We start from the raw sequence: 57,671 nt of genomic DNA, 5'->3' as shown, positions 1-57,671 counted from the left end.
GATGTCCTTGTTTCGTCCGAACATTTTATTGTGACGAAAACAGTAGATGTGGCGATTCGGGTAGTTGAGGATCTTGAACATCTGGTCAAGCAACGGATGCCAATTAAGCTTCATATTGGCACGGCGGAGGTAATGGGACGGATTGTATTCTTTGACCGTAATGAAATTAAAGAAGAAAATGGCGAGATTCTTTGTCAGTTGCGACTCGAGGAGGAAATACTGACGAAACGCGGCGATCGCTTCATTTTACGGAGACCAAGCCCTCAAGAAACAATTGGCGGCGGCTGGGTTATTGACCCACGTGGAAATAAGTATCGCTTCGGAAATCAGACTGTTGAAGAGCTTGAGAAGAAAAAGGTTGGTACACCAAAGGAACGAATAACGGCAGCATTAGTGGAAGGGAAAAGCCTCCCGATACATGAGTTAATCAAACGGACAGCACTTGATGAGGAAGTATTAAAGGAGCAATTGACAGATGCCGAATTTGTTTTATTTAATGGAAAAGAGTATACACTTCAATCAATAATCAATTCCATCGAAGAAGATGTATTTGATAGATTACAGGAATTCCATCTGGCTTATTCAATGAAAACAGGAGTAAACAAGGCAGAGCTATTACATATTTTACAAAAAAAGTTCCCTAAATCCTTGCTTGATTTTGTCGTAGAAAACGGGATCATAAATCGAATTTTTAAGCGGAAAGAACAATTCGTATCCCTAAAATCCTTTGTTCCCCATGTCCCGAAAAGCTGGGAAAAGCGGACCGACAACTTGCTAATGGAATTAAAAAAGGATGGGCTTATGGTCCGGTATCTTAAGGATTATTTTTCTTCTGCAGGGATTCCAAATAACTTGGAGTTTGACTTAAAGAGATTCCTTGAAGACCAGGCATTAATCGTTCAGCTAGATGAGCAATTTGCCTATTTTGGGGACGTTTTCAGGGAAGCAGTTGATAAACTTCGGAGTCGAACAGGTACTGAATTTGAAGTCGGTGATGCAAAGGAAATTCTTGGCCTTTCAAGAAAATACATGATTCCATTTTTAGAAAGATTAGATGCTCAGGGTCTTACAAAGAGGGTAGAAAATAAACGTGTTTGGCAATAAGAAGAGCGAAGTACACTAGCTAATGGCGACTGGAGCTGGACGTTTCTCAATGTCGAAATCTATCCTATCCCAAAATAGTAAAAGCCCCATTTCCTAGCTGGAAATAGGGCTTATTTCATTACGAAAGAAATTCAGCTGGGTTTAGGCCAAGCTCCCTGCAGATATCTGCAACCATCTGTTGTTCATTGGGGTCGAAGTTACCATCTGCATAGCCAATTGCAATGCAATAGCGGGCAACTAATCGCGCTATTTCGGGCTTAGTTCTTATCTTCCCAAGGGCACGAAATGCTTCGGCGCGACCCAACATGCGGTCATTTTCCATTTTTGTAATGAATAAATTGAATTTCTGAATGACCTTATTTGTATCGAATACGCGTAATTCTTCACTTTGATGAACAAATTCGAGCATTTTCTGCCGTTCTGCCGCGTCTAGATAACCGTCGGCCATGGCGACTAAAGCACAGGCAGCAACAACGGCATCTAGTACGTCCTGGCTTTTATAACGATTGAATACATCCTGTGCTTTTCGCTTTTGATTGTTTGCCCATTCGGCATAATCTGTTTGCGAAGGAGACCAATTATTACCACAGCTATTACAGCTGAACTTTAATTGATTCTGGCCAATAAACCCCCCAAGTAAACCGACCGGTCCTAGGATTAACCCGCCTATAGCTGCCTTACCAAGACCAAATCCCTTTTTCCCGGTTCGAACATTTGTTGAATGGCAGCGCGGGCACATTATATCGTCACCGCCATAAGTTTGACGGGAGTTAGAAGTCGATGGGTATGCCGTCTGTGATGGATACCCATAGGCCGGCTGCTGGTGGGAGCTATTACCTGGCTGGTTCTGTTGATATGGATAGCTAGTTTGGTTTTGCTGATAAGGGTCATATTGGTTCACATGACTTTGCTGAAATGAATTATTTGGTTGAAAAGAGTTAGTAGGAATTTGATTTTGTTGATAATTTGGCTGTTGAGTTGCTGCTGATGTATTTGCAGGTGGATCATCCACTGTTATCCCAAAGTTGCGGCACAAGGCGGCTAATCCACCTTGAAAACCACTTGCGATTGCATTGAATTTCCATTCGCCATTATGACGGTATACTTCAGCTGCAATAATTGCTGTTTCCACCGTAAGGTTCCTGCCTAAGTTAAACCGCAATAATTCTTCATTCGTCAGCTCATTAAAAATACGAACATAAGATTCTGTTATTTGTCCGAAATTTTGCTGTTTGACCTGTGCATCGTGAATCGTAATCGTAAATGCAATTCGGTGAATATGAGCGGGTACTTTCTTCAAATCAATTCTGATCTGTTCATCATCATTGACACCCGAACCAATTCTGCTGTCACCGCTATAAATGATTGAACCATTTCCCCCGTTAGGATTGTTATAAAAAACAAAGTCCTGGTCACTGTTTACTTTTCCAGATTCGCCTAATAAAAATGCTGAGGCATCCAAATCAAAGTTGGAACTGAGATTGCTGCCATTCCAGCCCAAACCGACAACAACATTTTGCAAGCCGGGATGTGATTTCGTTAAGTCAACCTTTTGTCCTTTACTAAGTGTAACACCCACACTTGTCACTCCTTATCCATATCTGTTTTTATGTAGATTATAATGCAATTTTTGAAAAGGGAAAAACTTCAAGATTAAGAAAATAATTTACTGCTCTTTAATTGTACGAGATAGGGGACAAAAAGTTTCACTTTTGAAACGAAATAAGGGACTAACCGTAAAACGTTAGTCCCTTAAACAAGTAGGACAAGCATCAGCCTGTTTTTTCTTCTTTTTCAACTGGTGGCACATATTCATGCTCCCAGAAGTCTGCATCTTTAATCCCTAGTTTTACAGGATCAAAAACAGGATCCTTTCCATCTTTAAGCTGTGCTTCATAGTCTTTAAGAACCCTCAACGCTGGTTTGGTCAAAAGAAGAATCGCGATAATATTTAACCATGCCATACTTCCGACACCAATGTCACCTAACGTCCAGGCGAGACCTGCTGTTTTCACACAGCCGTAGAATACCATTCCTAAGATTGCTACCTTAAGAATATATTCTGTCCAAACACGTTTTACTTTTTTATTAATATAGGCAAGGTTTGTTTCTGCCATATAGTAATAAGCCATGATGGTGGTGAAAGCGAAGAATAATAGGGCAATTGCAACAAATGGAGCACCAAAACCTGGAAGAACAGATTCAACCGCAGCCTGTGTATAGCCAGGACCTGGTTCCACATCAGCAAGTTTTGTGACAATTGCTTTTCCGCCTTCAGGAACTACATTGTACATGCCAGTAATCAGAATCATAAACGCTGTAGCAGAACACACGAATAAGGTATCAATATAGACTGAAAATGCCTGAACGATCCCTTGTTTAGCAGGGTGTGATACCTCAGCCGCTGCTGCAGCATGTGGAGCCGTACCTTGTCCAGCTTCGTTAGAATAAATTCCACGCTTAACGCCCCAAGAAATAGCTGCACCTAGGATACCGCCAAAAGCAGCGTCCGCGCCAAATGCACTTGAGAAAATTAGTTTTAATACGCCTGGAAGTTCAGAAATGTTTAAGATTGTAATAAGAAGTGCGACAATGATATAGCCTAGTGCCATGAATGGAACGACAAATTCAGCCACGCGAGCAATCCGTTTAACTCCACCGAAGATGATAATCGCCAGGGCGATAACCAAAACTCCTCCAGTGATTACTGGTGTAATACCGAAAGCGTTTTCAACACTTAATGCAATACTATTTGCTTGTACACCAGGTAGTAGAACACCTGTTGCAATAACAGTAACAATCGCGAATAAAACCGCGTACCATTTCATTTTCAAGCCTTTTTCTATGTAATAGGCAGGGCCCCCTCGAAATTGGCCATCTTGTTTTACTTTGTACACTTGTCCTAAAGCTGCCTCAACGAATGCTGATCCCGCACCTAGAAAGGCAATTGCCCACATCCAGAAAACGGCACCCGGTCCTCCGAAAGCAATAGCTGTTGCAACACCGGCGATATTACCAGTTCCAACTCGTCCCGATAATGCAAGGGTTAATGCTTGAAATGATGAAATACCAGCCTCTGACTTCCCACCTTTAAACATTAAAGGAATAATGTCTTTCATGTGCCTAACTTGAAGAAATCTGGTTGCAAGTGAATAAAATAATCCTACTCCTAAGCATAAATAAATAAGCGCTGGACTCCAAATAACCCCACTTAACCAATTAACAAAATTTTCCATAAATTTCCCCCTTTATTCTTTATGTTTCTTATTATATAACAGAATATTATACAAAAGAAAGAATTTTTTCAATTATTAATTATTTCACCATACTAAAGCGTTAGACTACTATAACATCCCAACTTTTCCTTTAAGGAAAAGTTAAGGAACAAACTGAATAATGGGCTTATTCTAAAACACATTCTGGCATGATGACCAGGATTAGAAAAGGAGTAAGCATAGATGAAAAAATGGATTTTAATAGGAGTAGGGGTTCTGGTAGTTGGTTTTGTCGGCTATCAATGGTATTCCTCAAAAACAAATGCCCAAACCACTACGTCTCAAGGGAGAACGGCAGTTGTTCAAAAAGGGAAGTTGGAAGTTAATATTAGCGGATCAGGAACAGTTCAACCGGTCATAAGTGCAGATATTAAATCAATTAGCAATAATGAGGAAATTGATGAAGTGTTAGTGGCAACGGGCGAGGAAGTAAAGGAAGGGGACGAACTGATTACCTTTACAGATGGCAGTGATCCAATTACAGCACCTGCTACCGGGAGAATTACTACTATTTCCGTAGCTGCTGGCGAGCGTGTTACTTCCGGACAAGTTGTTGCGCATGTGACAAACTATCAAGACTTACAAACATTGGTTCAAATTGATGAGCTTGATATTAGTAAAATTAAAGAAGGTCAAGTTGTTAATGTAAAGGTAAATGCTTCTCCGGATCACACATATACGGGAAAAGTATCGGCGGTTGCTGATGAAGGTATATCCACTAATGGGGTATCGACATTTGATGTCACCATTCATATTGATAACGCTGAAAGCCTCAAAGTCGGAATGAGTGTCGAAGCAAGTATTCTAACAGCAAGTAAAGAGGATGCTCTTTATGTTCCTCTAGATGCAATTCACACTGCCAATGGTGAAAAATATGTTCTTGCAGTTTCATCCGGATCTGATAACCAGACCATTGGAAGTGAGCAAAAAGTTGTGAAGACAGGCCTAGCAAATGAAGATTACGTTGAAATTACTGAAGGTATTTCAGCAGGAGATACGATTCAATTACCTCAATTGGCTTCAGGGAACTCCACCAATAATTCCCGCAGAATGATGCAAGGCGGTTTTGGCGGCGGTATGGGAGGTATGGGAAACATGGGCGGAATGAACCGTAATGGAGGTGGACCCGGACAAGTGAGTGGAAGGAGTGGAAACTAATGGGTAGACCAATCATTCAAATAAGTAATCTCATGAAAACCTATATGCCTGGTGGTGAAACGGTACATGCCTTACATGATGTATCAATTGAGATAGAAAAAGGTGAGTTTTTAGCCATTATTGGCCCATCTGGATCGGGAAAATCGACGCTCATGAATATGATTGGCTGCCTTGATAGGCCACAATCAGGTAAATATCTCCTCGATGGTAAGGATATTGGGAAAATGAATGATAACCAATTAGCCATTATTCGTAATCAGAAAATCGGCTTTGTTTTTCAAAACTTTAATCTGTTAACGAAATTAACTGCGCTTGAAAATGTGGAATTACCGTTGCTGTACTCCGGTGTACCAGCAAAGGAACGACGCGAACGGGCCTTGGGCGGCTTAACCAAAGTTGGGTTGCAAGAGCGGGCGGGTCATTTACCAACCCAGCTTTCAGGCGGTCAGCAACAAAGGGTAGCCATAGCAAGGGCCCTTGTTAGCAATCCGGCTATTCTCCTTGCAGATGAACCCACCGGTGCACTCGATAGCAAAACAAGTAAGGAAATTTTAAAAGTCATGAAAGAATTGAATGAATTGGGCCATACGATTATTTTAATTACTCATGATTTAGCAATTGCCAAACAAGCGAATCGAATGGTAAGCATTCAAGATGGGCAATTGCAGGAGAGTGGAGGTGAACACATTGGGAGTCGTGCAATCTATTAAAATGGCTCTGCGTAGTATAAAGGGGAACAAACTCAGATCTGCTCTAACAATGCTCGGGATGATTATCGGGGTTTCTTCGGTTATCATTCTCGTTTCGATAGCCCAGGGATCGGCACGAAATGTAACTAGTCAAATCAATCAGCTAGGAACGAATCTACTAACAATCAATACGTTTGGAACGGATGTAGCCCTAACAGAGGATAAAATTAGTGCGTTGAGTAAATTAGACGGCGTCAAAGCGGTGTCACCGGTCGTCTCAGGACGTGTGAATGTGAAAAAAGATCGGACAACCTCACAAGTTACCTTGACTGGGACGAATGCTGACTACTCGACTGTTCGAGATACATCGGTAAGTGCGGGCCGTTTTATTACCGATCTTGATATGGAGTACCGGCAAAAGATTGTCGTTCTTGGTGCGGATACTGCTTCTACATTTTTTGGAACTGAAAACCCCGTGGGGCAATATCTCCAAATAGAAGGAACATCGTTTAAGGTTGTAGGGGTGCTGGTTTCTAAAGGTAGTTCAATGGGACAGAGCGGGGACAATGTTGTCATTGTACCACTTAGCTCAGGTCAGCGCTTAGTAAAAAGTTCGACAATCAATCAGGTCTATTTACAGGGGAAAAGCGAGGATCAAATGGATTTTGTGATGAATGAGATTAAAATGACAATGGCTTCACTTTATCCAAATAAGAGTGATTCCTATAGTGTGACAAACCAGCAAGATATCATGGACACGATGAGTTCTGTTTCGGATACCATGACGATGATGTTGGGAGGTATTGCCAGCATTTCCTTGCTTGTTGGCGGGATCGGCATCATGAATATCATGCTCGTTTCTGTTTCGGAACGGACAAAGGAAATTGGAATTAGAAAAGCAATTGGCGCGAAAAGACGGGATGTCCTTCTTCAATTTTTGATTGAAGCGGTTGTGTTAAGTGGTGTCGGAGGAATCATTGGCATAATAGCGGGGGTTGGCTTAGGGAAAATATTATCAACACTATTAAGGTTGAGCGTTTCATTTTCTTCTTCCGTCCTTTTATTGTCCTTTTTATTCTCGCTAGTTGTCGGAGTTGTATTTGGGGTATTTCCTGCAAATAAAGCTTCAAAACTAAATCCAATTCAAGCTCTAAGATATGAATAGAGCAGGTATAAGGCGGATCGCTACTATTGCGTCCGCTTTATTTCCGATATAATGATGTGAATTCCCTTTTATAAAGGAGAGGTAGAAATGCGTTTATTAGTAGTTGAAGACAATCTTCCCTTACTTGAGTCCATTGTCCAGCTTTTATCAGATGAATTTGAGGTCGATCAAGCCTCAAACGGGGAAGATGCATTATTTCTAGCGATGCAAAATATTCATGATGCCATTCTTTTGGATGTGATGATTCCGGAAATTGATGGCTTTGAGGTCTTGCAAACGATCCGAAAAGAAGGATTAAAGATACCTGTTTTATTCCTTACCGCTAGAGATTCTTTAGAGGATCGCGTGAAGGGGTTAGACAGTGGGGGCGATGATTACTTAGTTAAGCCGTTTCAGGCAGCAGAGTTAAAGGCAAGAATTCGGGCATTGTTAAGAAGAAGTGGCAGTTTAACCACAAATCAAACGATTCAATATCGGGGAATTGAGCTAATGGGTAAGGAACGAGATATTTTAGTTGATGGCGAGTCGATAAAACTGACTGCCAAGCAATATGTGCTCCTGGAATATTTGATCCAAAATAAAGGAGCTATTTTAACGAAAGAGCAAATTTATGATCGTGTATGGGGGTTTGACTCTGATACCACCGTTGCGATTGTAGAAGTGTTTGTGCATCATCTTCGGAAAAAATTAGAACCCTTTGGGTATCATACCGATATAAAAACGGTCCGCGGCGTCGGCTATATGTTGAATGTAGAATAGGAGCAGCAAATGTTTCGTCAAACACATATCAGGCTTACATGGTTAAATTCATTGGTCTTTATAGTTGTAATTAGTATCCTAGGATGCATTATTTATTTTTATACCGATAATAAACTGTATAAGGATGTAAATCATTCCTTACTTGAATCTGTTAATCATTTTCAACAATTGTCAAAAGGTCCGGGAGATATTCGCGGTGGCGATGGGGATCCTCGATTTGTTAGAAGAGACCCAAGAATTATTACTTTAATATGGGATGATAATAATCGGCTTTTAGCGGGAGAAACAAGGGATTCTCAACTTTTTCAAGATAATGAGGAACTCGTCCATCCAAAAAAATTAAACAGCTTGCAGGATATAGAGGTTGAACACTTTTCGTTTCGATATGTTGCCATCGAGGTAGTAAGTCCTGAACTTGGAAACGTGACTGTTCAATTTATTCGCAATGTAAATTCGGAAAAAGAATTATTGGACAGACTGTTGTTGATTATGCTGATTGGTTGTGGTGTGGGAATCATTTGTGCTGTTGCCTCGGGTTATTTCTTAGCCGGAAGGGCATTGGTTCCGATTAAAAATGCCTGGCAAAAGCAGCAGGAGTTTGTATCGGATGCCTCGCACGAGCTACGGACGCCTCTAGCGGTTATTCAGGCTAAAACTGATTTGCTATTAAGGGCGCCATTTGCCACTGTACAGGAAAAAATTCTTGATGTTTCGACGATTTCAAATGAATCAAGAAGACTTTCGAAACTAGTAACCAATTTATTAACCCTAGCCAGATCTGATTCTGATCAAATTGAAATGAAAAAGTCGCTCTTCCAACTGGATAGTCTTTTAACGGAAATCATGCATCACTACGAAGAAATAGCGATGTATCAAGAAAAGTCACTTCGGATAGAGGCGCTTGAGCCTGTTACAATTTTTGCAGATAAAGAAAGAATTCATCAATTGATTGTTATTCTAGTAGATAACGCTCTAAAGTATACAAAAGAGGGCGGCGAAATCGTGCTAACGTGCAAGCAAAGTCATTCTTCGATTTTCTTTCAGGTAAAGGATAACGGGATGGGTATACCTGAAAAAGATATCCCAAAAATCTTTGACCGTTTCTATCAAAGTGATAAGACGCGGACAGCGGCTGAAGGAACAGGGCTTGGACTATCGATTGCCAAATGGATCATCGAGAAGCATCACGGAAAAACAAAAGTGCAGAGCACGGTTGGTCTCGGAACAACAATTGAAATCACGTTTCCAAAAGCCCAAAAAAGATAGTAATTGGGCTTTTTTTTAAGATTATCTTAAGGAATTCCCTTCATAATAAGTTTATCAATTGATATAAGCATGAGGTAAATTCGAAGGGAGTACAATAAGTATGAAGAAAATGAGAAGAGCGCATTTATGGATTGGCTTAATTGCTTCAATTCTTATCTTGATGGAGTCAATTACGGGATTGGTGATGAATGAGCCATGGTTAATCGGGCAATCACAGGTAGAAGGCAGGAGAGGAAACTTCCAACCGGGCCAATTTAATCGAGGGCCTTTTAATCAGGGACAAGCTGAGCAAGGAACCACTTCTAATTCTAGCCAGAATTCAAGACAAGATACTCAGATACAGGGGCAAATTGGTTCAACTGAAAGTGGCCCATTCCAAAGATCGTCAGGATTTAACGGGAATGGAAATATCGCTGGTGGAATACGCGGAGGAGGAATGGGTCAAGGGTCTTTCCTTAGCACGATCAGAGGTCTACACGAAGGTAGAATTGGCAACACAAACATTAAGTGGTTGATTGATCTAACAGCACTAGCGATGATAGTTCTTACTGGGTCGGGAATCTACCTATCTAGTAAGGTTCTCCGTGCCGAAGGTAAACGAAAGAAACGCCAAAATGATAGCTTAGATAGCATAGCAAACTAAAAAAATGGCTGCCAGGGAATCCCATGGCAGCCACATTTATTCTACAATGATCGTACCTTTAAACATCTTCATTCCACAACTGAACGTGTATTCGCCTGTTTTGTCAGGTGTGAAGGATAGGTTTGTTGTTCCGGTCTTTAAATTTAGGTTATTTACATTAAAATCAGGAATCATGAAGGTGGATAAACAGCTATTATTTTTAAGCGGATTTTCAATTTCCAGTTCAACTGGAACTCCCTTTTTCACCCGGATGACATTTGGTGTGTAACCTTTTTCCGTTACGAGCATCTTCACTTTGGGTGTACTTTCATTAGTGACATCAAGTTCTGTTTTTTTCACTTGCAGATTGGTCGGTTCTTGTGAGGCTTGTGCCTGCGGAGTTTCACTTTTCCCCGGAATTTCGACCATATCGCTGCTATACATAAATAAAAACAATGAAACGAGCACCGCTCCACCCGCGATAATCGCAAAAGGGGAAAGCTCCTCCGTATTGATTGAAAACTTACTATTCGTGGCAACGTGAATATACACAAGGACGAACCCGATAATGACAATATAAAAGCCTAATAAGATACCCAGTAAAATTGTCGGGTTAATAAATTGAAGAAAAACGCCTAAAATAGCACCGTTTATGCCTCCCATTAAACCGGAAATGGCGCCCATGAGGATGGCTAATAAACCGATAGGGTGCCCAGCCAAGAAACCAATGACGAAACCAATAATCATACTGACACCAACGACAAGAAATGTCTCACCAGAGGTAATTCCGATAATACTACCGGAAATTAAGCCCGTTATGACGGCAATAACCATACTAATCATTATTCCTGGTATGTTGGCTAATTGGTTTTTATGACGGTAAACAAGATAAATTGAATAACCGGTGCCGATGGTAACAAAAACAGCTGAAATAATTGAAAAAATACTCATGTTTCGTCTCCTCTTTTGTGTTGACCTCTAGAAATAACCAACATAAGAGTATTATAAATGCTAATTAATGCTATGAAGGTATTGGGGATATGAACGTTTTATGAATATTGGAGATGAAGGAGGTGGATGGTGAGGTTATTATTCCTTTTCTTTATCAAGTGTATTTTTGAAAATACGTTTAAGGGCTTCATTTTGCATCCGAATGTATTCAAGTAATAATTCCTTTTCTTCCTCCTCATGGTCAAGATCATCTTTATCATCTTTTTTCATCTAAACCACCTCCATTTTTCTAATACATGCATTTTAACCCATTTATATTGTTGTTTAAAGTAGCTCGTAAGAAAAATATTCCACTATAGGAATTGACATTTACGAGCAGTACGGATATAATTTTCAAAAAATACTATTGAAACAATGATGGGGATTAGTAGAGTGAAATGGTCTTACCAAGAGAGGAAACCACTGGTGCGAGGTTTCTTAGGACAGTCACTTGAACCTGCCTCTGAGTTCTGTATCGGATGTAACTTGAAGATACATGCGGATAAATTCCGTTACCATGGAAAGAGTATAAAGCAGTAGCTTTATGAATTTAGGGTGGTACCGCCAGGCCTTGGTCCCTTTTGAGGATTAGGGTCTTTTTGTATTTAAAAATATTAATGGGGTGTCAAAAATGGCAAAGGAATTTGTAAAAGATGTTACCGGAATGGACGAGGATTTCGCCCAGTGGTATACAGATGTTGTAACGAAAGCAGATTTAATTGACTATTCAAGCGTGCGCGGTTCGATGATTATTCGACCATATGGCTATGCGCTTTGGGATAACATTAAAAATGAATTAGACAATCGTATTAAAGAAACAGGTCATGAAAATGTTTATATGCCGTTGTTTATTCCTGAAAGTCTGTTGCAAAAAGAGAAGGATCATGTCGAAGGGTTTGCGCCTGAAGTGGCTTGGGTTACCCATGGCGGCTCGGAACCATTAGCAGAGCGATTGGTCGTCCGTCCAACATCAGAAGTGCTATTTTGTGAGCATTACAGTAAAATCATTCATTCACATAGAGACTTACCAAAATTATATAATCAATGGGCAAACGTAGTCCGCTGGGAAAAAACAACCCGTCCATTTTTGCGCACATTAGAGTTTTTATGGCAGGAAGGGCACACAGCCCATGCGACCGATGAAGACGCTATGGAAGAAACAATCAAAATGCTGAATGTTTATGCGGAACTTTGTGAAACAGTTCTTGCGATTCCAGTGGTAAAAGGGCAGAAGACGGAAAAGGAAAAATTCGCTGGTGCAAAGGCTACTTTTACCATTGAAAGCTTGATGCATGATGGAAAAGCGTTGCAATCTGGAACTTCTCACCATTTTGGCACAGGTTTTGCGGAAGCATTTGGTATTCAATACACCGACAAAGAAGGAAAACTTCAATACGTGCATCAAACCTCATGGGGCTTCACGACAAGGATTATCGGTGCATTAATCATGGTTCACGGCGATGACCGCGGACTTGTGATTCCGCCAAAAGCAGCGCCAAAACAGGTTATGATTGTACCGATTGCGCAGCATAAAGAGGGCGTTCTTGATTTTGCTTATGAGTTGAAAAAGTCACTTGGTTCGGTGGCACGAGTTGATATCGATGCCAGCGATAAAAAGCCAGGCTGGAAATTCAATGAGTATGAAATGAAGGGGATCCCAGTTCGTCTTGAAGTTGGACCAAAAGATATTGAGAATAAGCAAGTGGTTTTAGTAAGACGAGATACCCTGGAAAAGGTCATAGTTCCTTTGGATGAATTAGAAACCAAGCTCGTTGCATTACTCGATGACATTCAATCCAATTTATATAACAAGGCACTAAAGCATCGCGAAGAAAGAACATCGGTTGCGTTAACCCTTCCTGAATTAAAGGTATCGCTGGAAGCAAAACCAGGATTCATTAAGGCAATGTGGTGCGGTGATTTAGCATGTGAGGAAAAAATAAAAGAGGATGCTGGGGCAACATCGCGTTGTATCCCATTCGAACAAGAAAATCTAGCTGAAAACTGTGTTTGTTGCGGAAAAGAAGCCAAACAGATGGTTTATTGGGCAAAAGCGTATTAAAAGTTGATTCTTAGAGAGACTCTTCCATTATGGGAGGGTCTCTTTTTTGAAAAATAAGTATCTTGAATAGATCATTTTGGAGAAAAATATTTCCCATGAGCTAATTTTGGTGTTTAATGAGCGGATTCTGCGGTTCAATGAGCGAATTTGGACATTCTATGAGCGAATTTTACCACGCAATGAGCGAATTTCATTTTCCTAAATATTTTCTTTTGAAAAAAGGATTTCCCAAAATTCTAACGAATAGTAAATCTCAAATGGAGGGAACAAAAAATGAAACCAATCCTTATTGATTTTCCAGAAGAATTTTACACGGAAAGATTATTGATCCGAAAGCCAATGCCTGGCGATGGAAAAGCTGTATACCAAGCCATGCAAGCCTCATTAAATGAACTGAAGCCTTGGATGCCGTGGGCACATCGGGAGCAAACAGTGGAGGACGTAGAGGCGAACATGAGGGAGGCCCATGCAAAATTTTTAACGCGCGAGGACTTACGTTTCCATATTTTTCTTAAAGAAACAGGTGAATTCATCGCATCTTCAGGCTTACATAGAATTAACTGGGAGATTCCTAAATTTGAAATCGGGTATTGGATTGATTCGAGGTTTAGCAGCCAAGGATACGTGACTGAAGCTACCAAGGCAATAACTGAGTTTGCTTTTTCCGCATTGATGGCGAAACGAGTTGAAATTCGTTGTGACTCTAAGAATATAAGAAGTAGAGCAATACCTGAAAAATTAGGCTTTACACTAGAAGGTATCTTAAAAAATGATGGAATTTCGGCTGATACAAGAGAGCTTCGGGATACCTGTATTTTCGCAAAAATAAAGCCATAATCAAATGAAAAACTCGACCACTAAAAGTCGAGTTTTTAATTCTACTAGATATATTTTTCAAAAAATAGGTGCATGAAACTCCATGCACCTTTTCCCTGTTATTCACATACCCATGAAAGTCCAAGCGTTCCTACCCCAGTATGTACGCCTGCGACCGTTATGAGCATTAATTTTTCGGTTTCAATAGTAGGAAATGAATCGTTAACCAGTTTTTCAAACAGTTCAGCCTTTTCTAAATCATTTGCATGAACGATGGCTACTTTCTGGACTGACTTGGTTTCAAGGTCTTCAGTTAATTTATTCACTAGCCAAGCAAAAGCCTTTTTTTCGGTGCGGACTTTGTCCTTTATTCTAGCTGCCCCTTCTTCAATCGATAAAATAGGTTTGATATTAAAGAGAGACGCTAATATTTTTTGACCCCCGGAAACCCGGCCGCTTTTATGAAGTTGATCCAGGTTTGAAGGGACCAAATAAAGCCGAGTTTGGTCACGGAAAGCATTTAATTGTGCCACCACTTCATCGGCATCAAGCCCTTCATTCTCTAATTCAACCCCTTTTTTTATCAAATGGGAAAGAGGGTAGGAACCTGTCTGTGAATCAATCGCAAACAGTTTAAACTCTTCCATGTCTGCCGCCATAACCGATGATTGAAACGTACCGGTCAATAAACTTGAGGCATGGATCGCGATCCCGCAGTCGTAATCTTCCTTTAATTTATGATATAGTTCAACAAAATCATTAATAGATGGCTGAGAAGTTTGAAATTTACCTTCTTCATTCTTCATTCGTTCATAAAATTCTTTCTCGGTAATATCAATAGTCTCTTTATAAAATTCATCATTTATAACAACGTGCAGCGGAATAACATGAATATGATGTTGTTCAATAAACTCTTTGCTAAGAGAAGCGGTCGTGTCAGTAATCCACGCAATCTTTGATTTTTTCATCTAATCCTCTTCCTCCAGTGGTTATCTCACATAATTTCTGCCTAGGACAACCATATAAAAATGGAATGTAACTGACTAGTTACATTTGTCATATTCAAAAGTGAACAATTTGTGAAAATGTCATCAATTCATTATATGAATATTGTTAAGTGTGATTTATATCACTAGATTCGTGTGCGTCATTTCATATACTTAACACTATGTTCATAGTGAAAATACATATAAGGAGTGTTCATAATGCTAGATCAGAGAACTATAGAGATCATTAAATCAACAGTACCGGTATTAGAAAAACACGGAGAAACCATTACAACCCGCTTTTATCAATTGATGTTCGGAAATCATCCGGAATTATTAAATATCTTTAATCATGCTAATCAAAAACAAGGGAGACAGCAAAAAGCACTTGCAGGGACGGTTTATGCTGCAGCAATGTACATAGACAATCTTGAAGCCATCCTTCCTGTCGTGAAACAAATTGCCCATAAACATAGAAGCCTTGGCATAAAGCCGGAGCATTATCCGATTGTAGGAAAACATCTTTTGTTAGCGATTAAGGATGTATTAGGGGATGCCGGAACGGACGAAATTATCAATGCTTGGGCAGTGGCTTATAACGTTATTGCCGATGCCTTCATCAGTGTTGAAGCAGAAATGTATGAGGAAGCAGAAAACCAAATAGGCGGTTGGGACGGCTTCCGCAGCTTTATTGTTGATCGAAAAGTAGTCGAAAGTGATGTCATAACCTCTTTTTATTTAAAACCAGAAGATAAAAAAGGAATTGCAAACTTTATTCCTGGTCAGTATATTAGTATAAAACTAGAAATAGAGGGTGAGAAGTTCACTCACATTCGTCAATACAGTCTTTCTGATGCTCCTGGAAAGGACTATTATCGTATTAGTGTAAAGCGTGAGGCTGGAACCCCAAACCCAGATGGAATGGCGTCCAATTATCTGCATAATGGTGTAAATGAAGGGGACATTCTAAAAATTAGTGCCCCTGCGGGTGATTTTGTCCTTGATACCGAAAGCACAACGCCTGTTGTGCTGCTAAGTGGAGGAGTTGGTTTAACGCCAATGATGAGTATGTTAAAAACAGTTGTTGAAATGCAGCCCGGGCGTAAGGTAACGTTTGTTCATGCTGCAGCTAACAGTAATGTTCATGCCTTAAGAGATGAGGTGGAAGAGTTAGCAGCGCTTGACCACGTAAATTCATTTATTTTTTATGATGCACCAACTGAAGAAGATCGTGTGAATAATCGCTTTGATGTGGAGGGCTATATCACTCGTGATTGGTTAAAAACTACTATTTCTATTGAGGCTGCAGACTTTTATTTTTGCGGACCGGTTCCATTTATGAAGGCAATAAACCGTTCACTAAAAGAATTAGGAGTGAATGAAGATAGAATTCACTTCGAATTCTTTGGTCCAAAAGGTGATTTAGAAGAATAGTAGATAGGAAAGTCGGTATCCAATCCATTTGGATACCGACTATTTTTTTGAAAAAAAACAAAAACCCGTGGTTGAAAGTTTGATTCAACTCCCAACTATGATTAAATAATAGAAAAGGCCAGAAAGGATGTTTTTATGAATAAGAATGTCATACGTTCGATTACTGCCATAGCGGTATTATTTTGCCTTCTCTGGCTGATCGGGCTTGGCTTTGCAGTTGGTGAATATTATGCAGGTAAACCGGAGAAGACTCCCGTGGCCACCACCGGAAACAAAAAAGTGGAAACCAAAAAGGCTTTAACCATTGTAGCATTAGGTGATTCCCTTACACGGGGTACTGGTGATGAAACGGGAAAAGGCTATGTGGGAGTCTTGATGGATGAAATAAAAGAAAAGTCAAAGCGACCCGTTCAGCTTACAAACTTGGGTATTAATGGTCAAAGATCTAATCAACTCCGGAAGCAGGTTCAGGAAACCGAAGTAGGAAGGCAAATCAAAAAGGCGGATATGGTATTGGTGACGATTGGCGGGAATGATTTGTTTCGCGGGGGTCAAGGATTAGCCGATTTTGAAACTGAAGATATAACAACGATTGAAAAGAAATACCTTGATAACCTAAAATTTATTTTTGAACAAATCCGCAAAAATAATCCGAATGCGAATGTGTTTTTCATTGGCTTGTATAATCCCTTTATTGAATTAGATCAAGGGAAAGAGATGTCCAAAGTCATTCGTCATTGGAATTATGACAGTGCAGAAGTTAGCGCTGCTTATCCTAAAATCGTGTTTGTACCAACATTCGACTTGTTTGAGCTAAAGGTAAACGACTATCTGTATTCGGACAAGTTTCATCCAAATTCAAAAGGATACCGTTTAATTGCTGAACGAGTAGCCTCATTGCTCACCTGGTAGGGAGTGTTATCGATGGAGAAAAACGTTACATTATCGGTTAAGAATCTAAAAAAAGTGATTGGGAAAAGAGAAATTATCAAAGGGTTAACCTTCGATTTACGTGAAGGGGAAGTGTTTGGTTTCTTGGGACCGAATGGTGCCGGGAAAACCACCACCATCCGTATGCTAGTTGGGTTGATTAAACCGACATCAGGAAGTGTTCACATTTGTGGTTACAATATTGAAGACCAATTTCAGGCGGCAGTTAGTAATCTTGGTTGTATAGTTGAAAATCCAGAACTATATCCCTATTTATCTGGTTATAATAATTTGCTTCATTTTGCCCGGATGCTTGATCATATCGGAGATAATCGGATTCAGGAAGTCGTAGAGCTTGTTGGGTTAACGGAAAGAATTCATGATAAAGTAAAAACCTATTCTCTCGGAATGCGGCAGCGCCTCGGAATTGCCCAGGCTCTTTTGGGGGAACCAAAAGTTTTGATTCTTGATGAACCGACAAATGGATTGGATCCGGCAGGGATACGTGAAATGCGGCAATTTATTCGGTTTTTAGCGGAACAGGAAGGGTTAAGCGTCCTTGTCTCCAGCCATTTATTGAGCGAAATTCAATTACTTTGTGACCGAGTAGCCATCATTTCAAAAGGGTCAATCATTCGAGTTGATACCGTGCAGCATTTGCTTGCAAATCGCGAGCGGGTCGTTTGGCATGTTACTCCGTTTGCCAAGGGAAAACAAGTTTTGGAAAGCTTAACCACCATTGAGGCAAAAGAAGACGGTACGATTCTCACAGAATATGATGTCACGAAGATACCAGACTGGAATAAACAGCTTGTTGAAGCGGGTATAGCGGTAACTGAAATGAATCGAAAAATGCCAGTGCTAGAAGATTTATTCCTCGAACTTACGGGGGGTGACAGTATTGAATAAACTGATTCAAAATGAAATGATGAAGCTGATTGCTAAGAAGCGTCTGATTGTCATCTCACTCATTATTGGAGTTCTTGTGATGTTATTTACATATGCACAATATAAGCAAGTCCAAACCCAGCGGGAAAAAATTGGGACGAGTGATTGGCGCACGATCTTACAGCAGCAGATTGTGGACACGACAAACCGTTTAAGCAGCAGCAGGATGTCTGACGAGTGGAAAAAACAATTGCAAATCACCTTGCAGCAGGAACAATATTATTTGGATCATGATATTAATCCAGCAGAGCCAGGCGCACCAACGTTTATGAGAATCTTTTTGGAAAACTCAATCGATCTTTTTATCCCATTAATGGTGATGGTTATCGCCAGTGATCTAGTGTCCTCTGAACATAGTTTGGGTTCGATCAAGCTATTATTAACAAGACCTGTGAAGAGGTGGAGGGTGCTAGTAAGTAAATATTTGACCCTTTGTTTGGCGATATCATTAATTATTGCCATTACAGGCATCCTTTCCTACCTCATTTCAGGAATAGTCTTCGGTTATAAGGGCTGGGGGGCACCCATTTTAACCGGTTTTAATGTTACGGATACTGGGCTAAACACTTCAGAGGTCAAACTTCTAAGTTTATGGAAGTTTTTGTTGATGGATTTTGGATTAGTGTGGTTTGTAGCGATCGTTGTCGGAACCTTAACGTTCATGCTGTCTGTTTTAATCCGGAGCACGGCAGCGGGAATGGGGGTCATGCTCGCCGCCTTAATTTCAGGAGCAATCTTAAATAATATGGTGTCCTCTTGGGAAACGGCTAAATACTTTTTTATGGTGAATTTACGGTTAACGGACTATATGAAAGGAACAGCACCGCCGATTGAGGGGATGAATCTTACCTTCTCGATGTTGGTTCTGCTCGTGTGGTGGGCTGGTGCTTTATTCGTTTCATTTATGGTCTTTACAAAAAAGGATGTTTATTAATAATAAGTGATCCCGGTTACGGCGGGGATTACTTTTTTTTGCCCAAAAATTGCCGGAGACCTAAAAATTTAATAAAATTAGGGTTGAAAAATACGGAAAATGGGGGAGTCTGTATGCCGTTTGTAATAAAAAAGATTGATCATGTTCAGCTTGCAGCACCAAAAGGCTGTGAAGAAACAGCAAGGGAATTTTTTGCCGGAGTCCTCGGCTTAACAGAAGTGGAAAAGCCAGAAGAATTAAAAAAACGAGGCGGAGTTTGGTTTAAGTTTGGAACGTTTCAACTTCATATTGGCGTGGAGGAACCATTTTCACCCGCAAAAAAAGCACATCCAGGCTTCGTTGTAGAGAATATTGAAGAATTAATAACGGCTCTTAGGAAAAAGAATATTGCCTATACCACTGACAATAATCTCCCAGGTGCAAGTAGAATTCATGTCCATGATCCGTTTGGCAATCGTCTCGAATTTTTAGAATGGATTTAACCGAATAGAAAATTTGCCCCATTCCAAATAATTGGGATGGGGCCGATTACCTTAAATTGGGGATTTAAGGCATGGTGTATGCGGGATTATTCTAAACAATTAGCTACAAGGGGAGGGACACCCCTACAGCCTGGAAGGTAATATTGTTTAAGTGATGGTTACTGTTTCACCGTTTCCTTTACCTGCTCACGGCTCACACCAAAATGCTGCTTAATAATTAGTGATGGTCCACCAAGATTAAATAAATAACGGGCCTCAATAACTTGCTTCATAAAGGCTCCAAAAAGGCCGGATAAGCGGAAATTACCAACTTTACCAACAGCAGCCATGAGACCAATGGATGCTACAGATCCTTTATGATGATATTCAAACGCTTTTAAAGATTCACCTCTTATGGATGAAACAATGTTTTTCGCACAAACAGGTGCTTGCTGCAGCGCCACTTGTGCAGTCGGAGGCAATGCGTTCTTTTCATCCTTCATGAATAATGAACAGTCTCCGATACTAAAAGTATTGTTAATATTTTTTACGCGAAGATAGGAATCAACTGGAATCTTGCCTTTCTCAATCGGCAGACCCCATTTGTGAACAATTGTGTTTCCTTTTACTCCACAAGACCAGATTAATGTTCTTGTTGGAATTTCGAGGTTATTTTCTAGCACAACCTTTTCAGGGGTACATTCCAGTATTTTGGTTGCGGTGATGACTTCAATATTCCGTTTTTCTAAAACCCTTTGTGTGTATTCGATGGATTGCTTCGGGAAAAATGGAATGACAGATGGTGCAGCCTCAATGCCGACAATTCTAATTTTTTCAAATGGTATATCATGTTCCTTACAAAGTTTAGGCAGTCCATCGGCTAATTCGCCGAGCATCTCGATTCCGGTAAATCCTCCACCAGCAACAACAAAAGTTAACCGGGAAGGGTCATAATCCTGTTTATAAAGGTTAAATTGTTTCATGATTTGATGGTAAATAATTTTTGTACTTCTAAAGCTGCGAATTTCAAAGGCATTTTCTTTTACACCTGGAATGCCATAAGTCTCTACTTCAAATCCGAGGGCAATTAATAAATAATCATATGGAACGGTGTCTCCGCCCTCTAGATGCACTTCTTGGGAATTGATATCAATTGAGGCTACTGCAGCCTTAAGAAACCGTGTCTTTGCCGGATTAATTAGTTCTGGTATAGACATGGCAATTTGCCGATCTGCTGCCGTTCCTACTCCTGTCTTATGAAGTTGTGTTGTAAGGTAATGATAGTCGTGTTTATTTATGAGTGTAACATCTGCTTCACCGGTTTTTAGTAATTTTTCTAGACTTTTACTTGTAATAATTCCTCCATAGCCTGCACCTAAGATAACGATTTTTGGCTTTGTCATTTTCCCCACTCCTAATACATTTTTATACTGTTCATTGTGATGTATTTCACAAATATAGGTAAAAAAATTAAACTACTGCTCCATCCTATTATGTGAAAAAATTCACATTCTCTCTATGCTTTTAGAATACGATAAAATCGTTTATTTCTCAAGTACCTTTTAACTAAATTTTTGTCGAATTGGTAAATTTTTTTAGAAAAAACGGGAATGATAATTTAGTGATTTAATTTCAATGAAGAATGGAAGGCGATAATGATGAAGCTAAAAATGTTACTTTTATCCATTGCATTGGTATTCTCCATGCCAAATTTTGCTGCGGCACATGAACATGAATCTACCCCAGTAGATCACGATGAAAAACCTTGCAATTGCAAGGAGGATAAACACCGCCATTTGATGCACAAAGACTGGCAGGCAATGATGAAGGAGAGGGAGCAGAAGCTGCTTTCATGGGTGGACCAATATACACCGGATAAAAAGGGAGAATGGACAAAAGTTCTTGAGGAAAAGAAAACGCTCCGTAATCAGTGGATGAGCCCGGAAAATGCTGCTAAAAGGGAGCAATGGAAAAAAGAGAAAATGACGAAAATGGAAGAGCTTAAGAAACAGTTAGATGAAGGAAAGATCACGAAGGAAGAATTTATGAATAAGGCGCACCATGGTAAAAAGATGGGACATTGGAAGATATTCCATGATTTACGACTAGCTGTTGATAAGAAGGATGATAAGCAGGCAGCAGTGCTCCTCAATCAACTCTTGGTACAAATGAAAGAGCATAACCAAATGATGAAAGAAATGTTAAAAAAGTAAAAAGTGGAGGAAAAAGTTAATCCCATGTGGGGATTAACTTTTTTTGTAAAGAGGAAATATTTTCGGGTGCTAAAATGCGTTTGCTGAGGGAATATTTAAAGAGGTAGGATAGTTTTAGGAGGCGATTATATTGGACAAAAAGAAATTAATGATGACCACAATTGGAATCGGAGCGGCCTATTTACTAAGAAATGGAAAGTCACGAAAGAAATTAATGAATCAATTTAATGCAATGGCGGGAAAATCTAAAAGGTAAGCAAAAAAAAGCATCCCCTGAACCTATATAGGGGATGTTTTATCTGAACTTATTTTTTTAAGTCAACTTTTTTAACCTCTTTGATATCTTCTGTTATTTCAGCTTTGATATCGTCAGCTATTCCCTCAGTTGCTTTTTTAAATTCACGAATTGATTTTCCAAAAGCACGCCCAATTTCAGGGAGCTTATTCGGCCCAAAAATAACCAAGGCAACAGTCAGAATTAAAATTAATCCCGGAACACCAATATTAGAAAACATATGTTACATCTCCCAGCTCATTCGATTTCAAGTTTATTATAACCGTTTAGCTTGAAATGTTCTAGTGTGATGGGCAAAATGTCCTTTTTATAAAATAAGGTCTGTCTGAAGGTAATAGTACAATAGTTTTGCGGTATTTTCGATTGACGATTGGTGTGTACGTTCAAATGCATGTGATGAATCGATCCCCGGTCCGATTAGTCCATGAACAATATCATGTCCTGAACGAATGGCTGCTGACGCATCAGAACCATAAAAGGGATAAATGTCTAATTTATAATCAATGTTATTTTCCTCTGCAAGGCGTACTAATTTTTTTCGTAAACCATAATGATACGGGCCGCTCGCATCCTTCACACAGATGGAAACTGTATATTCATCGGTAGATTGACCGTCACCCATTGCCCCCATATCGACCGCTAAGTATTCAACCGTTTCTGGGGTAATATTTGAGTTACCGCCATAGCCAATTTCTTCATTATTCGAAATGAGAAAGTGTGTCGTATGAGGCAATGTAAGGTTCTCTGTTTTCACTTGCCTAATTAATTGCAGAAGAATGGCAACTGACGCTTTATCATCCAAATGCCGCGATTTAATATATCCGCTTGGAGTTATTTCCACTCGTGGGTCGAATGAAACAAAATCACCGACTTCGATACCCAGCGCCCTCACTTCGTCCGCATTATCTACTTTTTCATCAATCCGCACCTCGATATTTTCCTGATTTCGCTCGGCTTTGCCGGCATCCTTATAAACATGGACGGACGTCTGATGCATAAGAATGGTACCAGTGTATTTCTTGCCACTGCTTGTTTCAATTTGGCAGTATTCCCCCTCGATGGAGTTGAATTTAAAACCGCCAATTAGGTCAATCTTTAATCGTCCATTTGCCTTTATTTCCTTTACCATTGCGCCTAGCGTATCGACATGCGCTGTAAGCATCCGGTGTTTACTTGAATCTTTTCCTTCAATTGTCGCAATTAAGCCGCCTTTACGGTTCCGATAGGTTTGGATTTGTAATTCGGATAGGAAATTTTCGACAAAGGTAATGACTTCATTTGTATTACCAGACGGGCTAGGAATTGAGACCAAATCTCTTATTAATTTCATTGTTTCTGCTGAATATGTATGATTACCCACTGCAACTACCCCTCTCTGACTTTTCATTCCTTACTATTATACTAAAAATTGAAAATGACATGTAAAATATCGAATTTTGGTCAACTTTTTATGAATGTTTGCATAGGTTAACTGTGTTAATTATTTTTCTGAAGGATAAACAGGGGAAAATTGGACATAAATGGGAGTATTCATACTATTAAAATAAATAGGAGGACAAAAAATGTTGACCAGAGCAGAATTATATAATCATAAGCCGAAGCAGTCTTCTTGGAGGGGTCTAGTTTTTTTCATCATCACCTGCAGCATCTTAACCGCCGGTTTCTTTATTTTTCGCTATTACTATCAAAGTACAATAAAAATTGAAGCGCCGAGTGAGGATTTGGGACAGAAGGTTGTGATCCATCTTCCCAATGGACAAAAGGTTTTGACCTATGACAATTTAATTATTGAAAAAGATGGAAAGACCTATTATAAAGGGGAGCGCAACACGATTGATTTAACAGGGGGAACCGTTGCTTATGAAAATTGGGAATAGGAAAAGCGCAAGTGCCCTGGTCAGCGGCGTATGGCTTGGAGCGCCACAACGGAGATAAAGGAAACACGATGAACCGGAGGCGAATCGATGTTGACTTATCGTAGGGCGGAGAGCGAAAGACACTAGCCGCTAGGGCACTGGAGCAGGACAATTCCCAAAGTCGAGATTTATAATAGTCTTTTGTTATTTAAACCATCCCTTTTTGGTAAACCATAATGTCATCCCAACTGCGATTATGAACATGAGGATTAGTGAACCAAAATATCCATATTTCCAAGTCAGTTCCGGCATATAGTGAAAATTCATCCCATATATACCGACGATGAAGGTTAGCGGCATAAAAATGGTAGTAATCACCGTTAAGACCTTCATTACATGGTTGGTTTCATTGGCATTGATGGAAATATAGCTATCACGAATATCGGTAGTAAGCTCGCGACTTGCTTCAATCATCTCAGATAATTTAAGCAAATGATCGTAAATATCAGAAAAATAGGCGATTTTCCCTTCAATACTCGTTAATCGCTTGGAATTGAGAATTCTGTACAATAAATCCCTCATGGGTGTAACCGTGTGCCTTAATGATAGCAAGTCATGTCGTGCATCAAATAAATCCTTCAGTAACGCCTCTGTTGATCTCCCCTTGGAATTCTCATCAATTTCATTTAAGGTATCATCAATTTGATTCACTAAAGGAAAATAATTATCGACCAGACTATCGAGAACATGATAAAAAACATGGGAGGGATCCCATTGATCTGTATTCGATGATTGACTGAATCGATTCCAAACCTCATTAATTTCTGGAGATAGTTTATGATGAAAAGTAACAACATAGTTCTTACTAAGAAAGAAATCAACCTCCTCTCTTGCAATGGTTTGCCGGTCCAATGCCTGAATCACAAAAAAAGCATAGTCCTCATAATAATCTAGTTTTGGTCGTTGTAGATGATGAATGCAGTCTTCAATTGCTAATGGATGGAAGGAAAGAGGATTCCTGAGAAATTCCATTTCCTCCTTACTGGGCTCTTGAAAATCAATCCAGTACCACTGGTAATCTCCCTTGACAAGTGTTGAAATCTCTAGGTCTTTGACTAATTCAAGATTCTTATTAACTGCGATAGTTCTAATCATATAGTCTCCTTAAACAGTTTTTCCTACTCACACTATAAAGGATTAAATGAAAAAAATCAGCCTGTTATCGCAAATGATAGAAAGGATTAGAATAAAATACCAATCATCGAGGAAACTAATGGGAAAGACGTTTGATGAGAGGTAGGAAAATGCCATCTAACAGTGTTGAAGCCATCAAAGAGAGTCTAAGGAATAAAATACAGCCATCAGAGGATGTTGTTTTTAAAGAACTTCATACAAAAGAAAAATATATAGAAGCTTTCTATATTAAGACAATTAGTGATGAAACGATTATCCGCGATAATATGATCATTCCATTTTTTGAAATAGCAAGCCCTGACCAGTTTTTAGCCTATCTCCAATCCATTCCGGCGATAAAACCATTTGAAAATGAGCAAAAAGCACTTGATGATTTGATCCGAGGAGTGGCTATTCTTTATTATCAGGATAACATTTTCTTGCTAGATAGTATGGTAGATCGGAACAATTCTGTGTTAGATACGACAGTCGAAACCACGATTCAAGGGCCGCAATCAGGTCTAAGTGAAAGTTTACCGACCAATCTTGGACTGATACGACAGCGGTACCCGGCAACTTCCTTACGTGTGGAGTCGACAACTGTTGGGGTTATTTCAAAAACCAAAATGATGATTCTTCATGATACAAGGTTTGCCGACCCGAAAACGTTAGAAAGTATTAAACAATTTTTAGCCTCCATCGATGTTCAAATGTTTCAATCGGGCGAGCAGCTCTTAGATATCATTAAAAAAAGCAACAGGGCCCTTGTTCCCCTTATGCTTGTGACTGAGAGGCCGGACAGGATAGCTGTGAATTTAGCTTCCGGGAAAATTATTTTACTTGTAAGTGGATCCCCTTTTGCCGTTATTTTGCCAACCGTCATGAAGGATTTCATGTCATCGATGGCAGATATTTATCAAGCCTATTGGGTGGGCAGATTCCTGCAATTACTGAGATATATTGGTTTTCTTACAAGTCTAGTTCTACCTGGTCTTTATGTTGCGGTAACAAGCTATAATCCTGAGTTATTTAGGGTTCAATTAGCATTAAGTATTGCTGGCAGCCGTCAGAGTGTACCATACCCTTCATTCATTGAAGTGTTGCTGATGTTGTTTATGATGGAGTTGCTGACTGAAGCAAGTATCCGCCTGCCAAAAGCGATTGGGCCGACTGCTACAACGGTAGGCGGTCTAATATTGGGACAGGCTGCGACGGAAGCGGGCCTTGTCAGCAATATTATGATTATCATCGTTTCTTCCGTAGCTATTTCAAATTTTGTGGTACCGATTAATGCCTTCAGCTTTACGCTCAGAATCATGAAATATTTTGTTTTAGCGATGAGTACGTTTTTCGGTTTAGTAGGAGTGGTGCTCGGATTCTTCATCCTGGTTGCCTATATGGTGAAATTAGATAGTTTTGGTGAACCCTATCTAACCCTAATCCAAAGCAAACCTCGTCAAGAATAGAAATGAGTAAAGGAGGGGAGGCAGTTGAACCGCTATTATATCTATTTAGTGTTATTGAACATGCTAATCAACGTGATTATCTTTGTTCCCAAAATCCTCATTGAATATCGCTACGAAGGTGCGGTAATGGGTGTACTCATCGCCATTCCAATTGGTGTCGCTTTAAATTATTTTTATAGTAAAGCGATAAATAAGTTCCCGGAACAAGGCCTTCCCGAAATTTTAGCACACTCAAAACACAGATGGTTTAAAATACTTCATTTTGGCAGTATCCAATTAGTATGGTTTTCGGCAGGACTGATCACACTTGTTGGCTTTATTGATATTTTAGCAAGGTTTGTTAATCCGGAAATGCCCAAGTTGGGGTTACTTGTTATTTATTTGGCAGCGCTTTTTCTAATCATCCAGCTGCCTACCGAAAGAGTCATGTATTTCTTGGAAATTGTTTTATTTCTAAATACGCCATTAATTGGGTTTATTATTTTTAAGGCGTTTACAAATGAATACCTTATCTGGGATTCGATATTAGAGGTTGGTACATATATTTTCGTAAAACCTAGTTTAAAATCTATCGCCGCTGCTACCTATTGTTTTGCCGGTTATGCCAACCTCATTATTTTTAATCGAGTGATCAAGGGGAAGTTAAAAATATGGAACTTTATTGCCATTTTTATATTGGGGATATTTAATTTATTTACCACCTTCTTCATTCCAATTGGGTTTCACGGCTCAGATGGCGCCCAAGAATTTCTTTATCCGTGGATTTCAACCGCGGATTCACTTCGGCTGGTGTATAGTCCGATTGAACGGGTGATATTTCTATTTCTCATGTTTTATATGAGTATTTCACTAATGAGCATAGCCGTCCATTGGCATGTTGCCTATGAATTAATTAAGGGGACCTTTAAAGGAAAAATAACTAAAAAGAAAAATTGGATGATTCTTTCCACCATCACTTGTTGTTCGATTGTCGCAGTCATTTATTTCAATACAGTCCTATTAACCAAAATAACTGTTTATTGGATGATTTTTCGTCTAGGTATTGAAATAGTTGTTGTGGCGATTTTTTTCATTTGGGCTAGGAGGCGGACAGCATGAAATCCTTAAGCAAATGGAAATCCCTCGTCATCGTTCTTTTATCCGTATTATTATTAAACGGCTGTGGCTTTAAAGACATTGATAAGCGCCTTTTTGTTGTCGGTATCGGAGTGGACGTTGCTAAAAACAGTCCTAAAAAATATCTCATCAGCCTTAAATTTGCCATACCAAGTGAATCAAAGGGTACTAGTACAGAATCTATTATTGTTTCGGAAAAGGCTGATTCCATGTCTGAAGCTGTAAGAATAATAAAAACCAAAGTGGATAAGGAAATTGATTTCAGTCATGCTAAAGCCATTATGTTTGGGAAAGAGATTGTGATGCAAAAAGGAAATGCCGGAATTATTTATTGGTTGACACGAAGAAGAGATATTCAAGAAATTGCGTGGGTGGCCATTGGAAAACCCAGTGCATTGGATGTATTAAAAGTAAAGCTAAAATCCGAGCGCATTCCATCAAATGCTTTGTTCTTAGCATTGGGAAGGGAAGGATCAGAGACCCCGTATGTAATTTCGGAGTTTCTATTTGATCATAAGTATCGCTTAATTGAACGAGGAAAAGATCCGATGCTGCCAATCGTTGAAGCGAAAGAGGAATTACTGGAAATTAATACAATCGGCCTTTTTAATAAAAGTCAGATGAAGATGACGCTTAGCCCGGAAGAGACTAAAATCCTTAATTTTTTAAGAAAACGCGAGGAAAAGAGTGCGAATAAACTGACCAAAGGTGGGACAACAGTTGTTATTGACACGCACAAAGTGAAAACGAAGTATAAAATCATTACTCCTAAGGGAAGTACTCCCTATATTAAGGTAAAGGTTTCGATGGAAGGTACTTTGGAGGAAACAACCAGGCGTGTGCCCAATGCAAAATTGTCGGTCTTTGAAAAAGCGGCTGAAAAATCGTTAAACAAGGAAATTAAGGTTTTATTAGTAAAAATTCAAAAAGCCAACTTGGACCCGATTGGATTTGGCCTTCGTTACCGTTCCCGCCATTTTAATAAGGATGATTGGGAGCAGTGGCAACGGATATACCCTCAAATTAAATTTAAGGTCCAAACGAAAGTGCAAATAGAAGATACTGGTTTAATTGAATAGGGATTGGAGTCGTTTGAATGAATTTGATTGAAGTCTTTAGCAGAGCTGTCGGTGCCTTTGTCGTTCTCTTTCTCCTAACAAGGATTATGGGGAGAAAACAGATTTCGCAAATGACTTTTTTTAATTATGTTACAGGTATTTCGATTGGAACGATTGCTGGTGCCTTAACAGTCGATCCTAGTTTGAAAGTGTCTGTAGGGTTTGTCAGTCTTGTGACATGGTCGGGTTTAACCTTGCTAGTTGCATATATAGATTTAAAATCACGAAAGGCACGAAAGTTAATTGAAGGCGAACCCGTGATTTTGATAAAACAAGGAAAAGTATTAGAGCAGCAATTACAAAAACAGCGGTTAGATATGGATGAATTGCAACAGCTCCTTCGCAGCAAGAATGTCTTTTCGATTGCTGATGTTCATTATGCCATTTTAGAAACAAATGGCGAATTTTCTGTGCTGTTAAAAGAAGAAAAACAACCGATGAAACAAGGTAGGATACCATTTTCTAAGATGCAAAAACAAACAGCGATTCCAATCCAGCTCATTGCTGACGGAAAAATAATCGATGAGAACCTAAAGCAAATAAACGTAAATCGCAGTTGGATCGAGGAGCAGCTAATGGTGTCAGGCACAACGCTTTCAGAAGTGTTTTATGCAGAACTACAAGAGGATGGATCCTTGTATATTGATAACCGCACAGATCATTTCCTACAGTAAGAAAAGGCATTCCATAAATGTGGAATGCCTTTCTTAACTGATTTTATATTATTGTGTTGGATTCTTTCTTGCGCATTGACTGCGGAATATAAACGCAGAATGGTTCGCTTTCCAAATAGTCGCCGGTTACGGCATAGGTTCTCGAGCGGGACCCACCACAAATTTTATTATATTCGCAGACACCGCACTTTCCTTTATAGTGATCAGGCTGACGCAGTTCTTTAAAAACTTTCGCTTCACGGTAAATTTCTGCAAGCGGGGTATCCCGGATGTTTCCGCCAACAATGGGCAGTAACCCGCTTGGCATTACATCGCCAACATGTGATATGAATGCAAAACCGTTCCCGTCGTTTACCCCTTTTGGTGCCCGCTTTAAGCCATCGTGCATGGAAGCAAAGTCGGTTGTAATGGTATCCTCATAATGAATTTCGCCTTTTTCAATTAAATGGTCCCGTTGTTTTTGCTGCAGTACCACTCGGCGATAATGCTGTGCAGCGGTTGTTTTGATGTCATATGGCGCCGTTTTGCTTAGCTCATACAACCAGCGGAACACTTTCTCATGTTCAGCGGGTGTAATGCAGGCATCTAATTGGCCGCGGCCTGTTGGCACCAGTAAAAATATGTACCACATAACTGCTCCAAGCTCCGCAACAAGCTTGGACATTTCCTCCAACGAATCATAATTGTAACGCGAAATCACCGTGTTGATTTGCAGCGGCATTTCCAGTTCGTTTAAGTATTTAATTTTTTCAAGTGTTAAATGGAATGATCCAGGAGTTCCGCGGAAATGGTCGTGTATTTCCGGTGTTGGCCCATCAAGGCTAAAGCCCCAGCGTGAAAGACCGACATCTTTGGCGCGTTGCATCTTCTCGATCGTTACATTAGGAGTGGCGCTAGGTGTCATCGACACACGCATGCCCTTTTTGATGGCATAATCAGCAAGCTCGAAAAGATCCTCTCTCATCATGCAGTCCCCGCCAGTAAAGACAAGCATCGGATTATCCATTTCATAGATTTGATCAATTAAATTGATCCCCTCTTGATGTGAAAGCTCACGAGGATCTGGTGCCAGCTGGGCATCTGCCCGGCAATGAACACATTTTAATTGGCATGCTCTTGTCACCTCCCAAATTACGATGAATGGATTCACGTCATAATCAATTCCTGTACCCACACCATGTGGATGCCCCGTTGCATGGGGATGTCCCTTACTTATTCCTTCCATCTTCATCACCAAAATTCCTTATTATTTTTACCATATAAAAATTGTTGCTTTAGGTTCATTATAATTTTATGAGGATGGTATGGATGGATGTTTTGTTACAATATTTCTACATCCCCTTAACTATTACAATTTTGTTACAACATGATGAAATAATATTACTAGAATGTGGAGGAATCCGTGTCAAAATCGTGATAAGACTAAGTTTGGGTTACCTTTTCTCTTGTTACAATGGAGTCTATTATTCTAAAAGGTTGAAATTATTACCATGTAAACCATATCTTTGGTACTTTATCCAACTGGTGCTCTCCTTTATGATAGAAAGACAAAGAAAATAAGGAGTGTATTCATCTATGAAAAAACATCTACTCACAGTCGCGGCAACAGCCGGTATCCTGTTTACCTCGTTTAGCGGGTCGGCAAGTGCACATGAATTGAATTATAAAGTACAGTCGGGGGATACTCTTTGGAAAATCTCGCAAACAAACAACATATCAATTGCGGATTTGAAAAATTGGAATCACCTGTCAGGTGATACCATCTATGTGAATCAGAACCTATCATTACTAGCTCCCCATAGCCATGAACAAACACCTCCACAAACTGTCACAAGTACATATACTGTTAAGGCTGGTGATACCTTATATGGTCTTGCAAGATCAAATGGGATAACTGTAAATGAATTGAAGGGGCTAAATGGGTTAACCTCTGATATGATTTATGTGGGTCAGAAGCTGGTAGTAAAAGGAACAAGTGCTAATACTGCGGTATCGAAGGCTCAATTGGTCATGGATGAAGCAAAAAAGTATATCGGAACCCCTTATTTATGGGGCGGAAATACACCGTCTGGCTTTGATTGCAGCGGATTTACTAGCTTTGTATATAATAAAATTGGAATAGCCCTTCCACGAACAGCTGCAACTCAGTGGTCAGGACTTAAAGGAATCTCAACCCCAAATCCAGGAGATCTTGTTTTCTTCACCACTTATGCTTTAGGACCGTCCCACGTGGGGATTTACTTAGGTAACAATAAATTTATTCAGGCCGGGTCATCGGGTGTGTCGATTGCTGATATGACCAATTCTTATTGGAAGCCGAGATATTTAGGTGCTAGAACCGCATTTTAATAGGATAATAGATAAGTCTTTTATCGAAAGATAGAAGACTTTTCTGTCTATAGAAAAATCAGAAAATTAATACTTTAAGAAATGAGCTTTAAGCATTATACTTAATAAGGCAATGTCTTACACCTGCACAAAAATCCTCATAATTTGCTAAATGCCTGTAACTTTTTTGGAGGTTCAAATGTTTAATTTTACCCTATATAAAGAGATTTTCATTCAATCCAGAATTCCACAACTGATTGGTACTACTGATTTTTCCACTATACAATATAATCCTGCTTTTTGTGAGTTTCTTGGTTATTCATTCGAAGAAATATCATCGCTGCCTTTGGAAGCGGTGTCACATCCTGAAGACATGCTAATGGATGCACGACTTTTTGGAGAAATACTAGACGGAACAAGGGACGAATACCAGCTTGAAAAAAGGTATATTCATAAGTTAGGCGAGATTAAAACAGGTATCCTAACTGTATCAAGAATAAGGGAAAAATCGACTGGTGAGGAATTTTTACTTGGACAAGTCCTTGATATTACTGAGAAAAAACATATGGAGGAAGCGCTAAAACAGCGCGAGAAACAATTACAAAGGTCCGAAAAACTTGCAGTTGTTGGGCAAATGGCGGCAGCAGTTGCCCACGAAATTCGTAATCCCTTAACACCAATAAAAGGATTCATGCAGCTCTTACACGCAGAAAAAGAGCTAAATCCCGTCTACTTAAGGATTGTGTTAGATGAATTGCTACGAGTAGATACCATTATCTCTGAATTTTTATCGATGGCAAAGCCACATGCAGAAAAAACCATGATTGTCCATGTTGAAGGTTTAGTAAAACAAGTCATACAACGGTTCCAGTCTGAAGCACGAATGAAGAACAAAAAATTACATATCGAAAGCGAGCAACCCATTCAAGAAATTATCGGGGATCCGAATTCATTAAAACAGGTGTTTATGAATGTGATTCAAAATGCCCTTGAGGCGATATCCATCAATGGACGAATTCATGTACGGATCTTTTCAGATGATATCGGAGTAAATGTCCAGTTTTCTGATAATGGATGTGGCATTCCAAAAGAAAGGCTGTCGAAGCTCGGAGAACCTTTTTATTCCACAAAGGAAAAGGGGACAGGTCTTGGTTTAATGACATGCTTTCGCATCGTTGAAAGCCATAATGGAAAAATCAATATTGAAAGTGTACAAGGGGAAGGAACCACTGTGACTATTTGGCTGCCTTATGATTTGTCTGAATAACGGAATACCGTTAGGATCACGATTGACTAACCATATTCGTGAAGGGAGCAGCAGATGTTTAAGAGAATTAGTAGTTTAGGTATCTTATTAATCATTATTGCCGTTGGCCTTTTTCAAAAGGATGAGTTGCTTTACCTGGTCAAGCAGGGTGGAACCTTATCCGCCTTCATTAGCATGATGCTAGTTGCCATTTGTGTGTTTTTTCCAATCCTCCCCTTTCCCATATTAGCGGGGATTATTGGGGCGGTATTTGGTGCAACAAAGGGAGTATGTATTTCTTTAGCAGGTGCCATGATTGGAACAATGGGATTCTTCCTTTTAAGTAGATATGGTTTCCGCGATTTGGCAGAGGAGAAACTAATTAAATACCCAAAAGTTCAAGAATATGAGGAATTTCTACATCGAAACTCTTTTATTGCGATTCTTGGTTGTCGATTAATCCCGATCATTCCGGCACCCGTTGTTAATATTATTTGTGGGTTAAGCCGCGTCAAATGGCTGACTTTTTTCATTGCATCAACACTAGGGAAAATCCCTAATATCTTGATTTTATCCTACGCAGGTTCAATGTTTAGTACAAATAAACTTTATACATTTGGGATCTATGGCTGCTACCTATTACTCATTTTCTTGATTAATTTTGTGATGATCTATCGAAAATCTGCTCAAAATTCTGTTAAATAACCTTTTGGACATTCAAATCGTTCTGTTTTTCCACCATGATGATTTCCTTGAAATAGCTTTTTAAGATGAGCCATTTGGCGGGATAGGTGTAAATAAAATCCTCCAATGTTTGAAGCGAGTAATAAATAAAACAATCAAACCCGCTTTTTTCTTTTTTTAAATCGTATAAAAGTGCGTGAGGAATTGTGTAATATTCATTTAACTGGTAGGGGTTGAGTTTTACAATTTGAATATTTTGGCTGGATAGATAGTTTTTTATTGACTGTTCCTGGAGTGAAATACTTTCTTCCCTAGTGAGTCCATTTATACCGATGCGATCATTAATAAAATAAATTCCCTTCATTTCATCCACCCTCTCAAAACAATAATTGCTATTGTTATTGACAGAGTTAAGGATATGTATACTTGATAGGAGGAATTGGCAGCAAAAAAAGTGCCCGGACTAATTAGCCGGGCATTTTCCAATTCTATATTAAAAGGGGGCGGAGGTTCAGGTTCTTCGTGAACCTATTTATATAATAATGGAAAAATATGAACAAACTATGAAGGAAAGGTTAATAGTTTGAGAAAGATGGCTAATTCAGAGGGGGATTGGTCTTTTGGGTTTTACATGATAAATGTCCATTGTTCCCGCTCTATAATCATGGTACCTTAATGAATATCGTTCATATTAAATAGGAATTCTATTACATGAATACGTCCGTCAGATAGTGAAAGGGGTAGTATAGTATGGCAGCAACACATATATTTTCAAAGCAAGAGGAAGTGGCTAATTCGATTACACATGGAATTGGCGCAGTACTTAGCATATCTGCTTTAGTTATTTTAATCGTTTTTTCTTCGTTATACGGCACCACTTGGCATGTTGTGAGTTTTACGATCTTTGGCGTAACGATGTTTATTCTCTATATGTCGTCCACTATGCTTCACAGTTTACCTAAGGGTAAGGCGAAGGATATTTTTGAAATATTTGATCATTCGTCCATTTATTTTTTTATTGCCGGAACATACACCCCGTTTTTAGTAATCGTCATTAAAGGATCAATGGGCTGGTCACTGTTTGGGATCGTTTGGGGTCTCGCGATGGCTGGCACCGTTTTTAAATGTTTTTTTGTAAAAAAATATCTTTTCACTTCAACAGTTCTCTATGTTGTTATGGGCTGGCTAATTGTCCTTGCTTGGAAACCGTTAGTACACAATCTCTCCCCTGAAGGAATGATTTACCTATTTATTGGTGGTGCGCTATATACACTTGGAGCTATTTTTTACGTTTGGCGCGGTTTTAGATATCATCACGCCGTCTGGCATCTTTTCGTGATGGCCGGCAGTGCAGTACACTTCTTTTGTGTGTTATTTTATGTACTACCGATAAAATAACTTCCCGAATTTCATCTCTTCCCGAGAAAACCAGAGGCTCATTAAAAAACTGATAATTCCTGTTACGATTAATACTCCGCCGATGACTTTCATGTGATCGGCAGAAACCCCCGCCCCAAAGACTAACCCCAATATGATCGAGGATAAAATAGAGCCTAAATATCTGCATGTTTGAAACAGACCTGAAGTTGTTCCAATTATCTCTTTAGGACTCTCTTTCAACATTGCAACTTGAAGGACTACATTTCCGATTCCATAGCTTAAACCCAGTATGGATAAGCTGACCCCAATGATTAGATAAGAGGCATTGACGAAAAAAAGTGTAAAAATCAGTGCTCCAATAATCGAAATAAACGAGCCAATCATAATCGGTCGGTTTACTCCCGCACGATCTATCCATTTTCCCGAAACAGTTGAAATAAGGATACTAACACCAGACATAAATAACATTAATAGTCCACTATGCTCTACACTTAACCCCAACACCTCTTGAAAATAGCTGGGAAGCCCGAAGAATAAACAATAGAAAAAAATGTTTAAAAAGATAAACTGGATATATACCATCGATAGTCTTGGATGTGATTTGAAGATCCGAATATCGATAAACGGTTCAGTTACTCTCAACTCCCGCCAGGCAAACAAAACAAAAAATAGAATACCTATAATGCCGGAAAGAACATGAATGTTCGTTTCAAACGATAATAGAAACCATAGAAAGAAGACCATTCCCGCAGCGAAAAATAAAATCCCGAGAAAATCAAGATTGAAAAAAAGTGCTTTCATGTGTGCTTTATCTTGCTTAACGTCCTTCGGAAACATAATCCAACCTAATAGAAAACTAATGATAATAAACGGGAAATTCACCAAAAAAATAGCTGGCCAGCCTCCCCAAACAATGGAAAACCCGCCAATTGTCGGACCAAGTGCCACCATCGCCGAGGCAAAAATCGAAAGGACAGCTAACGCAGAAGCCTGCCTGTCTTTTATATTGTCCCGTATTAACGCCATCCCCGATGGATAAATGGCGCTACTGCCAATGGATTGAATCATTCTCATCACAAGTAACATTAAAAAGGAAGTCGATAGTGGTGCACCAAAGGCAGAAATTGCGACCAGCACAAGCCCTGATAAAAAGGTCTTTTTTCGCCCGAAAATATCACCAATTTTCCCTGTAACTGGCTGTGCCACTGCACTAGCTAAATAAAAGCTGGAAATCAACCAGGATACAGTTGTAAAGGAAAGCCCGAAATCCTTTTGAATACTATGTAGTGCAAGGGCGATCATCGAAGAGTTAAGCGGATTTAACATCGTTCCGGAAGCTACTGCCGTTAAAAATAGAGATCGATTTTTCTTCATAAATTAACATTCCTTTGGAAATATCAGATACAGGTAAGTGTCCCCAAAACACACTTTAATTATGGTTCCTTGGTTTGATTTTGAAGAATTTCAGATATAACAAAAGTAGAAGACTTTCTACGAAAAAGTAGACCGGTATAGAGTAGAAGAGTTTATAGCCATTTTTGTACTGAAAGATACCTACCTTAACACACATCCATTCTAGAAGAATGGCCATTAGAGACCAAATGATAATATAGATCACTGTGGCCTGCCCTTTTATATAAAGCTTTTCATAAAAATAAATGAAAATATATCCAAAGGGTGCATACATAGTATACGATAATAAATCGAACAACGAGTAGCCAGGGGAATCACCAACATCGTAGAGGTCAAGGGGCGGGACAGCCAGGGTATGGTCAAAAACCAAACCTAAATAGGGCCCCATGAGCAGAAAGAATAACGTGGTTAGAAGCGGGTACATCTTTGGTAGAAAATAAATAAGACCCAATCCACCAATAATCATACCAATAACAAACCATTCATTTCCATTAAAATGATGATCATAATGGTGATGGGTCATCATACCTATTTTTCTCCTTCAAGTAGATTTTCATTAACAAAACTTTGATAAGAATCGAAAAGGCCATCATCCCTAAACAAAATAGACCCAAATAGAAGATGGACCAGTGATTTTTATGTTCAAAACCAAAATCAAACAATGAATGGCCCATTACCACTAAAAGAAGCCATATGACTAAAGCGATAACGATTCTATTACCTGCTCGTTTTGTTGAATAAAATAAATTAATAAATAGCAGCAGCAAACCGGGAAGGATACTATCTCGAAAAACAATATCTGTAATAAATCCGACAGGGCTTCTACTCGCTGTAAACCATTCTAAGGTAAATGAGAAAATAGTATAAAAATTAATATGGACAATCTGGATAATGAGAAAAAGAATGATATTAACTCTCGCAGGCAGCTTATTGTTTAGTGAAAAGAAAACGGATAAAACCAACCAGGCAATGACCAAAAAAATAACAAGTCCCATAATCTCCATCCTAATCCTATCGTGGTAGATTTATCATTCCCAACCTTGTGAAAGTTTAACAATCATTCGTTTGGCGGAAGGACTTGATATGGCCGCATCATTTCATAATCCTCGTGTTCTAACATGTGGCAATGCCAAACATATTGACCAGTAAAGGGGAAAAACGGGATGATAATACTGGTAACATGACCTGGTGGGCATCTGACTGTATCCTTCCAACCGCGCTCACTTATCTCAGAATGGATCCCAGGCCCCGTGTACCTCAACTGCTTCGTTTTTTTATAATAATCCACATCGAAGGGGCGTCTTTCTAAAATTTGAAATTGAACGAGATGGATGTGAATGGGGTGATCGTCGCCATTCGTGTTAACAAAATTCCATCTTTCTATTGTGCTGTGACGCGGATTCTCCGTAATGGGGTCATCCCACATTTTTTTATCAAGTAGAAATAGGGATCTACCGAATTGATCCTTTTCCTCGCTTAATTCCAGGTATCTTTGCTTTTGGACGGAATTAGCCCGCAGCCAGTTAATCTGGCGCAAATAGGCGGGGATCATGCTCGTATCGATGCTTGATAGCGGCTTCGTTACCCGAAATTCCATGACGACCCCGGTTGTTTCAGGATTAGCAGGATCACCAATTGGAAAGTGCGTCCGAGCATCATTTTTTAAAATAACTGATTTCCCGTCCATATTTGAAAAATCAATGATAAGGTCCAGACGTTCTGCGGGTGCGAGTAATAACGATGAAATACCAATCGGTCGTTCCAGAAATCCGCTATCCGTGCCAATTTGAAAAAATAATTGCCCGGAATCTAGTGTTAGTCGAAAAAAGCGGGCATTTGCACCATTTAATAGGCGAAAGCGATATTTCCTCGGTTCCACCTCAAAAAATGGCCATACCTTTCCATTAACAACAATCATGTCACCAAAAAATGAGGTAATGATGGATGGGATGATACCGGAGGAATTGTTTTCCGGCTGATTTGGATACGACAATGAGCCATTATCGTGTAATGTTCGATCTTGCAGTAATAATGGGACATCAAAAGGACCGCTAGGAAGATTTAATGAACGTTCGTGGCGGTCCCTAATCAAATAAAACCCGGCAAGTCCGGCATATATATTTAATCGTGTCAACCCAATCGCATGATCATGATACCAAAGTGTGCGTGCATTTTGTTGATTACCATATTCATAAATTTCTTTTTCGAAGAAAGGGCCTTTTTCAGCAAAACCGTGCGTGAACCATGCATCAGGATAACCATCGCTCGCTGGCTCTGTTCTGCCCCCATGGAGATGGACAACCGTCCGAACATCCGGTTTTTCCTTTTCAGCGCCATGGACTGTATGATCAATCGGGAATAAATGTTTGTCTGGCAGCTCGTTTTTCCATTGAACAAATACTCTTTCTCCTGACTCTACTTCTATTGTCGGTCCCGGATAGATTCCGTCATATCCCCAGATGGTGGTATTCGGTAAATCACTATGGATTGATTGCTTCGTTTCCTTCATGATTACTTCATAATACGTATAGTCTCCCGATTTCCACTTTGGTTTTAAAACAGGAGGAATAGGTAGTGGATCTTTAAATTTTACCAATTTCATGATGAACGCCCCTTTAAGACATTTTTACTAAATATGTATGAAAGCAGCAATTGAAAAATTAATCATTCTAGGAATAGCTTACGTCCTAATATAAATAAGATAGGAATTCATGTGTTTGAAGTGGGGGAGAAGCGTGGAGGATTTTCATCAAATTTTAGACGGACTTGATTATCCAGAGCCGAGCGTTTTAGCAACAATCGTTTGTGTAAAGGGGTCGTCTTATAAAAAAGAAGGCGCAATGATGGTTTTTTATGCAGATGGCACGCAAATCGGCATGCTAACGGCGGGATGCTTGGAAACAGACTTGGCATTAAAGGTGAAGGAAGTTTTCGAAAAACAGGAGGCGATGATGGTTCAATACGACTTATTTGATGAGGACGATTTAAGCTGGGGCCAAGGTGCCGGCTGTAATGGAACGATCGATATTTTAATCGAGCCCATCACGGATAAAGTAAAAGAGGATTTTCGCTTAGTAAAAACGCTTCTTAGTCGGCATAAACCTATTATAGGGTTAAAAAAGCTAAATGAATTGGGGGAATATGTATTTATTGAGGAGGAGGGCGAACCGTTTGGAAACTGGTCTGGCCCGGTCCCGGTCATTGAGTTTACCACGAAAAGTGGTGTCATGTCTGGTGCCCCCACTGTATTTCAGCATACGTACCACCCAAAGCCAAGACTGATTGTTTTCGGAGCAGGTCCGGATGCAATCCCACTTGTGTCATTAGCAGCGGGTACAGGTTTTACCGTATTGGTCTGTGATTGGCGGGAATCATTTTGTCAGAAAAAAAACTTTCCAGCGGCTGAGCAGCTGTTTTTGGGATTCCCCGCAAATCTTTGTAGACGAATCTCTTTTTCACCCTATGATTTTGTTGTGGTGATGACACATCATTTTCAGCGGGATCAAGAAATTTTAATGAAGGTGCGAAATAAGAATATTCGATACCTAGGAGTGTTGGGGCCAAAGGAACGGACAAAAAGACTATTAAAAGGTGAAATTGTTCCAAAATGGATTCACTCGCCAATGGGTGCAGCGATTGGAGCTAAAGGGCCAGCTGAAATTGCTGTCAGTGTGGTCGCGGAAATGGTAGAAGTGTGGAGAAGACCTGTGCATGAACGGGTGGAGCTGTTATGGACCATTCCGGATTAGTCGGTATTTATCTCGCTGCAGGGAGGAGCAGCAGAATGGGTCGTCCAAAGGTAAACTTGCGGTTAGGGAATCGGCTGTTGGGGGGCATCGCCTTAAGGGAGGCACTGGAATCCAAGTTAGATGTTACATTTGTTATTACACGGCAGGGAGATCCGCTAGAATGGTTAGTCCCTTTTTCAAATAGTGAAGGTTTGAGAATTGTAGAATGTAAGGAAGCGGATAAGGGTCAGAGCGCCTCGCTGAGAGTGGGGGTGATGGCAGCTGCGGAAACGGGGGCAGCTGGTATTGTCGTTTTGCTAGCTGACCAGCCGTTTGTGACAACGAAAATGATTAATCAATTAATAGATGAATACCATGAATCTGAGCAGTTTGTTGCCTTTTCGCATCATGGCGTGATGAAACCACCCGTTCTATTAGCGAATAGTCTTTTTCCGAGAATAAAGGAATTAGAAGGGGATCAGGGGGCTAGAAGTTTGCTTCGCAGTGGCTGTTTGGGAAAGCAAATAAAATTGAATACGGATGTTTATTTTTTTGATGTGGATACGGAAGAGGATTACCAGTTTTTATTGAAAAATCGGCCATTCCTATAGATAAGGAGGGATGAAGGTGGAGGTTATCGGGAAAAGTGTCATCCGCAAAGATGCATTAGATAAGGTGACGGGACGCGCCAAGTATACCCATGACTACCATACGGTTCCGATGCTGTCAGGAAAAATGGTCATCAGCCCCTATGGACATGCGAAAATTATCAGCATTAATCTGTCAGAAGCTTGGCAGGTTCCTGGTGTAAGGGCAATCCTTGCCGGGGAACGTTTTCCACTTACGGGTGAGGCAATACGGGACCGTCCGCCGCTTGCTATTGATAAGGTTCGCTACCATGGTGAACCTGTTGCCCTTGTTGTAGCGGATACGCCAGTGCAAGCAAAGAAGGCCGCTGACCTTATTAAGGTTCAATATGAATTGCTGCCGGTTGTCAACTCACCAACCCAGGCGTTCCAAAGTGACGCACCCTTAGTGCACGAGCACTTGGGTGAATATAAAAAGGAAGACGATTCACAACCGGTGCCTGGCACCAATATCGCCACACATATTAAAATTCGTAAGGGTGATACGGAAAAGGGATGGGCGGCTAGTGAAACAGTTGTGGAAGCCAGTTTCTCTTTTGCCCCTTCAGATCATGCGGCAATGGAAACCCGTTGTGCGACAGCGGAGATTATGCCGGATGGAAAGATCATGATTATGACGTCTTCGCAGGCGCCCTTTATGGTTAAAAGGCTGATCGCTGATTATTTCGGGGAGGATCTGGGGAAAATTACCGTTACAACTCCGCTTGTTGGCGGAGCATACGGCGGTAAGGCCGCGATCCAGCTGGAGGTACTTGCCTTTTTGGCATCCAAAGCGGTCGGTGGAAAACCTGTGAAAATTTTGAATACTAGAGAAGAAGATATTATTACCTCGCCGTGTCATATTGGTTTAGATGCAGTTGTTAAGTTAGGGGCTTTGAGAAATGGAAAAATTCAGGTGGCAGAAATCCGCTATTTGTGGGATGGCGGAGCTTATTCCGATAAAGCGATTGATGTCACAAGGTCAGGTGCCGTTGATTGTACAGGGCCATACAATATAGAAAATGTTTGGTGTGATTCGTACTGTATGTACACGAATCATCCGTATGCATCCCCATTCAGGGGCTTTAGTCATTCAGAACTTTCATTTGCGATTGAACGGACAATGGATGTATTAGCGCAAAAATTAACGATTGATCCGCTTGAGCTTAGGTATATGAATGCGATTATGCCGGGCAATACCACACCGACAAGGGTTTTGTTAAATAATAGTAATGTCGGTAATCTGAGGAAATGTATTGAAAAGGTTCGAGACCTAATCCATTGGGATGAGGGGGCTGTAAAGGAGTTAAATAATCGATATATTCGGGTAAAAGGGGTCAGCTGCAGCTGGAAAACGTCGACGATTGACACGGATGCCCCATCTGGCGTCATTTTGACCTTTAATCGGGATGGAACGATTAACCTCATGTCCGGAGTCATTGAAATTGGTACCGGAACCAAAACGGTCCTTGCACAGATTCTAGCCGAACGCTTGAAAATGGATGTAGATCATATACATGTAAGGATGGAAGTGGATACCCAAACAACACCAGAGCATTGGAAGACGGTGGCAAGCAGAGGTACCTTCATGGGGGGAAGGGCTGTGTTACGGGCGGCAGAGGACGTGATTCATCAGTTAAAGGAAATTGCCGCCTGTGTTTTAAGAGCACCTAAGGAGGATCTGGAAATAGCGAACAGCCGTGTTTTTTTACGGGATGATCCATCCATCGGCCTTGATTTTAAAGAACTTGCCAGTGGCTATAAGTATCCAAATGGGCAAACGATTGGCGGGCAAATTATCGGAAGCGGAAGTTATATTTTGCGTCATCTTACCCATTTGGATCCTGAAACAGGTGCAGGGAAGCCTGGTCCGGAATGGACGGTTGCGGCCTACGGGGTTGAGGTCGAATTTGATCGGCGGGATTGCACGTACCGGCTAGTTAAAGCCTGTACGGTCGTTGATATTGGCAAAGTGATGAACGAAAAAGCAGCTCTTGGTCAGGTTATGGGCGCAATGAGCATGGGCCTCGCATTCGCAGGCAGGGAAACGTTTTATTTTGATGAGCTTGGCCGGGTTATGAATCCACAGCTCCGTACTTACAGGCCGCTGAGGTATGGAGAGAATCCTGAATACGTGGTGGGATTTGTAGAAACCCCGCAGATTGATGGTCCTTATGGAGCCCGTGGTGTTGGGGAACATGGATTGATGGGGATGCCCGGAGCACTTGGAAATGCCTTGTCGACCGCAGCGGGTGTTTCGCTCCACCATTTGCCATTAATTCCAGAGTTAATTTGGAAGGCAAAGGAGGCGGCACGGTAATGCTGTCATTCGATTTTGATTATTATCGGCCGGATACATTGCAAGAGGCCGTTGGATTATTACAATATTTAGAGCAAGAGGGCAAACAGCCGTTTATTTTTTCGGGTGGAACAGAATTAATCACACTTGGAAGAATTGATTTAGCTACTACTGAAGCTGTGATTGATATTAAAAATATTGCTGATTGCGGTGTTATGCAGGGAAGTGGGGATCACCTGTTTCTTGGCAGTACGCTTTCCCTTACAACCATTGAGGAAGCAAATCTATTCCCGTTATTAACAAGAATTGCCAGCGGAGTTGCCGATCATACGGCGCGCAGAAAAATTACCTTGGGCGGGAATATTTGTGCACGAATTTTTTACCGGGAAACGGTTCTGCCCTTTCTACTTGCAGACAGCCAAGTATTATTGATTGGACCAAATGGGAAGAAGATTGTTCTGATTAATGAAATATTTAATGAAGAGTTAGTATTGGAACCAGGCGAATTTCTGATTCAAATTGCAACCGAAAATCGGTTTATCAGAGCCCCGTTTTTTAGTATCAAACGACGCCAGCAGTGGGATACTGGCTATCCCTTGATTACCATTGCTGCTTTAAAAATGGATCAACAGATTCGTGTGGGTATAAGCGGGCTGTGCCCATTTCCGTTTCGCTCAAGAGAGGTTGAATCGGCATTAAATAATCAAGGGCAATCGAAAGAAGTGAGGGTGGAGGGGGCATTGGCCGTATTACCGCAGCCGATTTTAGATGATGTTGAGGGGTCTAGTGAATATCGTCTATTTGTATTACGGAATTTGCTTTTTGATATGCTGGCAGCTCTTGATAGAGGGTAAGATTTCAAATTTAGTAAGGGGAAAGGAGCTGAGAATTTGAAATCCTCCACGATTACGTTAAAGATAAATGAAGAAAGTCGGATAGTTACCGTCAGATCCGCGGACACTCTTTTATATGCGCTAAGAGGGAAGCTTGGTCTAACTGGGGCGAAGCCAGGGTGTTTAAATGGTGACTGCGGTGCATGCACAGTGAATGTCGATGGCTGGCCGATGAAATCCTGTTTGATGCTAGCGGTGGAAGCGGTTGGGAAAAACGTGACAACAATAGAGGGACTGGTCGATACTCCTATCCAACGAGCATTTATAGAGAACTTCGCCTTTCAATGTGGCTATTGTACACCAGGCTTCATTATGAATTGCCACTCGTTAATTGAGCAGCATCCGGACGCCGATAATGAAACCATTAAAGAATGGCTTGAATCAAATATTTGTCGCTGCACAAGCTATATCGAAATTGAGAAGGCAGTGAAATCGGTGCTAAAGGAGAAAGGAAAAACGCCAGGATGAGTCCATTGGCGTTTTTCTCTGTCCCTCATTTTCTCTTCATTTGGAAGTATGTGTCTAAAACTCTTCGTCCGATTTTTAGGCTAACACGATTGTCTTCCTTTCCTTCGTAGGCCCATGGCACTAATACAGCCATGGCTATTTCCGGATGTGTGCTAGGGGCGTAGCTAACTAGGCTAAGGTTCATAACGGGCGGCGGCACTTTCCCGTAATTCCCTCTTAAAGGTCCGTCATAAAAGGCTTCGGCAGTTCCGGTTTTTCCGGCAGGTGAATACAGGGCATCTGCGAAAAATTTATAGGCTGTGCCTCCTGGGGACTGCATCACCTTTTTGAAACCTAATTTGACACGATTCATCCATTCCCTTTTTACATCAATCGTATTTAGGACGGTTGGATTGACTTCTTGAAGAATGGGTCCGAGCTCATCCTTTTCATTCGCGGGTTCCCGAATTTGTTTCACCACATGGGCCTGCATACGGTAGCCACCATTGGCAATAGTGGAAATGTATTGTGCCAACTGCATGGCGGAATATGTATCATATTGGCCAATCACTAGGTCAAGTAAATACCCAGGCAGCCTGCTTTGCCCTTTAAATCCCGTTTGTTCATTTGGCAAATCAATGCCGGTTCGAGTTCCCAACCCAAACGAGGCGAAGGAGTTTCTAATGGTTTCGAACGCCATTCTGTTCGTGAAATTTAAGGGTTTATCGTATTCATAATGTCCTTTACCAATATGAATTGCAGTATGGAACATATAGACATTTGAAGATTTTTTTAAGGCTTCAATTTCATTTAATCTACCTAAATAGGCATAGGATTTTTTGATGGGCGTATCTTTAATCTTGATACCGGAATCATCAAAAGCGGTCCCGGGTGAAATGGCCCCTGTTTTATAGCCGGTTAAAATCGTCGCTCCTTTTACCGTTGAGCCAACACTATAGGTAGTGGTAAAAGTACCTAGGGCATCATCAACCATTTCTACTTTACTGGTTTCTTGATTTTTAACCATTTTTTTACCGGACATTGTTAAGACTTCCCCAGTCCAAGGATCCATTAAAACGACATAGGCCCGGTCGGATAAATAGGTACCGGGTGCTTTCTTAGCCGCCCAAAGTTCCTCTTCAACCACCTTATCGATGGCCATTTGTAAGTCCATATCAATTGTTAAAACAAGATCTTTCCCCTTCTTCCCTGTTAAAACAGATTGGGTGTCAATGACACTGCCTGTTTTATCGGTAATATTTTTCACCTTGGATTTATAGCCATGAAGGACATCCTCATACTGCATTTCTAACTGACTTTTCCCTATTCGGTCATTGTGGCTATAGCCCCTTGCCAAAAAATAATCTAATTGATCTGCAGGCAGACCATCACCGGAGTTGGTCACTTTTCCCAAAACAGATCTCAGTGTATGGTTAAAGGCATAGGTACGATCCCAATCCGTGGTTGTTTCGATCCCTGGAAGAGAATGAAGATTTTCGCTAACCACTGCAAATTCCTTTTCGGTAACCGCTTCGTTTTTTACCATTTGCGAGGTGAATTTATACCCGCTGGTAAATTCACGAAAAATCGCTAGTACTTCAAGGTCTTCATCCGTTAATTCTTTCAAATCTTCCTCCGTGATGCGGCCTAATTTTAATTGATAGATTTCTTTATCGGTTATTTTTTTGGCCTCATATAAGCCCCTTTCCATTTTAGTGATTTTGCTATCAGCACGTACCTGATTCTTTAATATCCAAAAATCCCGCTTGTCTCTATCTGTGACCTTATCGGTTTTCTTTTCTATCAACTGAGCTAATTTCTTTGCAGTTTCAAGCATTTCTTGTTGACTAAAACCTTCATTTGTAAAAGTAATGGCACTTTTTGGAGCGTTATCGACAATGACACGAAAATCACGGTCGAATAGTTTTCCGCGAGGGACAGGGTGGCTAACGGTAAAATCTTCTTTTCTCTCCAAATCCCGCTTGAAATTTTCTCCATAAACAATTTGGACGAAGCCCAGTCGAAGAATTAATATCGAAAATAATAGAAATACACTAAAGAAAAGTACATTTAGACGAAAAGGAAAATGAGACTTTTTCTTTTTCTGTTTCTCCAAATGGTTGCACATCCTTTGCGTTTTATTTGGATAAAAAGATGGAATCAATAGAAACTAAAGGAAACGGTATATAAATGGAGGGTTGTTCATGAAAAAACAAAATAAGCAGCAAAATCAGTCACAAAGCTTTCAACAACAACAAATACAGCAACAACAGCAGCAGCTGAATCAAAATCAGGCAATGATGGAGCAGCAATTTCAAACTCAAAAACAGCAAGCACTACAGACCATGCAGCAGGCTGAGCAAATGATCCAGCAGAATGCTTCGATGTCCAATCCGCAGGCAATGCAGCAGGCGGGGCAACAGCTGCAACAGGCTGTTCAACAGCTAAACCAATTGCAAGGAATGGCGGTGACCCAGGCAACCACTGCTCAGCAGCAGCAATTAGAACAAGTCCAGCAGCAAATTGAGCAAGCAGCTCAGACACTTAGTTTGATTGAGTCACTTAATGAAGGAAATTATAGCTTTAAAAAAGGGTAAATCCTTGACGAACCCAGCTTTCAAATGAAAGCTGGGTATTTTTTATGCTTGTTTCTCTGCTTGAACAGCCGCTTTTACGGCTTCTTTTATTTCTTGATAACCCGTACAGCGGCAGAGATTGGATTGCATCCATTCCTCTATGACCTCTTCATCCGCATTGGGATGCTTCTTTGCCAGGGCATGGCAATTTAAGATAAAACCAGGGGTACAAAAACCACATTGAATAGCCCATTTTTCGACAAATATCCTTTGAATTGGTGAATCCATAAGACTTTCAATGGTGGTAATGGGCTGGTTAATGGTTTCGATGGCAAGGGATAGGCAGGAATGTATGGGCTCCCCATTGATTAATACGGTACAAGCCCCACAATCCCCATTTTCACAGGCTCGCTTTGCCCCAGTTAACCCCAGTTGCTCACGCAACGTATGTAAAAGGGTATCAGCCGATCGAACCATTACCTCATGTGTTTCCCCGTTTACATGCAGGTTGACAACAGTTTTGGCTAAACTTTTTTGGATCATGCCGGTGCCACCTCCAAAGAATCCATTATTTCATGTAAAGCATTTTTTAAAACAAATGTACGGTATTCGCGGGATGCCTGTATGTCATCAATAATCTGCGCTGGCAGTAAACTAACTGCCTTATTAATCTTTTCTGCCATGGAGAGGGATGTTTCATTTAATGCTGCTTCTACTTGGTCGGATCTGAATGGATATTCACATACACCGCTAAAGGCGGTACGGATTCTCTGATCTTTTACGAGCGCTGCAATCGAAACGACTGGATAACTAACCTTCGTGATTTTGGTTTTTTTTAAGCTGGCAAAGGGGAGAGTCCCATAACCTTTTTTCACCAAAATTTGCACAAGGAATTCCCCGCTACCGATCTTTAGCTCCTTATCAAGAATATTTGTTAATGGGAGAACCAGCTCACCCTCACTCCTTGCCAGTTTTACTTTTGCATCCGATAAAAGAAGCGGTAAAATGCCTTCCCGATAAATTAATCGGCTGTTAATATTTCCCCCAATGGTAATCTTATTCCTTGAAGTATGATCTGCGATCTGTTTAACCGTTTGTCCCAGTAACGGGAATATTGAGGATTCTGTAATCTTATTCAAAGAAACAGCAGAACCGATGACGAATTGATCACCCTGCTGTTCCAGTACATGACACTCAGGGATCCCCTTAATATCGATAATGGCATCTGCTGCCATTTGATTGATGCGGGAAAAAGTAATAAATTCGGTCCCACCGCTATAGTAGATCACCTTTTTTCCTTGATTGCGAAGGTCTTGATACGTTTGAATCGCTTCGGCTATGGTCTCTGGCTTATAGTATTCAAAGTCAAACGGAATCATTTTGGGTCTCCTTCCGTGTCTTCCAGATTAATTCCGGGATAAGTGGTAAATGATTTAACTCTACCTGTGCCGCTGTGGAAAGGCTATTTGCCAGGGCACCCGCCATTCCAATGACACCGTATTCACCAATGCCTCGTGCCCCGTATGGTCCATCAGCGGAAGGGGATTCAATAAAATCTACTAAATACTCTACCGGTTGTTCTCCAAACCGTATCATTTGATAGGTTCTTAGTTGTGGATTTAGAACTTTTCCGGTTTCATCAAAAATAAAAGCTTCTCTACTGGCAAAGCTAAGTCCTAAATACATGCCGCCACGCATTTGCTGGGTGGCCATCGCCGGGTTAATGATCGTTCCGCCATCTAGAACGGTTACCGCTTTCAATAGTTTATAGGTACAATCGTTTGTGTCATATTCGATTTCTACCGCTTGGGTTCCAACGGACCACCATGGCCCAGGTTTTCCAAATCCTGTTTCTTTATCCATCGGGGTTAAATGCCGCTGAATATATTTTCCATGGCCGACAACCTGTCCCTCCACTGCATGGCCATTTGGATACTTATATCCCAAAGCTAAATCTTCAATGTTCATTCCGTATTCAGGGCTTGGTTTAAGGTATACCCGGCCACCGCCAACCTCCAAATCTTCCATTGAACATTGCATAGCGATGGAGGCAGTTCGTTTTAATTGAGAGATAGCATCATCTGCCGCAGCCATGACGGCTCTTCCAGCTAGAAATGTTGTACTGCTGGCAACAGTCCGCCATTGATGGGGGTCATACTGTGAATTTACTTCCATTGTGACATGGACTTTTTTAATATCCATTTTTAATCGTTCCGCAACTAATTGGGCTAAAACGGTTTTGGTTCCTTGGCCTAATTCAATGGCAGCACAATTCAAATTCACGCTGCCATCTGCCTCAAACTTAATAACAGCTCCTGATTGTGCGTTTGTCGATGTTGTCGATGTCTTCCAAAAGGTACTAATTCCTTTAGCCTTTATTTTATTTTTGGAGATTTCAATCCGTTGTCCTTCATCCCATTTAATCAGCTCTTTAGCTCGTTCTATGCATTTATCGACATCACCAATATTATTAGCGTTAAGAACAGTCTGGGTAGGAGAGGTGTTACCGGGTTTAATTGCATTTATTTTTCGTAGCTCCGTCGGGTCCATGTTTAATTGTTGCGCCAGCTGATCCATCGTCCGCTCAACTGCAAAGGTGAGTTCCGGGTGGGCGTATCCCCGGAATGACGTGGCAAAAGGATGGTTCGTATACATACAATAAGAATCGCACCAAACGTTCGGTACATCATAAGGGCCTGTACAATCGAGTGCCATTGCACGGGTAATCCCGGCAGCTTGATCTGTATATGCACCGGAGTCAATCAAGAAGGTATATTGACCCGCCATTATTTTTCCTTCTCTATTCGTACCAAGAGAAATAGAAGCCTCAAGCCCGATGTGACATGGCGCCGTGATTAAATCTTCCTCACGTTCATATTCCAATTTCACCATTTTCCCGCCAATCGCCTTTGATGCTAAGTACGCAAGCGGTTCTAGCTGAACAGTGCCTTTTCCGCCAAATGCACCGCCAATCAAAGGTGTATGGACGATGATATTTCCTACATCGATATTAAAAAATTGATTTAACACCTTTTTAATCGTGAATGGGGACTGGGTTGTTGAGTGAACCACGACCTTACCGGCCGGATTTATTTCTACTCTTGTACCACGGGTTTCTAATGCTGCATGGTCAGATAAATTAAAGGAATAGCTTGCGCTTATTTTGGAGTCGCATTTTTCCCAGGTCTTAATAAAATCTCCCTTGCGAATTTTGATATGACTGCCAATATTCGTCCCTTGAACAGGGTAGACATTGCTAATAATCTTTATATATTGACCGGAATTTTCATGAATTAACGGTGCATCGTTTTTGAAAGCCTCTTGAGCAGAATTCACCACCGGTAATGGGGTATAGTCAACTTTTACCTGCTGAGAAGCTTTTTTAGCCTGGTATTCATGGTCCGCCACAACAATGGCTACTGGTTCCCCATAATACCGTACTTTTTCGAAAGCTAACGGGGGCCGATCTGCAAGAATTGGTCCGATATGATAAGGGAACATGTTGCCGGTCACGATGGCACGGACTCCCGGTACTTTCCATGCTTCAGTAAGATCGATGTGGTTAATTTTTGCATGGGCATGTGTGCTGGTTACTAATTTCGCATGGGCTAAGCCCGGGGTTGAGAAATCCCCCAGGTATCTCACCGTTCCTGCTGCTTTTTCGACCGCATCAATTCTCTGTTCGGACGTTCCAACCGATTTCCATGGTTTTTCTTGCATAAGGCGAAGTCCTCCTGGTAAATAAAATATGTGTATCAGGGTTCTCCACGTTATTTTCTCTTTAGTTGTAAAATTTATACAGATTGACACATGATTAAAAGTATCATATAATATTAGTAATTAAATATTTCCTTTTTAAAGGGGAGTAGCTGCTACAATAAAGTCGTCATTTCGAGGATTCATTTCTCCGGCTTTATTGGCAACATGGACGTTGTTAGCAAGACCTTTACTTTACTGTAATGGTCTTTTTGTGTTTTTTTAGGCCTTTACTGTATCTAAGTAAAGGCCTATTTTTATGGCATGAGGGAGTATTTGTTGAAAATGAAGATCATATTGGGGGAATGAAAGATGGATTTGACTCTTTTACTGGAATATGGATGGGTATTATTGATTTTGGTGGCTTTGGAGGGTTTGTTGGCAGCGGATAATGCCTTGGTTCTCGCCATTATGGTGAAACATTTACCTGAGGAAGAGCGGAAAAAAGCATTGTTCTATGGTCTTGCTGGGGCATTTGTCTTCCGCTTTGCGTCATTATTTGTGATTTCATTTCTTGTTGATGTCTGGCAGGTTCAAGCAATTGGGGCATTATATTTATTATTCATGGCAAGTAATCATATTTTCCGGAAAGTCATGAGAGGGAAAACAGGCAAAAAAGAGGAGAAGGTATTACGGAAGGCTGGAGGATTTTGGACGACTGTATTCAAGGTAGAAATAGCGGATATTGCTTTCGCCGTTGATTCTATTCTTGCAGCGGTTGCGATGGCAGTGGTTCTTCCAGACACAAAACTTCCCAATATTGGGGGGCTTGACGGTGGTAAGTTCTTAGTGATCTTTGCCGGAGGTATTATCGGATTGATCATCATGCGTTTTGCTGCCAACCAGTTTGTGAAGCTGCTAGAGAAAAGGCCTGGTCTTGAAATCGCGGCCTTTACAATTGTCGGTTGGGTCGGTGTTAAACTTGCTGTTTATACCCTTTCACATCCGTCATTAGCGATTCTTAGTGAAGATTTTGCCCATTCAACAGAATGGAAGGTAAGTTTTTATCTAGTTTTAGTGGGGATTGCAGCTGCAGGGTGGTTTTTTTCAAAGGATCATCCACAAAGAAAGACCGAAAAAGTCTTGTGAAAAGGAAAAGGACGTTGGGATTAACGGGCAAAGCTACTTGCTTTGGCCCGCTTAAAACCATTTCTATTTGTTAACTTTTAGGGTACAATAATGAAAGTTGAAATCATTGACCGCTCTTACGGTTTATAGGTGATGAAATGAGGTATTCATTTGTTCGTTTTATTATAGTAGGGATCGTAAATACGATAGTAGGCTTATCTTTTATGTATTTATTTTTACATGCATTAGGCCTCACGTATTGGATGTCCACTTTTCTTGGGAATTCAGTCGGAGCCATTGTAAGTTATTTCTTGAATCGGAAATTTACCTTTCAGAGCCAAAATTCTGTGTCAACGAGTGCCGTTCGTTTTGTAATTGTCATTTTGTGCTGTTATTTTATTTCCTATCAAGTAGGTGAACGACTTGTGGTATGGCTGTTTCATGCGAATGAGCTGTTTAATGACAAGGTCATAATAGATTTTGCTGTTTTGGTCGGAACGGGAATGTACACTTTTTTAAATTATTTTGGTCAAAGGGTGTTTGTATTTCCCAAAAATAGTTCTAAAGTGTGCATGAAGAATAAAATATAGAGGACGTAGTATGAATTTAAAATCGAATCTTATCATTGCTTTCTTCATCAGTACAATTTGTGTTATTGGTTTTAGTCTAGTATCCTTATTGATTAGCGACAAAAAAATTATCCATTTTGATAATCGTGTGATTGCCTTTATTCAAGGACAGGAGACACCTGTTTTAACAAAGGTTATGGAGTTTTTTACCTTCATTGGATCGGCGCCATTTGTGACAGTCCTGATTATCTTATTTGTATTTTTTCTATATAAAGTATTACATCACCGTTCGGAACTTATTCTATTTATGTCTGTAATTATTGGTTCAGCTGTCTTAAACGGTATTTTAAAGCATATTTTTAAACGGGTACGCCCTGATTTTCATCGTTTGATTGATATTTCAGGATACAGCTATCCAAGTGGACATGCCATGAATGCCTTCACGGTATATGTAATTCTCACATTTTTACTATGGCGTCATATTCCGAGTAAATGGGGGCGAAGTGTCCTTATCGTTTGCAGCAGTTTTATGATTCTCGCTATTGGGATTAGTCGGATTTACCTTGGTGTCCATTTTCCGAGTGATATAATGGGGGGATATCTTGCAAGCGGGTTTTGGTTAACAACGGCGATATGGTTTTTTCAATATTACCAAGAAAAGCGGTATCAACAGAAATATAAAAGAGCGGGCATATAATTAGTTCGATTAGTAACGCCCGGTAATTGAAAAGTGGAGTGGTCTTTATTATTAGAAACAGTATTCCAAATTTATTTACTTTAGCTAATCTTTTTTTTGGATTTTTATCGGTTATGTATTCGGCACAAGGGGATTACAAGAATGCAGCAATCTTGATTTTAATTGGGATGATGCTTGATAGTATGGATGGCCGAATTGCCAGAATGCTCCGAGTGGAAAGTGATTTAGGGAAGGAACTTGACTCCTTAGCAGACATTGTTACATTCGGTGTTGCACCGGCGATGATGGCCTATTATTCCTACTTTTCTTCCTTTGGCGTGTTGGGGATGGCGGTGGCAGGTCTATTTCCTTTATTCGGGGCATACCGCTTGGCCAGATTCAACATCAATGCGGTGAAATCTTCATTAAAGTATTTTACAGGTGTACCGATTACGGCTGCGGGCGGAGTGTTAACCCTGTTAACACTGTTCCATGGCAAAATGGCTGGCTTTATTTTTGTTATTGCCTTCTTTTTGCTTTGCTATTTGATGGTAAGTACGATAAAAATCCCTAGTTTAAAGGATATTCCGTTGCCGAAATACGGAATAATCATTACCCTGTTTTTAGGATATGCCATATACATTGTTTTCAAAAAAGAGCAACACCGATTCCCCTATTTTATTTATGTGGCTATACCCCTATATGTCGCCTTTATCGGTTATCAATTGGTCAAGACAAAAAGGAGAAATAATCCAAAATAAAAATAAGAATATTCAAGGTATTGCCGGTATTAAAGCTAGAAACTGTCTATTTTAAGATAATAGTGGGATAATATTTAAGGAATACATAATAGAGGAGATCTTAAAATGAAGGTGAAAATTAATCGCAATGCTGCAAAAGCATTGAAAAAAATGTTAGAACAAGAAGAGGCACAGGATAAACTGTTCCGAGTTTACGTCACCAGCGTTCACGGGGATCATGCACACTATGATTTGATGCTTGATACGCCAACAGAAAATGATGACGTGGTTCATACGGATAAGGAACTTGACTTTATTCTTGAGAAAAATAATGAATACCTAGAGGATATCTGGATTCAATTTTTCCATGTACCAAAGGAAGAATGGTTGATTACCAATCCTGCAAAAGGCGCACACCATCATCACCATTAAGATAAAGGAGCACTTGGGGCATATGCTGCCAAGTGTTTTTTTGCGCCGAACTTTCATAATACTTGAAATTGTACATATTTTTCTCATATAATCCTAGTATTGCTATTTAAGAAAAAAGGAGATTATCTATGATTCAACGTTTTTTTTCATATTATCGGCCGCATAAACGGCTGTTCCTATTGGATTTCAGCAGTGCTGTGGTTGTTGCTATCCTTGAATTAGCCTTCCCGCTTGCGGTTGGATGGTTTATTGATGATTTGCTCCCCGGGGGTGATTGGAAAACGATCGTTACCGTGAGTATTGGCCTTTTCCTCGTTTATTTAATAAGTACATTCCTGCAATATATTGTGAATTATTGGGGGCATAAGCTCGGAATTAATATTGAAACCGATATGCGGCAAGAATTGTTTGAGCATGTTCAGAAACAATCATTTCGTTTTTTCGACAATACGAAAACAGGTCATATCATGAGTAGAATTACCAATGATTTGTTCGACTTAGGGGAACTTGCCCACCATGGACCGGAGGATGTCTTTATAGCGTTGATGACGTTTATTGGCGCATTCTGGATCATGATGACGATTAATGTGAAATTGTCACTGGTAGCCGTGATCATTCTGCCCTTTTTGATGATCTTGGTTGTGGTTTGTAATTTAAAAATGAACAAGGCATGGAGTCAAATGTATTCAAGCATTGCGGACGTCAACGCACGCGTTGAGGATAGTGTTTCCGGTAGCCGTGTTGTGCAATCATTTACGAATGAAGAGTTTGAGATTAGTAGGTTTAAACAGAATAATCAACGCTATCGCGGGGCTAAGTTAGGCGGCTATCGTGTCATGTCTTACAGCCTTTCAGGGATTTATATGATGACAAGGCTCATTACGATTATCGTTCTTGTCTATGGTGCCTGGTTAAGCTTTTCGGGACAGCTTACATATGGGGAATTAGTAGGCTTTATCCTCTATGTTAATGTCCTCTTTAAACCAATTGATAAAATCAGTGCCATAATGGAGTTGTATCCGAAAGGAATGGCGGGTTTTAAACGTTTTATTGAATTGATTGATTCGGAACCGGAAGTAAAGGATACAGAGGATGCGGTTGAGGTGGAAACACTTAAAGGCAATATCCTGTTTAAAGAGGTTTCCTTCCGTTACGATCGACACAAATCAGTCCTAGAAAATATTAATTTAACCATTCGTTCTGGTGAGACTGTAGCCTTTGTTGGGCCGTCAGGAGCGGGTAAAACAACGATTTGCTCCTTGATTCCGCGATTTTATGATGTCAATGAAGGTGGCATTTACATTGATGGTCTAGATATCCGCAACATGACAAAAAAATCATTGCGTTCTCAAATTGGGATTGTACAACAGGATGTATTTCTGTTTACCGGGACACTCCGTGAAAATATTGCTTACGGGAAACAGCATGCAACCGATGCGGAAATTACTGAGGCGGCACGCCGTGCACACCTAGAAAAGTTTATTGCGTCATTGCCGGATGGTTACGAGACACAGATTGGCGAACGAGGGTTAAAGCTTTCCGGTGGTCAAAAACAACGTATTGCGATTGCCCGTATGTTTTTAAAAAATCCGCCTATCTTGATTCTGGACGAAGCCACTTCAGCACTTGATACAGAAACAGAAATGGTGATCCAAGAGGCCTTGACAGAGCTTGCGCAAAATAGAACCACCCTCATTATTGCCCACAGGCTCGCAACCATTCGTAATGCAGACCGGATTGTGGTTGTAACAGAAGAGGGAATTGCCGAAGAAGGCCGTCATGATGAATTAATTGAACAGGACGGTATTTTTGCTAATCTTCACCGAGCTCAATTTCAACGGCAATAACCTAAGAAAAGCGCAAGGCGCCTGAACCTGGCCATTCTCAAAGTCGAAATTTTTACTATCGTATCTCATACAGCTGGATCCTGTTAAAATGATGCAGGATTCTTTTTTTTTGTTGTTAAACATAAAAATATTATGTAAATCATTAAGGGGTGAATCTTTGAAAAATAGAAAACAAAAGTGTACGCTAAAGGAAGTAAACAAGAGGAAGGTGTTATTTACAACATATGGAGAATTTTAAAAACGATAGTGACATTAAATTAGTTGCACTTGATATGGATGGTACTCTTTTAAACAACAAGGGTGAGATATCAGAAGCGAATCGGCAGGCAATTAAAGCGGCTCAGGAGAAGGGAATCTATGTGGTTCTAAGTACAGGTCGGTCATTAAAAACAAGTCGAGAACATGCAGATGCGCTGGAACTGACATCGTATTTGGTGACCGTTAATGGCAGTGAAATCTGGGATGAAAAACGGGAGCTGGTCGAAAGGAATTTAGTGAAAGCAGAATCAATTGCATGGATGTGGGAACTAACAAAACAGCATAAAACAAAGTTTTGGGCGATCAGCACGGAACGGAATTGGCACGATGAAATGCCTGAGGACGTACATACAATGGAATGGTTAAAATTTGGCTTCAATATTGATGATGATGCTACAAGGGAGCTTATTCTAAAGGAATTGGAGGCAAAGGGCGAATTCGAGATAAGTAATTCCACCTTAAAGAATATTGAGGTCAATCCGTTTGGAATTAATAAAGCGAAAGGCCTGGGTATTGTCTGCGGCCGTCTCGGAATTGAAATGAGACATGTCATGGCTTGTGGCGACAGCCGCAATGACTTAATGATGATTAAAGAAGCAGGTCTTGGTGTAGCCATGGGGAATGCACAGGATGTAGTAAAAGAGGCAGCAGACTGGGTTACTGGAACAAATGAAGAGGATGGCGTGGCCCAAGCAATTCATAAATGGGTTCTTCATAGATAAAAAAATTACTTTTTAGCTTTTTTTTGGTATATGACGATAATTTATGGGTAAAAATAATTGGGCAAGTATATTTTGCAAAATCATGTAATTGTTACATGCTAGGAGGCTACAAAGAAATGGAACATGGTAAGGTAAAATGGTTTAACGGTGAAAAAGGGTTTGGATTCATTGAGCGTGAAGGTGGAGATGACGTATTCGTTCATTTCTCAGCGATTCAAGGCGAAGGATATAAAACCTTAGATGAAGGTCAAGAGGTCACATTTGATATTGAAAATGGACAACGTGGACCGCAAGCGGTTAACGTTCGGAAAGCATAAGACCTGCCAAGAAAACAGACCCTGTAATGGAGGGCACTGAAAAAGTCCACCTAAAAAATGTAAAAAGGGTATAATACCTCATTCATTGAGGGAATTATACCTTTTTTGCTGTATAATTATAGTATCAATTTTAACGGGTGGGTATTATGATACAAA

At 40.3% G+C, this 57,671-nt stretch carries 58 protein-coding genes and 1 other annotated feature (1 of these 59 running past the window's edge); of the genes, 39 read left to right on the top strand and 19 right to left on the bottom strand.

The genetic code is table 11. From position 1 onward, the window contains the following. Positions 1-1,104, top strand: partial view of a selenocysteine-specific translation elongation factor gene (gene selB / locus G6554_RS13790; protein ID WP_166242781.1) — the 3' portion only. The gene continues 777 nt to the left of window position 1, outside the view; the window shows 1,104 of its 1,881 coding nt (coding positions 778-1,881); its start codon lies off the left edge, out of view; the stop codon is at positions 1,102-1,104. 118 nt (positions 1,105-1,222) lie between these two features. Here the strand turns inward: selB and G6554_RS26220 are convergent, their stop codons facing one another. After that, the gene (locus G6554_RS26220; protein ID WP_166242779.1) at positions 1,223-2,683 is read right to left on the bottom strand and encodes a TerD family protein; all 1,461 of its coding nucleotides are present in this window, start codon (positions 2,681-2,683) and stop codon (positions 1,223-1,225) included. Between the two features lie 193 nt (positions 2,684-2,876). Beyond that, positions 2,877-4,340, bottom strand: coding sequence for an alanine/glycine:cation symporter family protein (locus tag G6554_RS13780; protein ID WP_166242777.1), 1,464 nt, complete (start codon positions 4,338-4,340; stop codon positions 2,877-2,879). Positions 4,341-4,562: 222 nt separating this feature from the next. Between G6554_RS13780 and G6554_RS13775 the strand changes: the two genes are divergently transcribed. The 6 genes from G6554_RS13775 (at position 4,563) to G6554_RS13750 (ending at position 10,059) form a co-directional block, all read left to right on the top strand. After that, positions 4,563-5,537, top strand: a complete 975-nt coding sequence (locus G6554_RS13775; protein WP_166242775.1) for an efflux RND transporter periplasmic adaptor subunit — start codon at positions 4,563-4,565, stop codon at positions 5,535-5,537. After that, complete coding sequence (locus G6554_RS13770) at positions 5,537-6,247, top strand: ABC transporter ATP-binding protein (RefSeq protein WP_207627624.1); 711 nt, start codon at positions 5,537-5,539, stop codon at positions 6,245-6,247. The genes G6554_RS13775 and G6554_RS13770 overlap by 1 nt, the downstream gene beginning before the upstream one ends. Continuing rightward, positions 6,234-7,391, top strand: coding sequence for an ABC transporter permease (locus G6554_RS13765; protein WP_347564307.1), 1,158 nt, complete (start codon positions 6,234-6,236; stop codon positions 7,389-7,391). Before G6554_RS13770 ends, G6554_RS13765 begins: the two co-directional genes overlap by 14 nt. An 87-nt stretch (positions 7,392-7,478) precedes the next feature. Continuing rightward, the gene (locus tag G6554_RS13760) at positions 7,479-8,150 is read left to right on the top strand and encodes a response regulator transcription factor (RefSeq protein ID WP_166242771.1); all 672 of its coding nucleotides are present in this window, start codon (positions 7,479-7,481) and stop codon (positions 8,148-8,150) included. 9 nt (positions 8,151-8,159) lie between these two features. Beyond that, positions 8,160-9,416, top strand: coding sequence for a sensor histidine kinase (locus G6554_RS13755; RefSeq protein WP_166242769.1), 1,257 nt, complete (start codon positions 8,160-8,162; stop codon positions 9,414-9,416). Positions 9,417-9,516: 100 nt separating this feature from the next. Further along, the gene (locus G6554_RS13750; RefSeq protein ID WP_166242767.1) at positions 9,517-10,059 is read left to right on the top strand and encodes a PepSY-associated TM helix domain-containing protein; all 543 of its coding nucleotides are present in this window, start codon (positions 9,517-9,519) and stop codon (positions 10,057-10,059) included. A 36-nt stretch (positions 10,060-10,095) separates the two neighbouring features. Here G6554_RS13750 and G6554_RS13745 read toward each other — a convergent pair whose 3' ends face one another. Together G6554_RS13745 and G6554_RS26045 are read right to left on the bottom strand one after the other, a co-directional pair. Further along, positions 10,096-10,989 (bottom strand): cupredoxin domain-containing protein, encoded by an 894-nt coding sequence (locus tag G6554_RS13745; RefSeq protein ID WP_166242765.1) that lies wholly within the window; start codon positions 10,987-10,989, stop codon positions 10,096-10,098. 138 nt (positions 10,990-11,127) lie between these two features. Beyond that, positions 11,128-11,259, bottom strand: a complete 132-nt coding sequence (locus G6554_RS26045) for a hypothetical protein (protein WP_278187270.1) — start codon at positions 11,257-11,259, stop codon at positions 11,128-11,130. A gap of 135 nt (positions 11,260-11,394) precedes the next feature. Next, positions 11,395-11,611, top strand: a binding site (T-box leader). A 48-nt stretch (positions 11,612-11,659) separates the two neighbouring features. Between G6554_RS26045 and proS the strand changes: the two genes are divergently transcribed. Both proS and G6554_RS13735 read left to right on the top strand, forming a co-directional pair. Beyond that, positions 11,660-13,090 carry a proline--tRNA ligase gene (proS, locus tag G6554_RS13740; RefSeq protein WP_207627623.1) on the top strand — a complete coding sequence of 477 codons (1,431 nt, stop codon included), beginning with the start codon at positions 11,660-11,662 and terminating at the stop codon, positions 13,088-13,090. Between the two features lie 273 nt (positions 13,091-13,363). Then, positions 13,364-13,927 (top strand): GNAT family N-acetyltransferase, encoded by a 564-nt coding sequence (locus G6554_RS13735; RefSeq protein ID WP_166242761.1) that lies wholly within the window; start codon positions 13,364-13,366, stop codon positions 13,925-13,927. A 98-nt stretch (positions 13,928-14,025) separates the two neighbouring features. Here G6554_RS13735 and G6554_RS13730 read toward each other — a convergent pair whose 3' ends face one another. Beyond that, positions 14,026-14,874, bottom strand: a complete 849-nt coding sequence (locus tag G6554_RS13730; RefSeq protein WP_166242759.1) for a DegV family protein — start codon at positions 14,872-14,874, stop codon at positions 14,026-14,028. A 237-nt stretch (positions 14,875-15,111) separates the two neighbouring features. Between G6554_RS13730 and hmpA the strand changes: the two genes are divergently transcribed. From hmpA to G6554_RS13705, 5 genes are all read left to right on the top strand, one after another. Next, the gene (hmpA, locus tag G6554_RS13725) at positions 15,112-16,326 is read left to right on the top strand and encodes an NO-inducible flavohemoprotein (RefSeq protein ID WP_166242757.1); all 1,215 of its coding nucleotides are present in this window, start codon (positions 15,112-15,114) and stop codon (positions 16,324-16,326) included. 135 nt (positions 16,327-16,461) lie between these two features. Further along, on the top strand, positions 16,462-17,238 hold the full coding sequence (locus G6554_RS13720) for an SGNH/GDSL hydrolase family protein (RefSeq protein ID WP_166242755.1): 777 nt from the start codon (positions 16,462-16,464) through the stop codon (positions 17,236-17,238). Positions 17,239-17,250: 12 nt separating this feature from the next. Then, positions 17,251-18,165: an ABC transporter ATP-binding protein gene (locus G6554_RS13715; protein WP_166242753.1), complete on the top strand. Its 915-nt coding sequence runs from the start codon at positions 17,251-17,253 to the stop codon at positions 18,163-18,165. Further along, positions 18,158-19,138, top strand: a complete 981-nt coding sequence (locus G6554_RS13710) for an ABC transporter permease (RefSeq protein ID WP_166242751.1) — start codon at positions 18,158-18,160, stop codon at positions 19,136-19,138. Before G6554_RS13715 ends, G6554_RS13710 begins: the two co-directional genes overlap by 8 nt. A 113-nt stretch (positions 19,139-19,251) precedes the next feature. Further along, entirely contained in the window at positions 19,252-19,620 is a 369-nt protein-coding gene (locus G6554_RS13705) for a VOC family protein (protein ID WP_166242749.1), read from the top strand. Positions 19,621-19,778: 158 nt separating this feature from the next. Here G6554_RS13705 and G6554_RS13700 read toward each other — a convergent pair whose 3' ends face one another. After that, entirely contained in the window at positions 19,779-21,002 is a 1,224-nt protein-coding gene (locus G6554_RS13700) for an NAD(P)/FAD-dependent oxidoreductase (RefSeq protein WP_166242747.1), read from the bottom strand. A gap of 252 nt (positions 21,003-21,254) precedes the next feature. Here G6554_RS13700 and G6554_RS13695 point away from each other — a divergent pair, with 252 nt between their 5' ends. Then, entirely contained in the window at positions 21,255-21,812 is a 558-nt protein-coding gene (locus tag G6554_RS13695; RefSeq protein WP_166242745.1) for a hypothetical protein, read from the top strand. A gap of 130 nt (positions 21,813-21,942) precedes the next feature. Further along, positions 21,943-22,068, top strand: coding sequence for a hypothetical protein (locus tag G6554_RS26040; protein ID WP_278187271.1), 126 nt, complete (start codon positions 21,943-21,945; stop codon positions 22,066-22,068). 49 nt (positions 22,069-22,117) lie between these two features. Here the strand turns inward: G6554_RS26040 and G6554_RS13690 are convergent, their stop codons facing one another. Together G6554_RS13690 and G6554_RS13685 are read right to left on the bottom strand one after the other, a co-directional pair. Further along, a complete protein-coding gene (locus G6554_RS13690; protein ID WP_166242743.1) occupies positions 22,118-22,327 on the bottom strand; it encodes a twin-arginine translocase TatA/TatE family subunit in 210 nt (69 codons plus the stop codon). 87 nt (positions 22,328-22,414) lie between these two features. Then, the gene (locus G6554_RS13685) at positions 22,415-23,437 is read right to left on the bottom strand and encodes a M42 family metallopeptidase (RefSeq protein ID WP_207343042.1); all 1,023 of its coding nucleotides are present in this window, start codon (positions 23,435-23,437) and stop codon (positions 22,415-22,417) included. 232 nt (positions 23,438-23,669) lie between these two features. On the opposite strand from G6554_RS13685, the gene G6554_RS13680 reads away from it, so the two are divergent. Next, positions 23,670-23,984: a hypothetical protein gene (locus G6554_RS13680; RefSeq protein ID WP_207343039.1), complete on the top strand. Its 315-nt coding sequence runs from the start codon at positions 23,670-23,672 to the stop codon at positions 23,982-23,984. A 183-nt stretch (positions 23,985-24,167) separates the two neighbouring features. Here G6554_RS13680 and corA read toward each other — a convergent pair whose 3' ends face one another. Continuing rightward, complete coding sequence (gene corA, locus G6554_RS13675) at positions 24,168-25,118, bottom strand: magnesium/cobalt transporter CorA (RefSeq protein ID WP_166242739.1); 951 nt, start codon at positions 25,116-25,118, stop codon at positions 24,168-24,170. 149 nt (positions 25,119-25,267) lie between these two features. Between corA and G6554_RS13670 the strand changes: the two genes are divergently transcribed. From G6554_RS13670 to G6554_RS13655, 4 genes are read left to right on the top strand one after another with little or no spacing between them, the layout of a single operon-like run. Continuing rightward, complete coding sequence (locus G6554_RS13670; protein WP_166242737.1) at positions 25,268-26,602, top strand: spore germination protein; 1,335 nt, start codon at positions 25,268-25,270, stop codon at positions 26,600-26,602. 24 nt (positions 26,603-26,626) lie between these two features. Then, positions 26,627-27,700 (top strand): GerAB/ArcD/ProY family transporter, encoded by a 1,074-nt coding sequence (locus G6554_RS13665; protein ID WP_166242735.1) that lies wholly within the window; start codon positions 26,627-26,629, stop codon positions 27,698-27,700. Then, the gene (locus G6554_RS13660; protein WP_166242733.1) at positions 27,697-28,797 is read left to right on the top strand and encodes a Ger(x)C family spore germination protein; all 1,101 of its coding nucleotides are present in this window, start codon (positions 27,697-27,699) and stop codon (positions 28,795-28,797) included. The genes G6554_RS13665 and G6554_RS13660 overlap by 4 nt, the downstream gene beginning before the upstream one ends. 17 nt (positions 28,798-28,814) lie before the next feature. Further along, complete coding sequence (locus G6554_RS13655; RefSeq protein ID WP_166242731.1) at positions 28,815-29,510, top strand: DUF421 domain-containing protein; 696 nt, start codon at positions 28,815-28,817, stop codon at positions 29,508-29,510. A gap of 43 nt (positions 29,511-29,553) precedes the next feature. Here G6554_RS13655 and G6554_RS13650 read toward each other — a convergent pair whose 3' ends face one another. Continuing rightward, a complete protein-coding gene (locus G6554_RS13650) occupies positions 29,554-30,735 on the bottom strand; it encodes a TIGR04053 family radical SAM/SPASM domain-containing protein (protein WP_207627625.1) in 1,182 nt (393 codons plus the stop codon). A gap of 350 nt (positions 30,736-31,085) precedes the next feature. Here G6554_RS13650 and G6554_RS13645 point away from each other — a divergent pair, with 350 nt between their 5' ends. The 3 genes from G6554_RS13645 to G6554_RS13635 all read left to right on the top strand — a co-directional run bounded on the left by G6554_RS13645 (position 31,086) and on the right by G6554_RS13635 (position 33,789). Then, positions 31,086-31,859, top strand: coding sequence for a C40 family peptidase (locus G6554_RS13645; RefSeq protein WP_166242729.1), 774 nt, complete (start codon positions 31,086-31,088; stop codon positions 31,857-31,859). A gap of 178 nt (positions 31,860-32,037) precedes the next feature. Beyond that, the gene (locus G6554_RS13640; RefSeq protein ID WP_166242727.1) at positions 32,038-33,105 is read left to right on the top strand and encodes an ATP-binding protein; all 1,068 of its coding nucleotides are present in this window, start codon (positions 32,038-32,040) and stop codon (positions 33,103-33,105) included. Positions 33,106-33,159: 54 nt separating this feature from the next. After that, entirely contained in the window at positions 33,160-33,789 is a 630-nt protein-coding gene (locus tag G6554_RS13635) for a TVP38/TMEM64 family protein (RefSeq protein WP_166242725.1), read from the top strand. On the opposite strand, the gene G6554_RS13630 is transcribed toward G6554_RS13635, so the two are convergent. Then, a complete protein-coding gene (locus G6554_RS13630; RefSeq protein ID WP_166242723.1) occupies positions 33,782-34,132 on the bottom strand; it encodes a hypothetical protein in 351 nt (116 codons plus the stop codon). The two genes, G6554_RS13635 and G6554_RS13630, sit on opposite strands and share 8 nt — an antisense overlap. 386 nt (positions 34,133-34,518) lie before the next feature. Here G6554_RS13630 and trhA point away from each other — a divergent pair, with 386 nt between their 5' ends. Next, positions 34,519-35,166, top strand: coding sequence for a PAQR family membrane homeostasis protein TrhA (gene trhA / locus G6554_RS13625; RefSeq protein WP_166242721.1), 648 nt, complete (start codon positions 34,519-34,521; stop codon positions 35,164-35,166). On the opposite strand, the gene G6554_RS13620 is transcribed toward trhA, so the two are convergent. The 4 genes from G6554_RS13620 to G6554_RS13605 all read right to left on the bottom strand — a co-directional run bounded on the left by G6554_RS13620 (position 35,152) and on the right by G6554_RS13605 (position 39,163). Further along, on the bottom strand, positions 35,152-36,522 hold the full coding sequence (locus G6554_RS13620) for an MFS transporter (protein ID WP_166242719.1): 1,371 nt from the start codon (positions 36,520-36,522) through the stop codon (positions 35,152-35,154). The two genes, trhA and G6554_RS13620, sit on opposite strands and share 15 nt — an antisense overlap. A 55-nt stretch (positions 36,523-36,577) precedes the next feature. Beyond that, positions 36,578-37,087 (bottom strand): hypothetical protein, encoded by a 510-nt coding sequence (locus G6554_RS13615; RefSeq protein ID WP_166242717.1) that lies wholly within the window; start codon positions 37,085-37,087, stop codon positions 36,578-36,580. Further along, positions 37,065-37,556, bottom strand: coding sequence for a hypothetical protein (locus G6554_RS13610; protein ID WP_166242715.1), 492 nt, complete (start codon positions 37,554-37,556; stop codon positions 37,065-37,067). The genes G6554_RS13615 and G6554_RS13610 overlap by 23 nt, the downstream gene beginning before the upstream one ends. 62 nt (positions 37,557-37,618) lie before the next feature. After that, entirely contained in the window at positions 37,619-39,163 is a 1,545-nt protein-coding gene (locus G6554_RS13605) for a multicopper oxidase family protein (protein ID WP_166242713.1), read from the bottom strand. 133 nt (positions 39,164-39,296) lie between these two features. On the opposite strand from G6554_RS13605, the gene G6554_RS13600 reads away from it, so the two are divergent. The 5 genes from G6554_RS13600 to G6554_RS13580 are packed head-to-tail and all read left to right on the top strand — an operon-like array spanning position 39,297 to position 44,575. Continuing rightward, positions 39,297-40,310 (top strand): XdhC family protein, encoded by a 1,014-nt coding sequence (locus G6554_RS13600; RefSeq protein WP_347564306.1) that lies wholly within the window; start codon positions 39,297-39,299, stop codon positions 40,308-40,310. Then, positions 40,292-40,900 carry a nucleotidyltransferase family protein gene (locus G6554_RS13595; RefSeq protein WP_166242709.1) on the top strand — a complete coding sequence of 203 codons (609 nt, stop codon included), beginning with the start codon at positions 40,292-40,294 and terminating at the stop codon, positions 40,898-40,900. Before G6554_RS13600 ends, G6554_RS13595 begins: the two co-directional genes overlap by 19 nt. Before the next feature lie 10 nt (positions 40,901-40,910). After that, on the top strand, positions 40,911-43,235 hold the full coding sequence (locus G6554_RS13590) for a xanthine dehydrogenase family protein molybdopterin-binding subunit (protein WP_166242707.1): 2,325 nt from the start codon (positions 40,911-40,913) through the stop codon (positions 43,233-43,235). Further along, positions 43,235-44,068 (top strand): FAD binding domain-containing protein, encoded by an 834-nt coding sequence (locus G6554_RS13585; protein WP_166242705.1) that lies wholly within the window; start codon positions 43,235-43,237, stop codon positions 44,066-44,068. Before G6554_RS13590 ends, G6554_RS13585 begins: the two co-directional genes overlap by 1 nt. 36 nt (positions 44,069-44,104) lie before the next feature. Continuing rightward, complete coding sequence (locus G6554_RS13580) at positions 44,105-44,575, top strand: (2Fe-2S)-binding protein (RefSeq protein WP_166242703.1); 471 nt, start codon at positions 44,105-44,107, stop codon at positions 44,573-44,575. Between the two features lie 25 nt (positions 44,576-44,600). On the opposite strand, the gene G6554_RS13575 is transcribed toward G6554_RS13580, so the two are convergent. After that, positions 44,601-46,670 (bottom strand): peptidoglycan D,D-transpeptidase FtsI family protein, encoded by a 2,070-nt coding sequence (locus G6554_RS13575; RefSeq protein WP_166242701.1) that lies wholly within the window; start codon positions 46,668-46,670, stop codon positions 44,601-44,603. 88 nt (positions 46,671-46,758) lie between these two features. On the opposite strand from G6554_RS13575, the gene G6554_RS13570 reads away from it, so the two are divergent. Continuing rightward, complete coding sequence (locus G6554_RS13570; RefSeq protein WP_166242699.1) at positions 46,759-47,151, top strand: hypothetical protein; 393 nt, start codon at positions 46,759-46,761, stop codon at positions 47,149-47,151. Positions 47,152-47,193: 42 nt separating this feature from the next. Here G6554_RS13570 and G6554_RS13565 read toward each other — a convergent pair whose 3' ends face one another. The 3 genes from G6554_RS13565 to G6554_RS13555 are packed head-to-tail and all read right to left on the bottom strand — an operon-like array spanning position 47,194 to position 50,850. Further along, positions 47,194-47,673, bottom strand: coding sequence for a (2Fe-2S)-binding protein (locus tag G6554_RS13565; RefSeq protein WP_207343041.1), 480 nt, complete (start codon positions 47,671-47,673; stop codon positions 47,194-47,196). After that, complete coding sequence (locus tag G6554_RS13560) at positions 47,670-48,509, bottom strand: FAD binding domain-containing protein (RefSeq protein ID WP_166242697.1); 840 nt, start codon at positions 48,507-48,509, stop codon at positions 47,670-47,672. Before G6554_RS13560 ends, G6554_RS13565 begins: the two co-directional genes overlap by 4 nt. Continuing rightward, positions 48,496-50,850, bottom strand: a complete 2,355-nt coding sequence (locus tag G6554_RS13555; RefSeq protein ID WP_166242695.1) for a xanthine dehydrogenase family protein molybdopterin-binding subunit — start codon at positions 50,848-50,850, stop codon at positions 48,496-48,498. The genes G6554_RS13560 and G6554_RS13555 overlap by 14 nt, the downstream gene beginning before the upstream one ends. A 348-nt stretch (positions 50,851-51,198) precedes the next feature. Between G6554_RS13555 and G6554_RS13550 the strand changes: the two genes are divergently transcribed. The 8 genes from G6554_RS13550 to G6554_RS13515 all read left to right on the top strand — a co-directional run bounded on the left by G6554_RS13550 (position 51,199) and on the right by G6554_RS13515 (position 57,515). Further along, positions 51,199-51,975, top strand: a complete 777-nt coding sequence (locus G6554_RS13550) for a TerC family protein (protein ID WP_166242693.1) — start codon at positions 51,199-51,201, stop codon at positions 51,973-51,975. Positions 51,976-52,112: 137 nt separating this feature from the next. Then, positions 52,113-52,544 carry a GtrA family protein gene (locus G6554_RS13545; protein WP_166242691.1) on the top strand — a complete coding sequence of 144 codons (432 nt, stop codon included), beginning with the start codon at positions 52,113-52,115 and terminating at the stop codon, positions 52,542-52,544. 10 nt (positions 52,545-52,554) lie between these two features. Continuing rightward, positions 52,555-53,220, top strand: coding sequence for a phosphatase PAP2 family protein (locus tag G6554_RS13540; RefSeq protein ID WP_166242689.1), 666 nt, complete (start codon positions 52,555-52,557; stop codon positions 53,218-53,220). 38 nt (positions 53,221-53,258) lie between these two features. After that, positions 53,259-53,960 (top strand): CDP-diacylglycerol--serine O-phosphatidyltransferase, encoded by a 702-nt coding sequence (gene pssA / locus G6554_RS13535; RefSeq protein WP_166242815.1) that lies wholly within the window; start codon positions 53,259-53,261, stop codon positions 53,958-53,960. Positions 53,961-54,065: 105 nt separating this feature from the next. After that, positions 54,066-54,371, top strand: a complete 306-nt coding sequence (locus G6554_RS13530) for an iron-sulfur cluster assembly accessory protein (protein WP_166242687.1) — start codon at positions 54,066-54,068, stop codon at positions 54,369-54,371. Between the two features lie 128 nt (positions 54,372-54,499). Next, positions 54,500-56,218 (top strand): ABC transporter ATP-binding protein, encoded by a 1,719-nt coding sequence (locus tag G6554_RS13525; RefSeq protein ID WP_166242685.1) that lies wholly within the window; start codon positions 54,500-54,502, stop codon positions 56,216-56,218. A gap of 224 nt (positions 56,219-56,442) precedes the next feature. After that, positions 56,443-57,198 (top strand): Cof-type HAD-IIB family hydrolase, encoded by a 756-nt coding sequence (locus tag G6554_RS13520; protein WP_166242683.1) that lies wholly within the window; start codon positions 56,443-56,445, stop codon positions 57,196-57,198. Between the two features lie 116 nt (positions 57,199-57,314). Then, positions 57,315-57,515, top strand: a complete 201-nt coding sequence (locus G6554_RS13515; protein WP_007086815.1) for a cold-shock protein — start codon at positions 57,315-57,317, stop codon at positions 57,513-57,515. Positions 57,516-57,671 lie beyond the last annotated feature (156 nt).

This window comes from Bacillus sp. MM2020_4 (assembly GCF_011250555.1).
In the GTDB taxonomy this organism is placed as follows: domain Bacteria; phylum Bacillota; class Bacilli; order Bacillales; family Cytobacillaceae; genus Neobacillus.
The sequence above is the reverse complement of the archived record's forward strand: the minus strand, read 5'-3'. Positions and strand labels throughout refer to the sequence as shown.

Bases quoted from the DNA above. Each gene is read 5' to 3' on its own strand.
- G6554_RS13570 (WP_166242699.1), top strand. From the start codon at position 46,759: ATGAAAAAACAAAATAAGCAGCAAAATCAGTCACAAAGCTTTCAACAA.
- G6554_RS13545 (WP_166242691.1), top strand. From the start codon at position 52,113: ATGAGGTATTCATTTGTTCGTTTTATTATAGTAGGGATCGTAAATACG.
- G6554_RS13655 (WP_166242731.1), top strand. From the start codon at position 28,815: ATGAATTTGATTGAAGTCTTTAGCAGAGCTGTCGGTGCCTTTGTCGTT.
- G6554_RS13745 (WP_166242765.1), bottom strand. From the start codon at position 10,989: ATGAGTATTTTTTCAATTATTTCAGCTGTTTTTGTTACCATCGGCACC.
- G6554_RS13565 (WP_207343041.1), bottom strand. From the start codon at position 47,673: ATGATCCAAAAAAGTTTAGCCAAAACTGTTGTCAACCTGCATGTAAAC.
- G6554_RS13630 (WP_166242723.1), bottom strand. From the start codon at position 34,132: ATGAAGGGAATTTATTTTATTAATGATCGCATCGGTATAAATGGACTC.
- G6554_RS13610 (WP_166242715.1), bottom strand. From the start codon at position 37,556: ATGGGACTTGTTATTTTTTTGGTCATTGCCTGGTTGGTTTTATCCGTT.
- G6554_RS13595 (WP_166242709.1), top strand. From the start codon at position 40,292: ATGGACCATTCCGGATTAGTCGGTATTTATCTCGCTGCAGGGAGGAGC.
- G6554_RS13670 (WP_166242737.1), top strand. From the start codon at position 25,268: ATGCCATCTAACAGTGTTGAAGCCATCAAAGAGAGTCTAAGGAATAAA.
- G6554_RS13590 (WP_166242707.1), top strand. From the start codon at position 40,911: ATGAAGGTGGAGGTTATCGGGAAAAGTGTCATCCGCAAAGATGCATTA.
- hmpA (WP_166242757.1), top strand. From the start codon at position 15,112: ATGCTAGATCAGAGAACTATAGAGATCATTAAATCAACAGTACCGGTA.
- G6554_RS13645 (WP_166242729.1), top strand. From the start codon at position 31,086: ATGAAAAAACATCTACTCACAGTCGCGGCAACAGCCGGTATCCTGTTT.
- G6554_RS13605 (WP_166242713.1), bottom strand. From the start codon at position 39,163: ATGAAATTGGTAAAATTTAAAGATCCACTACCTATTCCTCCTGTTTTA.
- G6554_RS13730 (WP_166242759.1), bottom strand. From the start codon at position 14,874: ATGAAAAAATCAAAGATTGCGTGGATTACTGACACGACCGCTTCTCTT.
- G6554_RS13640 (WP_166242727.1), top strand. From the start codon at position 32,038: ATGTTTAATTTTACCCTATATAAAGAGATTTTCATTCAATCCAGAATT.
- G6554_RS13650 (WP_207627625.1), bottom strand. From the start codon at position 30,735: ATGGAAGGAATAAGTAAGGGACATCCCCATGCAACGGGGCATCCACAT.
- G6554_RS13555 (WP_166242695.1), bottom strand. From the start codon at position 50,850: ATGCAAGAAAAACCATGGAAATCGGTTGGAACGTCCGAACAGAGAATT.
- corA (WP_166242739.1), bottom strand. From the start codon at position 25,118: ATGATTAGAACTATCGCAGTTAATAAGAATCTTGAATTAGTCAAAGAC.
- G6554_RS13775 (WP_166242775.1), top strand. From the start codon at position 4,563: ATGAAAAAATGGATTTTAATAGGAGTAGGGGTTCTGGTAGTTGGTTTT.
- G6554_RS13695 (WP_166242745.1), top strand. From the start codon at position 21,255: ATGATGAAGCTAAAAATGTTACTTTTATCCATTGCATTGGTATTCTCC.
- G6554_RS13680 (WP_207343039.1), top strand. From the start codon at position 23,670: ATGTTGACCAGAGCAGAATTATATAATCATAAGCCGAAGCAGTCTTCT.
- G6554_RS13735 (WP_166242761.1), top strand. From the start codon at position 13,364: ATGAAACCAATCCTTATTGATTTTCCAGAAGAATTTTACACGGAAAGA.
- G6554_RS13755 (WP_166242769.1), top strand. From the start codon at position 8,160: ATGTTTCGTCAAACACATATCAGGCTTACATGGTTAAATTCATTGGTC.
- proS (WP_207627623.1), top strand. From the start codon at position 11,660: ATGGCAAAGGAATTTGTAAAAGATGTTACCGGAATGGACGAGGATTTC.
- G6554_RS13525 (WP_166242685.1), top strand. From the start codon at position 54,500: ATGATTCAACGTTTTTTTTCATATTATCGGCCGCATAAACGGCTGTTC.
- G6554_RS13780 (WP_166242777.1), bottom strand. From the start codon at position 4,340: ATGGAAAATTTTGTTAATTGGTTAAGTGGGGTTATTTGGAGTCCAGCG.
- G6554_RS13705 (WP_166242749.1), top strand. From the start codon at position 19,252: ATGCCGTTTGTAATAAAAAAGATTGATCATGTTCAGCTTGCAGCACCA.
- G6554_RS13690 (WP_166242743.1), bottom strand. From the start codon at position 22,327: ATGTTTTCTAATATTGGTGTTCCGGGATTAATTTTAATTCTGACTGTT.
- G6554_RS13530 (WP_166242687.1), top strand. From the start codon at position 54,066: ATGAAGGTGAAAATTAATCGCAATGCTGCAAAAGCATTGAAAAAAATG.
- G6554_RS13635 (WP_166242725.1), top strand. From the start codon at position 33,160: ATGTTTAAGAGAATTAGTAGTTTAGGTATCTTATTAATCATTATTGCC.
- G6554_RS13550 (WP_166242693.1), top strand. From the start codon at position 51,199: ATGGATTTGACTCTTTTACTGGAATATGGATGGGTATTATTGATTTTG.
- trhA (WP_166242721.1), top strand. From the start codon at position 34,519: ATGGCAGCAACACATATATTTTCAAAGCAAGAGGAAGTGGCTAATTCG.
- G6554_RS13660 (WP_166242733.1), top strand. From the start codon at position 27,697: ATGAAATCCTTAAGCAAATGGAAATCCCTCGTCATCGTTCTTTTATCC.
- G6554_RS13615 (WP_166242717.1), bottom strand. From the start codon at position 37,087: ATGATGACCCATCACCATTATGATCATCATTTTAATGGAAATGAATGG.
- G6554_RS13560 (WP_166242697.1), bottom strand. From the start codon at position 48,509: ATGATTCCGTTTGACTTTGAATACTATAAGCCAGAGACCATAGCCGAA.
- G6554_RS26045 (WP_278187270.1), bottom strand. From the start codon at position 11,259: ATGAAAAAAGATGATAAAGATGATCTTGACCATGAGGAGGAAGAAAAG.
- G6554_RS13750 (WP_166242767.1), top strand. From the start codon at position 9,517: ATGAAGAAAATGAGAAGAGCGCATTTATGGATTGGCTTAATTGCTTCA.
- G6554_RS13685 (WP_207343042.1), bottom strand. From the start codon at position 23,437: ATGAAATTAATAAGAGATTTGGTCTCAATTCCTAGCCCGTCTGGTAAT.
- G6554_RS13620 (WP_166242719.1), bottom strand. From the start codon at position 36,522: ATGAAGAAAAATCGATCTCTATTTTTAACGGCAGTAGCTTCCGGAACG.
- G6554_RS13770 (WP_207627624.1), top strand. From the start codon at position 5,537: ATGGGTAGACCAATCATTCAAATAAGTAATCTCATGAAAACCTATATG.
- G6554_RS13700 (WP_166242747.1), bottom strand. From the start codon at position 21,002: ATGACAAAGCCAAAAATCGTTATCTTAGGTGCAGGCTATGGAGGAATT.
- G6554_RS13585 (WP_166242705.1), top strand. From the start codon at position 43,235: ATGCTGTCATTCGATTTTGATTATTATCGGCCGGATACATTGCAAGAG.
- G6554_RS13720 (WP_166242755.1), top strand. From the start codon at position 16,462: ATGAATAAGAATGTCATACGTTCGATTACTGCCATAGCGGTATTATTT.
- G6554_RS13760 (WP_166242771.1), top strand. From the start codon at position 7,479: ATGCGTTTATTAGTAGTTGAAGACAATCTTCCCTTACTTGAGTCCATT.
- G6554_RS13715 (WP_166242753.1), top strand. From the start codon at position 17,251: ATGGAGAAAAACGTTACATTATCGGTTAAGAATCTAAAAAAAGTGATT.
- G6554_RS13540 (WP_166242689.1), top strand. From the start codon at position 52,555: ATGAATTTAAAATCGAATCTTATCATTGCTTTCTTCATCAGTACAATT.
- G6554_RS13520 (WP_166242683.1), top strand. From the start codon at position 56,443: ATGGAGAATTTTAAAAACGATAGTGACATTAAATTAGTTGCACTTGAT.
- G6554_RS13515 (WP_007086815.1), top strand. From the start codon at position 57,315: ATGGAACATGGTAAGGTAAAATGGTTTAACGGTGAAAAAGGGTTTGGA.